Here is a 56,071-nt window from a genome sequence, read left to right as displayed (position 1 = left end):
GTCACGTGTCGGGGCAGCCGGCGACCGGCTCGAACCTTCGGCCGTCGGTCTCGACCGTCGCACCGAGCAGCCGCGCGAGACCCTTCGCGCCCTCGCGCATCACGACGCCGTGGTTCCACACGAACAGTGGGCGCGCCACCGGCTCCAGCCAGTTCATCCAGCGCTCGCACGTGCGGATGTGCCAGTCGTAGCGCACGACGGTGCACGTCCCGTCGCCGGTGAACGACCAGCGGCCGTCGCCCTCGATCGCGCCGCTCGCGCGGCCTTCGAGCACGTGCGGCCGCTCGACGCGCAGCACGCGCATGTCGAAGGTGAGCCGGTACGGCAGCGCGCCCTTCCATGTGTACCGCTGCAGCGCGCCGATGCCGCGCGCATCGCCGGACTCGATCTCGACGGTCCGCACGGCGCTCTTCCACCATTCGGGCCAGCGGTCGACCTGATAGATCGCGTCCCAGACCGCGGCGAGCGGCGCGTCCACGCGCCACGTCGTCGAAAACCGGTACTTCGCCATGCCACCTCCGGCAGGAATCGGAATTCGGGGGATCGGCCGCGCGATCAGGGGGAGAAGAAGCGGGCAGGAAACGCGACGTTGATCTCGACGTCGTCGAGCGTCACCGTCTCGAGCGGCTCGACGTCGCCGTCCGCGAAGCTGACGACTTTCAGCGGAAAACCGTCCTCGGCGTCCAGCCATAGCCGATAGCGATGCACGCCGTCGACGACGTGCGCCGGCGCGCCCGTCACCGACACGCGCAGCGCGGTTCGGCCGCCGATGGATTCCTCCCCTTCCGTCACCGTCGCGCCGCCCTCCTGCAGCGCATGCACGTTGCGCAGCAGCGCGCCGACGTCCGACCGGTCCACACGATGGCCGCTGCGGTCGCGCACGAGCGGGTTCGACGGCGACAGCGTCAGCGCGGGCGGCGCATGCTCGCCAAACGGACGCAGCCGCACTTTGCCATCGTCGGGATCGTACGCGAGCACAGCGCCGCGATGCGGCGACACGAAGTCCATCCGGACCAAACCGGGCTTCTGGTACGCATAGTGAAATTCGGTGTGCTCGCCGCTTCGCGCGGACGAGCGGATCGTCGCGCGGTACGAGTGCAGCTGGTCGAAACGGGCCTGCGCAACGGTCACCGGGTCGGCTGTCATGCTTGCTCCTATCAGGCTCGCGGCCACCAATGCAGCGATCATGGCGCCGCCTCGACGTCGAGCACGCCCTCCATTCCGCGCTCGCGATGGCTGCGCAAGAACAGAAGCCGATGCGTGCAATAGTAGGCGAAGCGGCCGGGCGCGGTCGGCGTGAAGCGGAACGTGCGCGGCGTCGTCGCCAGTTCGGTATGCACTGCGATGCCGGCCTGCGGCGCGTCGATCTCGAAACTGTGCGGCACGACGCCCGGCTCGGCCGATACGGTCAGCTCGACCGGCGCATGCGCGCGGACGATCACGTGGTTCGGTCGAAAGAAGTAGCTGCCGCCGACGATAGTCACCCGCTGGACGCCGTCGGCGTCGAGCGGCACGCGCACCGGCGCATCGCCGTCCGCCCGCGCGAACCCGGCGCCTGCCGCCAGCGCCATCGTTACCATCGCCGCCTTCGCATTCATGACCTGTCCCCTGCTCCCGGCCGATATCGCGGGCATCAGCCCTTCCATGCGTCGGTCGACCCGCCGAGCGCGCCGCAAGCGTCGATCGCGAGCTCCCGCAGACGCCGTTCGTCGCCGCGCCCTGACAGCGCAAATCCCATGCCGCGATCGGACCAGAAATATGTATGACGGCCGTCGGCCGACATCGCCTGTGGCGCGAGGTGCCGCGCGTCGTAGGCCGTCATGTACAGCGTCACGCGGGCGCCGTCCGCGCGCTGGTACATCAGTTGCGCGGCGGGGCCGGCGTCGCCAGGCAGCAACCGGCCGCCGATGAGCGCATAACCGTATTCGTCGAGCGACGGTGCGTGCACTGGCCGGCCCAGACGCGCGGACAGCCATCCGGCCAGACGCACCGGATCGCGCGCGTCGATTTCGACCGGATGATCGCGATCGGCCGCGTACACCGCGTACGCGACATCCGCGCGCGCCGCGAACGCGGGTTCGACGCCGAACACCGCCCAGCCTGCATGCAGCGCGATGCCGAGCACAACGCCGGCAGCCAGCCCCGCAAACGCGTACGCGACCACACGCCGGCGCGGCGCGCGCCGCTGCACGAACAGTGCCGGCGCCGCCGCCGGCAGCGGAAACAGCGCGCGCAGCGCGTCGCGTTGCGCCCGGTAATGCTCGTATCGTTCGGCTTCCCGCGGAGCGGACTGCAGCCGCGCGAGCACCTCGCGCCGCTCGTCCGCGGACAGCTCGCCGTCAAGCAGCGCCGACAGCAGCTGGGCCGACGCATCTGCGCCGTCGTCCCGGTCGTTCGAAGGCTTGTGCGGATCGTCCATCATGTCTTCCCGACCACCCGTAATGCGGCCGTACCGTGCGCCGAAGGCTCGCCCGACAGCAGCGTGCGCATCTGTTCCCGCGCACGCGACAGCCGCGACATTACCGTCCCGATCGGCACACCCAACACCTGTGCGGCATCGCGATAGCTCAGCTCCTCGAGTGCGATCAGCAGCAGCACCTCGCGCTGCTCGACGGGCAGCCGGTACAGCGCGCGCTGCACGTCACGCAACATCAGGCCGCCCATCGCGTCGGCCGGCGCGGCCATCGTCTGCCACGGCGCGGTCGCGTCGTCGACCGCGATCTCGTGCCGTGCGCGCAACTGATCGATGAAACGGTGGCGAAGCAGCGTCAGCAGCCACGCGCGCAGATTGCCGCCATCGCGGGGCGGCCGGTTCAGCGCGCGCTCGAGCGTGTCCTGCACGAGATCGTCCGCCCACGCGCGGTCGCCCGTCAGCGCGCGCGCATACCGCGTGAGATGCGGCAGCCACACCAGCAGATCCGATTCGTAGCTCATCCGGATGCCTCGCGCGTCGCCGCGCCGTCGGTCCGTCAGTCATTCCGTCGATCAGGGACGCGCGACGTGCCACATGCCGCCGACTCCGTCGCCGCTTGCGTCCCCCGCTTTGCGGTCCATCTTCCAGCGATACAGCGGGCGGCCGCGATACGCCCATTGCTTCTTGCCGTCGTCGCGGGCGACGATGCTCAGCGCACCGGACGCCTTGTCGTATCCGTCCGCAAGCGCCGGCGGCCAGTTCGCCGCGCACGTGCCGCTGCACGTGCTTTTGCCCGGCGCGTCGTGATCGAACACGTACAGCGTCATGTGGTCTTCGTCGACCAGCTTCCCGTCCGCGGCCTGCGGCGGTTCCGCGGCAGCGGGCCGCGCGATCGCCGTGGTCAGCGCGACGGCCAATAGCATCGTCTTCATTCCCGTTCTCCTTTGCGTGGCATCGCACGGCACCAGGCGCGGCGACGCCCGACGGGACCGCGGACTTCGTCATGGTCATTATCCCGCCGTGCGGTTGCGCCGCGACTCGGTATGTAAACGGACGGGCCGGCCGGTTATTCCATGCGGGCGATGTTGCGGCTGTTGCGCCTGCGCGGGAGGCCGGCGGCCGGCAAACCGGCCATTCCTCGGCCAAATGAAATTGCGCGTCAGAAACGAAAACGCGGCATGACATTGCTGTCATGCCGCGCCGTGCGACCTGCCGCGCGCGGGAGGCGATGCACCGATCCCGCACGCGCCGGCCGGTTACTTCGGCAGTGCGCCCGTCACCGCTTGCAGCAGCGTCGACACCGGTGCGAGCGGGTTGTTTGCCGATCCGCTGCCCGAATGCGGCGTGACCGACAGACCAGGCGCGGACCCGAGAGCAGTGCCCAGTGTCGTGCCGACGGCGTTGACCACCGTCGCCGACGCGTTGCCGGTCGTCGAAACCAGCGAGCCGACCGCGCCGGCCGTGCTGCCCGCCGCACTCGCGCCGGAGCCGAGCAGGCCGCCGCCCGCCGCCGCCGTCGAACCTGCCGCGCCCGACAGCGCACCGGCCGCCTGCCCGAGCGCCGCAGGACCGCTGCCGAGCGCGCCCGTCACCGAGCCGAGCGCGCCGGTCAATGCGCCGGCCGGATTGCTGCCGCCGGTCAGACCGCCGACGAGGTTCGTGATCGGCGCGATCGGGCTGCTGCCGCCTGCGCCCGACAACGTACCGACGACCTGATTCACGACGCCTTGCACCGGCGCCAGCGGGCTGGTGCCGCCGAGGTTGCCGAGTGCGCCCGTCAGGGAGTTCACCGCACCGCTCAGTGCGCCGGCCGGGTTGCCGAAGCCGAGCGTGCCGACCACCTGGTTCACGACGCCTTGCACCGGCGCCAGCGGGTTCGTGCCGCCGAGATTGCCGAGTGCGCCCGTCACCGAGTTCACCGCGCTACTCAGTGCGCCGGCCGGATTGCTGCCGCCGAGCGTACCGACCACCTGATTCACGACGCCCTGCACCGGCGCCAGCGGGTTCGTGCCGCCAAGGCTGCCGAGTGCGCCCGTCACCGAGTTCACGGCGTTCGACAGTGCACCGGCCGCGTTGCCGCCGGTCGGCAGCGCGTTCTGCAGGCCGCTGACGAGGTTGGTGATCGGCGTGATCGGGCTGCTGCCGCCTGCACCCGACAACGTGCCGACAACCTGGTTCACGACGCCTTGCACCGGCGCCAGCGGGTTCGTGCCGCCGAGGTTGCCGAGTGCGCCCGTCACCGAGTTCACGGCGTTCGACAGCGCACCGGCGGGATTGTCATTGCCGAGTGAGCCAGCAAGTTGCGTGATCGCACCCTGCACCGGGGCCAGCGCGCCCGACGCACCACCGCCGTTGCCGAGCGTCCCCGTGATCGTGTTGACCGCGTTGCTCAGCGCGCCGGCCGGATTGCCGCTGCCCAGCGTGCCGGTGACCTGATCGACGACGCTCTGGATCGGCGCCAGCGGGTTGGTGCCGCCGACATTGCCCAGCGCGCCTGTCACCGTACCCAGCGCACCGGTCAACGCACCTGCCGGATTGCCGCCGCCTAGCGCACCGGTCACTTGATTGGCCACACCTTGAACCGGCGCGAGCGGATTCGCGCCGCCACCGACGTTGCCCAGCGCGCCTGTCACCGTACCCAGCGCACCGGTCAACGCACCCGCCGGATTGCCGCCCCCAAGCGTACCGGTCACCTGATTGATCACACCTTGAACCGGCGCGAGCGGATTCGCGCCGCCACCGACGTTGCCCAGCGCGCCCGTTACCGTACCCAGCGCACCGGTCAGCGCACCCGCCGGATTGCCGCCGCCTAGCGTACCGGCCACTTGATTGACCACACCTTGAACCGGCGCGAGCGGATTCGTCCCGCCACCGACGTTGCCCAGCGCGCCCGTTACCGTACCGAGAGCACCGGTCAATGCACCTGCGGGATTGCCGCCGCCTAGCGCACCGGTCACTTGATTGACCACACCTTGAACCGGTGCGAGCGGATTCGCGCCGCCACCGACGTTGCCCAACGCGCCCGTCACCGTACCCAGCGCACCGGTCAGCGCACCCGCCGGATTGCCGCCGCCAAGCGTACCGGTCACCTGACTGATCACACCTTGAACCGGCGCGAGCGGATTCGTGCCGCCACCGACGTTGCCCAACGCGCCCGTCACCGTACCCAGCGCACCGGTCAGCGCACCCGCCGGATTGCCGCCGCCTAGCGCACCGGTCACCTGATTGATCACACCTTGAACCGGCGCGAGCGGATTCGCGCCGCCACCGACGTTGCCCAACGCGCCCGTCACCGTACCCAGCGCACCGGTCAATGCACCCGCCGGATTGCCGCCGCCTAGCGCACCGGTCACTTGATTGACCACACCTTGAACCGGTGCGAGCGGCGTGACCGCGCCGCCACCGGCGCCGAGCGCACCCGTCAGCGCATTCACCGCGCCGGACACCGCCTCCGCCGGATTACCGAACGACGTCTGAATCGCGCCCGAACCGCCGGCCGCGACGGTGATTGTCCCCAGCGGCGACGTGCCAGTGGCAGCCAGCCCCACCGATACGCCGTTCCCCGACGGATTCACGATCACTTGTGGAATCGGCAACCCATCGAGCGTTCCCGCGGTCGCCGAACCCGAAGCCAGTACCCCGAATACCGTCGCGACCGACAGCGCCACACCCGTCAATTTAAGATTTTTTCGCATCTTCACCCGTCTCCGTTGGCACTACGTTGAAAAGCATGGGGACGGATTGCATGAAGTGTGCCACCGGGATAAACCGCGTTCATTCGTTGGCTTATTGCAAGCCAATAACGGTTTTATATGGCTTCCCGGGTAAATGAATTCCCCCGGCGCGTCAAATCATCTGACGAAAAAGCATCCGCGAGCGCGGATGTAACGTAACGTTTGCGAGCCCCGGAGTAACGTGTTCCGGTACATCGATCGAACGTCGGAACAGCTGGGGCGACAGAATGCCATGGGATCGCCGAGCGACATGCCCGTTTTGCATTTCATTTCCATGAAAATGCATTGATAAATCGTGTTCTTTCCGATTTTCTTATTCCGAGATTTCTTTCCGTCGGCGAATTATGCAGACAATTACGGCCGTGCGGCTCAACTGATCACGCGGACAGCAGAATGAAAAACTGTGACGGCCGCACACGCGGCGGCCGTCGTGCCGCGACGCGCTTAACCGAAACGCGCGGGCCGGTATGGGCGCGGATCGATATAGGTCGGCGCGCCCGTCATCATCTCGGCAAGCAGGCGTCCGGTCGCGGGCCCGAGCGTGAGACCGTGGTGGCAATGGCCGAACGCGAACCACAAGCCGCGATGACGCGGCGCCGGCCCGATCACCGGCCGCATGTCGGGCGTGCACGGCCTCATCCCCAGCCATGGCTGCGCATCGAGCCGCTCGCCGATGCCGAACGCGTCGCGCGCGAGCGGCTCGGCTCGCGCGAGCTGCACGCCTGTCGGCGGCGCGCCGCGCAATGCGATCTCGACGCCGGTCGTGAGCCGCAGGCGGCCGCCGTCCATCGGCGCGACGACGAAACCCGCTTCGGTATCGCACACGGGCACGTTCAGCGGCGCGCGGGTCGGCTGGTAGTGCATGTGATAACCGCGCTTCGCGCGCAGCGGAATCCGGTAGCCGAGAGGCGCGAACACGTGATCGGACCAGGGGCCGAGTGCGACTACCGCCGCGCCTGCCGAGATCGAGCCGTGCTCCGTATCGACCTGCCAGCCGTCGCGCACCTGCGCGAGCGTCGTCGCGTCGCCGCGCACGAACGTGCCGCCGTCGCGCTCGAACAGCCGCGCGTACGCCTTCGTCAGCCCACCGGGGCTCGACACCGTCTTCGGATCCTGCCAATGGAATGCGCCGCAGAATGCGGCGCCGATGCCGGGCTCGCGCTCGCGCAACGCGCGCGCGTCGAGCACGCTCATCCGCAACCCGTGCGCGTCCGCCACCTGCCGCTGCGCGCGCGCTTCCGCGTCGAACAGCTCGGGAGAACGAAACGCCTCGATCCACCCGCCGTCGTGCACGAGCGGCTGCGCGTCGGTGCGCGCGAGCAGCGCGTCATGCTCGACGACGCTCGCCGCGACGAGCGGCAGCATGTCGCGTGCGGCGGCCGCGAGCCGCTGCGGCGACGATTCGCGCCAAAAGCGCGCAAGCCAGCCCGCATATGCAGGCAGCGCCTTGTAGTCCCAGTAGAGATCGACCGAGCGGTTGCGCGCATAGCGCAGCAGCGTGCCGAGCCGGCGCGGAAACGCATACGGCACGACCGACGAGCGCTCAATCAGCCCCGCATTGCCGTGGCTCGTTTCCTCGCCGGGCGCTCGCCGGTCGACGAGCGCGACGCGCAGCCCGCGATCCTGCAGATGCAGCGCCGACGACACGCCGACGATGCCGGCCCCCAGAACGATGACGTCGAAATCCATGCTTTTCCGTACCGCGTCGAGATTCGCTGCACGATGGGCAGCAATACGCGCCGGCGTCGCGGCCGGCGCGGGAACCGCTTACTTCGCGACGATGTCGCGCTTGAAGTACTTCTGCGACAGCGCGCTTAGCGTGCCGTCCTTCTTCAGCGCGTCGAGCGCGCCGACGATCTTCGCCTGCAGCGCCTTGTCGCCCTTGCGCAGCCCGAAGCCGGTGCCTTCGCCGAGCGTCGCCGGATCCTTCAGCGGCTCGCCGACGATCTGATAGTCGCGGCCGGCCGGCTTGTCGAGGAAACCCTCCTGCGCGGTCTGCGCCTCCTGAACGGCTGCGTCGAGACGCCCCGCGACGAGGTCGGCATAGATCTGGTCCTGATCCTGATAGGACACGACGTTCACGCCCGCATTCGCCCAGTGCGCCTTCAGGAAATCCTCCTGCGACGAACCCTGCAGCACGCCGACGTGCTTGCCGCGCAAGCTCGCGGCATCGGGCCGAAGCGGCGAACCGCGATGCGCGACCATCACGATCGGCACCACGTAGATCGGCGGCGTGAAATCGATGCTCTGCTTGCGCTTCGCCGTGATGTTCATCGCCGAGTTGATCGCGTCGAACTTGCGCGCCTGCAGTGCCGGGATCAACCCGTCGAACGCGTTTTCGACCCACACGCATTTCATGTTCAGCTTCGCGCATACGGCGTTGCCGACGTCGACGTCGAAACCCTGCAGCTGGCCGGCCGGCGTCTTGCTCTCGAACGGCGGGTATGCGGCTTCGATCCCGAAGCGCAACGTGGCCTGTTCCGCGTGGGCCGTAACGGCCGCGCACGCAAGCGCCGCAACGGCGCAGAGGGAAAGCTTCCAGTTCATGACGAATTCCTTCGATTCCTGATTGAGGCGATGAAGACCGGTCGCTCGGCGCCGGATCGGGATGCGGTCGTGCCGGACTGCGCGGCTGACGCAGGGCGACGCGCCGGTCCACCGCCAGAATATAGACTGTTAGTCTACTATGGACTATAGGGGATACGATAATCCCGTCTCGGACATTTCGCGGCAAAAGTGGCGGAATGCGCTACAACCCCATGATTCGTTGAGATTTTCTCCGCCAACAATGGTACATGAGCGTCCGCAAGAGAAAAATTTCCCCACTTCTTTCTGTCTATATTAGACTTTTATTCCATCACGAACATCGCTAGACACGCGCTTTCGAGACTGCGCGGTCCAGCCCGAACGGAGACATCCATGACGCAACTCGCCCCGACCCCGCCGTTGACCGTCGACGAAGCCGCGGTGCGCGCGGCACTCCCGTCGCTCGACGTGCTCGGCACGCTGCGCCGCATGTTCGCGTCGCTCGCGTCGGCCCGTGCGGTCCAGCCGCCGCAGACGCTGACGCCGTTCCCCGACCAGGCCGGCGATTTCATCACGTACCTCGGCGCGCTCGCCGACGAGCAGGTATTCGGCGCGAAACTGTCGCCGTACGTCGTGACGGGCGCCAAACCCATCGTTACCGCATGGACGGCGCTGATGTCGATGCGCACCGGCCAGCCTCTGATGTGGTGCGACGCCGGGCTGCTGACGGTCGAGCGCACGGCCGGCACGACGGCGCTCGCGGTCGACTGCCTCGCACCGCGCGACGCCCGCCGGCTCGCCGTGATCGGCACCGGCGCGGTCGGCCTTGCGCATCTGCGCCACGCCGCGCCATTGCGCGACTGGGCATCGATCAGCGTGCATTCGCCTGCGCTCGCCGGCGACCCGGCGCTGGTGGCGACACTGGCACGGCTCGATCCGCGCGCGCGTGCCGCCGCAAGCGTCGAAGCATGCGTGCGCGATGCGGACGTCGTGATGCTGTGCACGTCGTCGGGCACGCCGGTGCTCGCGGACGGCATGCTCACCCGCCCCGCGCTCGTCACGTCGATCAGCACCAACGTCGCGCGGGCACACGAGATTCCGCCCGCGTGGCTCCCCGACATGGACGTGTACTGCGACTACCGGCACACGACGCCCTCGAGCGCGGGCGAAATGCTGATCGCGGCGGCCGAGCACGGCTGGACGCCCGAGCGGATCGTCGGCGATTTGCCAGCGCTCGTCACCGGCACATGTCCGGCGCCGTCGCGCACGCGCCATGCGTTGTTCCGCTCGATCGGTCTCGGACTCGAGGACATCGCGATCGCGCACGCGCTGTACGAACATCTGACGCGCGCATGAGCGGCGCACGCATGCGGGGCCGATACAATGACGCAACCGCCGCGGCAGCGCGCGGGCGCACGAGCGAGCCGATCGCCGGTACGCCCATGCGCCGCGCAGACGCGCCGCCCGGCCCCCGCTCACCCGAGATGGCGATTCCGATGCGCAAGAAGCAATCCCCCGTCAAAGACCTGCTGCTCACCCGCTACGCACCGATCGCCGATGGCATCGCGGCGCTGTTCTTCCCGTATGCGGAAGTCGTGATCCACGACCTGCACGACCAGACGGTGCTGTACCTTGCGAACAACCTGTCGAAGCGCGAGATCGGCGACGACTCGGCGCTCGAGGAAATCGACCATTCGGCGCGCGAGCGCGTGATCGGCCCGTACGAGAAGCTGAACTGGGACGGCCGACGGATGCGCTGCGTGAGCAACGTGTTGTTCGACGACGACGGCCGTCCGGCCGGGATGATGTGCATCAACTTCAATATCGCGGTGTTCGACGACGTGCGCGCGACGCTCGACGTGTTCATCAAGGGCGCGGGAATCGTCGCGCAACCGGACGAATTGTTCCGCGACGACTGGCAGGAGCGCATCAACACGTTCCTGCACGGCTGGCTGCGCGAACGGCAGGTAGGCCTGAACGGCCTCACGCGCGAACATCGGCGCGAGCTCGTCGAGGCGCTGTATGCGGAAGGCGCATTCCGCGGCAAGAGCGCTGCAAACTACGTCGCGAACGTGCTCGGGATGGGGCGCGCGACCGTCTACAAGCACCTGAAGCACCTGAAGGAAACGCAGGGCGACGCGTAACCGGCGCGTGCAGCCGTCGCTGGCTGCCGGTATCGGGTATCGGCGCCCATGTTTCGGTATTACGTTGCCGGTCGCCCCTTTGCGCGTCGTCCAGCCGACCGCCGCGATGTGTCGGAGCACAAAATGCTATAGTCTCGGTTACACTTTTTCGCTGCCGTACCGCCCATGACGACGCACCCCGCCCCCGCTACCCGCCAGACCCTGACCGTCGAGATCTGGTCCGACCTGATCTGCCCGTGGTGCTGGATCGGCAAACGCCGCTTCGACGATGCGCTCGCCGCGTTCGCACACGCGCAGCACGTCGACGTCGCGCTGCGCGCGTACCGGCTGATGCCTGGCCAGCCGGTCGAACCGGTCGAGGCAATGCTCGCGGACAAGTACCGGATGTCGGCCGCGCAAGTCGACCAGATGCTCCGGCAGGTGACGGACGCGGCCGCGAGCGTCGGGCTGCGCTACGACCTGCCCGGCACGCTCGTCGGCGACACACTCGATGCTCACCGCCTCGTGAAACTCGCGGAAGCGACCGGCCGCGCGCATGCGCTGACCGAGCGCCTCTATCGCGCGTATTTCTGCGAGCACGGGTCGCTGTTCGATCATGCCTCGTTGCTCGACTTCGCGGCGGAAGCCGGGCTCGAGCGCTCGGCCGCCGAAGCCGTGCTGCGCAGCGACGCGTACCGCGACGAAGTCGAAGCCGACATCGCGCGCGCCGCGCAGATCGGCGGACGCGGCGTGCCGCTGTTCGTGTTCGGCGGCCGCTATGCGGTGTCCGGCGCGCAGCAGGCCGACGTGTTCACGCAGGCGCTCGAGCAGGCGTGGCGCGACGGCGCGATCGTCGAACTCGCGGGCGACGATGCAGCCGCGTGCGGGCCCGACGGCTGCGAACTGCCGGCGCGCGGATAACGCCGGGCGCGCGAGCCGCGCCGCCGCTACGCGCCGCTGCTGCCACAAACCGGCAGGAAGCGTGCGCGGGCGACGTCTACAATGCAGCCTCTCAAATAACAATCGGAGAGAGGGCTGCCCCATGACCCACGGAATTCACGGCGAGAAGCGCTGGTACGCGCTGATCGTCCTCTGCCTCGGCGTGCTGATGATCGTGCTCGACAGCACGATCGTGAACGTCGCGCTGCCGTCGATCAGCACCGACCTCCATTTCACCGAAACCGCGCTGGTCTGGGTCGTCAACGCGTACCTGCTGACGTTCGGCGGCTGCCTGCTGCTCGGCGGCCGGCTCGGCGACCTGTATGGCCAGCGGCGCATGTTCCTCGCGGGGCTCGTCGTATTCACGCTCGCGTCGCTCGCCTGCGGTCTCGCGCAATCGCAGACGATGCTGATCGCGGCGCGCGCGGTGCAGGGCTTCGGCGGCGCAATCGTGTCGGCCGTGTCGCTGTCGCTCATCATGAACCTGTTCACCGAACCCGGCGAACGGGCGCGCGCGATGGGCGTCTACGGCTTCGTCTGCGCAGGCGGCGGGAGCATCGGCGTGCTGCTTGGCGGGCTGCTGACCAGCTCGCTGTCGTGGCACTGGATCTTTCTCGTCAACCTGCCGATCGGCATCGCGGTCTATGCAATGTGCGTTGCGCTGCTGCCGCGCATGCGCGCGCCTGTCGGCGCCGCACGGCTCGACGTCGTCGGCGCGGCGACCGTAACCGCGTCGCTGATGCTCGCCGTCTACGCGATCGTCGGCGGCAACGAGGCCGGCTGGCTGTCGACGCAGACCGTAGCATTGATCGGCGCGGCCGCCGCGCTGCTCGCGCTGTTCATCGCGATCGAGGCGCGCGTCGCCCATCCGCTGATGCCGCTCACGCTGTTCGGTGCGCGCAACGTCGCGCTCGCGAACGTGATCGGCGTGCTGTGGGCCGCCGCGATGTTCGCGTGGTTCTTCCTGTCTGCGCTGTACATGCAGCGCGTGCTCGGCTATGGGCCGCTGCAGGTCGGGCTCGCGTTCCTGCCGGCGAACCTGATCATGGCCGCGTTCTCGCTCGGGCTGTCCGCGCGGATCGTGATGCGCTTCGGGATTCGCGGCCCGATCGCGGCGGGCCTGCTGATCGCCGCGTGCGGCCTCGCGCTGTTCTCGCGCGCGCCCGCGGACGGCAGCTTCGTTTGGCACGTGCTGCCGGGCATGACGCTGCTCGGGATCGGCGCGGGCGTCGCGTTCAATCCGGTGCTGCTCGCGGCGATGAGCGACGTCGATCCGGCCGATTCGGGGCTTGCGTCGGGCATCGTCAACACCGCGTTCATGATGGGCGGCGCGCTCGGCCTCGCGGTGCTCGCGAGCCTCGCTGCGGCGCGCACCGACGCGCTCGCGGCAGCCCAGGCGGCGCCGCTCGACGCGCTGAACGGCGGCTATCACGCGGCGTTTGCGGTCGGCGCGGCATTCGCGGCCGCGGCGGGGCTGCTCGGACTCGCTCTGCGCATCCGCCGCCAGGACGCGGTGTCGGACGTCGGTCGCGCGATGCACTGACAGCCATCCGGCCTGCGCCGCGGGCGCGCACCGCCCTGTTTCGTTGCACCGGTTCTCGAACCGGTGGCGGCAACGCACGGACCGAACGCAGCCCGGCGTCGGCGCCCCACGCCGCGGCGCACGTTCAAACGCCCGTTTCACCGGCCGTCACGGTCGGCGACGCGGTCAGGCGGGCCGTCCGCGCCGATTTTTAACGTAGTCGTACGCCGAAGCGCCACTTTTGCGACAATGGCGGACTTTGATGCGCGCGCCGCGGGCGCGCGCCGCCGAACGCCGCATAACTGCCTGCTTCCGATGTCGCTTCCCCATATCGATCTGCTGTACTCGCTGTCCGGCCTGTTCGTCGGCGTTCTCGTCGGCCTGACGGGCGTCGGCGGCGGTTCGTTGATGACGCCGATCCTCGTGCTGCTGTTCGGCGTGCACCCCGCGACGGCGGTCGGCACCGACCTGCTGTACGCGGCCGCGACCAAAGCCACCGGCACGCTCGTGCACGGGCTGAAGGGGTCGATCGACTGGCGCATCACCGGCCGGCTCGCGGCCGGCAGCGTGCCGGCCGCGGCCGTGACGCTGTGGCTGCTGCACACGCACGGGATGAATTCGCCGGGCACCGCGCGGATGATCCAGCTGGTGCTCGGCGTCGCGCTGCTCCTCACGTCGCTCGCGCTGATCTTCCGTCCGCAACTGACCGCATTCGCCGCGCGCAACCCGCTCGTGCCGAGCCCCGCGCGCACGCTGTGGTCGACCGTGCTGACGGGCGCCGCCCTCGGCGTGCTCGTGTCGATGACGTCGGTCGGCGCCGGTGCGATCGGCGTCACGGTGCTGCTTCTGCTTTATCCGGCGCTCGCGACCACCCGCATCGTCGGCTCCGACATCGCGCACGCGGTGCCGCTTACCCTCGTCGCCGGCATGGGCCACTGGCTGCTCGGCTCGGTGGACTGGTCGATGCTGCTGTCGCTGCTGCTCGGCTCGCTGCCCGGCATCGTGATCGGCAGCCTGCTGTCGGCGCGTGCGCCGGAGCGGCTGCTGCGCAACCTGCTCGCGGCGACGCTGGTCGCGGTCGGCGTGCGGCTCGTGCTCGCTTAGGCGCGGCGACGCGGCGCGCGGAACCCGCCGCTGCGCGCATAGCGATCCTCCACGGCAACGGCTCGCGCGCCCGGCGCGCGACCATTCGCCCGAAAAAACAGCCCGCCCGGCTCACGCCGGGCGGGCTGTCGTCCATCCGTCGCACCGCGAACCCGCGCGCCCGGTGCGAAGCCGGGCCGCACGAGCCGCGGCGCGACGCTTACTGCCCCTGCTGCTTCAGCTGCTGCTGCTTCATCTGCAGCGTGCGCGCCTGCAGCTTCAGCACGCGCTGCAGCGCGGTACGGTTCGCGAGGATGCCGTCATAGAAGCTGGCGAGATCGCCCTTCAACGCGGTCCGCGACGCGTCGTTCAGGTAGATCATGTGGCCCGACGGATAGTTCTTGATCGTCAGGTTCTGCGCCTTGAGCGTCGGATCGAGCGGCATCTGCGCGAGCGTCAGCTCGGTCTGGTGGAACGGCGTGACCGCATCGAAATACCCGTTCGCCGACAGCACCTTCAGGTCCGGGTTCACGCTCATCGTCGCCGCGAGGTCGCCCGCCGTGTACAGCGTATTGCCGCCGCCCTTGTTCGCGCCGGTCGGGTCCGTGTGGCTGAAGTCCCAGTTGTTGAAGACCTGGTCGTTCAGGTCCACGAACGACGACGTCGACGTGTACTTGAGGTCGGTGTTGATGTAGCTGTTCCACAGCACCGTGTACGCGCCGCCGACATTCGTGATCGACGGATCGTTGCTGCCGGAGTTCGGCAGGATGTACGGCGCGATCCCCTTGCCCGTGAAGTTCGCTCGCCCGTCGTACTGGCCGATCTGCGTGCCGGGCACGAGCGTCAGGAAGAACGTGTACGGCGGGTTGTCGTCCGACGACGGCACGTTGCCGAGTGCGGCCGGGTTGCCGAAGGTCTGGATCAGCGACGTCGGGTCCGTGCCGATGTACGAACCCATCTGCTGCGCGGTCTGCAGGTTCAGGTTCAGCCGGACGTTCACGAAGCCGCCGTCCTGCGGATTCGGCTTCTGCGCGAGCGGCGCGAGCGTGTTGTCCGCGTAGTTGCGCGCCTGGACCATGTACGCGTCGAGATCGGTCGGCGCCGGGTTCAGCGTCGTCTTCTTCCAGTAGAACGCGTCGGCGGCGAGCGTCGGGAACGTGCCCGGCGCGGACAGCGCGTTCGCATAATCGAGGATCGACGACTGCAGCGTGATCCCGTTCAGGTCGATGCCGTCCTCGTGCAGCACCCACGACACGACCGCGCTGCGCGCCGTGCCGTACGACTCGCCATACAGGAACTTCGGCGAATTCCAGCGCGAGTACTTGGTCAGGTAGCGCTGAATGAAGCGGTCGATCGAGCGCGCATCCTGGTCGGTGCCCCAGAAATCCTTGTTCTTCGCCGGGGCGATCGCCGCCGAATAACCGGTGCCGACCGGATTGATGAACACGAGGTCGGTACGGTCGAGCAGGCTGTCGGGGTTGTCGAGCAGCTTGTACGGGGCCGGCGGCGTGAAGTTCGGGAACGACGACTGCAAGCGCTTCGGCCCGTACGAGCCGAGCAGAAGATAGACGGACGACGAGCCGGGGCCGCCGTTGTAGAAGAACGTGACCGGGCGCGGCTTCGACGGATCCGGATTGTCCTGCGTGTACGCGACGTAGAACATTTTCGCGTTCGGCGCCGACGTGATCGGGTCGATGGTGGTCAGGTGGCCGGTCGTGGCCGTGTACTTGACGGTCTTGCCGCCGATCGTGACCTGGCGGTGCACGACCGCAGCGCCTTCGGTCGAATCGGTGACCGCATCGTCCGGGCCGGTGCCGTAGACGTCGGTGTCGACGTACGGCTGGTCCGCAGGGGCTGCGGCAGTGGCGTCGGCGCTGGCCGACGTGCTGCCGTTCGACGCCGTCGCGGCCGCCGCGGTGGCGGCGGTCGGGCCCGAGCCGTCGTCGCCGCCGCAACCGGTGACGAGCAGCGCCGCGGCCGCGGCTGCGGCGAGCGGCACGCTCAGTGTCGTTCCAAATAGCGCGAAACCGTCTTTCAAGGACTTCAGTGTCGTCATTATTGCCTCTCGAACAGAACGATAAATACCGCCGGCCGCAAAGGATCGTTTGCGCCGACGCTCCGCACCGGAATGCATTCGTTTTGCGATGCACACCGAGTTTTTTACCGGCCCGGCAAATACCGACCGGCATGATTTACCCCACCCGTATTTCGCGACTGCGCGCTGGAATCAATGCCACCGCGAACGACAATTCGATAATGCCCGGTTGAGCGAACAACGGCGCCTGACCTGAATCGACGGAATTGCGGGCAACAGCTCGCCCAGCAAAGCCCGCCGGTCAAGGCGTCTTCACTTTCGGAAGACGAACGATTCCCCTCGACGAGACGCCGATTAATCGCGAAATGGCGATAAACCGTGGCTCGCGCCGATTTAATAAAATCGAAAGGATCGATTAACTATATGGAAAGAAAATATGGCCTGTCCGGTAATTTATTAAATTAAGTGAAAATATCGGCGCATAATAAATTCCGGATTTTTCGCCGTAAAGTAACAATTTGTTACGGCACGTGCCATTCCGATAAAAAGCGCCGGGGAACCGATTCCGGACGCGAAAAAGAAAAAAGCCGGACGACAGTCCGGCTTCGGGCCTGCGACGCAACGCGCGCCGTCAGAGCGGCACGTCGATCGCACCGGCGCCCGCCGTGATCGCGTTCGCGCCCGGCGCGGTTACGATCGGCGGCAGGTTCGCGCTCGTCAGCGCGGGTGCGGCGCCCGGCGTGCCGCCGCGCGGCACCGTGCGGATCACCTGCGACGGCGGCAGCGGCGCACCGCTCTTCAGGTGCCGCCACATCAGGTTCAGCGCCTGCAGGTCGTAGTAGTGGACCGGCACGAAGCGCGTGTCGAACCCGGCGACCGGGAGGAATGCATCGAAGTGCTGCCCGTTCGTTACCTCGTAGAACACGAGCTGGCTGCGGGCGCCTTCGCTGATGCTGTTCTGCGCGACGTATGCGCGCGATGCATGGTTCACCGGCACGAGCGCGTCGCTGCGGCCTTGCACGATGATCGCTGGCTTGCCCTGCAGGTTCGCGCTCACGCGTACCGCGTCGACGTTCGCCGGCATGTCGAGCATCCCGTTGGTCCACAGCTGCCGCAGGCACAGCGCGCCAGCGAAGCTCGCATCGGGTGTGGCGAGCCGATGATCGACGCCCGCGCCGGTGTTGAACACCAGATTGATGCCGGCAGTCGGCGGTACGCCGTTGCCGAGCCCGAACACGGCCGGCATCGGCGACGCGGCCGGCGCCGCGACCGCGCCGGTCGCCGCCGTGGTCGTCGCGAAACTGAAATTGCACAGGTTGTCGGTCACGCGCGAGCGCGTGTACGCGTTCGCATAGGTGACCGCGATCGCCGGAATCGCCTGCGAATCCCACATCGACGCGTGCAGCAGATCGGAATCGGCAAGATAGCCGGCCGCATGCAGCTGAGCGAGCGCGTCGGCGGCCTGGCTCGGCGTATCGGCGCCGGACACGAGGCCCGCCGCCGCGAGCGTCGCGCAGCGCTGCGCGCGGATCGACTGGGTGGTCGCCAGCGGCAGGCCGCTCAGGTATGGCTCCCCGGCGAGCGACGCCGACGCGGCCGCGCACGGCTGCAGCAGGTTCGCGAGCGTCGCGTAGTCGGCAAGCGGCCGCCCGAACGACGGCACCGGCTGGCCACCCTCGCGCACGACCGCGTTCGGCGCCATCCGCACGTTGATCTGCGGCTCGCCGACGACGACCGCGGTGATCCAGCGGCGCGTGTCCTGCTCGGCCGCCGCGAGCGCCGCACCGCCGCCGTTGCTGACGGAAGCGGCGATCGTCGTGATGTCGCCCGGGCGATAGCGCACGCCGTGATGCGACCCGTCGAGCGGCGGGCCGAACTGTTCGTTGAGCGCCCAGTACGCGAACTCGACGGCCTGCAGCGTCGCACGGCCCCAGTCCTGCTCGGGATTTTGCTGCGAATGCGCATGCTTGAACGCATAGCGGTTCGGAAAGCGATTGTTGTACGCGGCCAGGTCGCCGCTCGTCACGTTGGCGGTGAAGAGGCTGGCGCTGCCGGCCAGCACCGCGTCGGCGAGCGTGCCGTCGATCAGCGTGATCGTGTCGGAACCGAGCTCGTGCGCACCGTTTCCGCCGCCCTTGTCGTTATACGCGACCGCGCAGCCGCGCTTGAGGCCCCACTCGCCGGCCGCCGAAATCGCGCCGTAGACGCCGCGCGAACCCGACGACGTCGCGGTGACGATGCACGGCTGCGCGGGATCGAAGCTCGCGGGCACCTGTACGAGCAGCGTCACGTTCTTGCGGCCGCTGCCGTCGTCGGAATACGCGAGATATTCAGTGCCGCGGATCTTGCCTTCGCCGAGCGTGTCGTTGCCGTCGACATCGACGTTCGGCCCCCAGAAACGGCCATAACCGCCGTTCGCGCTCATGTCGACGAGCGCGCGGTAATTCGACCAGATCGCGACACGCCGCAGCTCGGCGCTCGTCGGCCGGGCCGGATTCGCGAATGCCGGCGCGGTGGCGGCGGCGAGACCGGTCTTGCCGAGGCCGGCCGTCAGCAGGTCGTCGCTGGTGCCGTCATAGGCGGTCGTACGCACACTGCCCGCCACGAAGCCGGGCAGCCTGTTGCGTTCGGCCGACTCGTCGCCGTTGCAGGCGCCGAGCAACGCGAGCGCGGCCAGCGTCGCGCCGACAAGAATCCGACTGCCCCACCCGTGCGTCGTCATTGTCGCCTCTCGATATGGATGTCGTTATCAGCCCGCCGCCGTGTCGTGCGCGGCGCGTGTTGTCTGAAGAAAACGCCGGGGCGACCCGGCTTTTGCGCCCCGGACAACGTGCTCCCGGGCCGCGCTCTCGCGAAGCATGGCGGGCAACGGCAGGCCCTGCCCTTCGTCTGAAGCGCAAACGGGCCCCGGCATGCCGGGGCCCGCGTGGAAGCGGACGCACGCGGCGCTCGCGCGCCGCCGCCCGGCATTACTGCTGCTGCACCGTCAGCTTGTTCGTGACGGACGTGACGCCGTTCACGCTCTTCGCTGCTTCTTCTGCCTTGTCGATCTGTGCCTGATCGGGCACCGTACCCTCCAGCGAGATCGCGCCGCCCTTCGAACGCACGACGATATTCGACACGTCGATGCCGCCTGCCTTCGTAATGGCCTTGCGCACCGCGTAGCCAAGCTTGCGGTTGGCCTTCTTCGCGGTCTTGGCCGCGGCCTTCGGCGAACTCGCCGCCGCGGCCGGCGCTTCGGTGCCCGCCGCGTCGCTCGACTGCGCATACACGCTACCCGTCAGACAGGCCGCCACGGCTGCAACACCCAACGCTCTCAACACGATCGACTTCATGCTATCTCCTTGTGACTTCGGAACGGCCGTGCACAGTACGGCCGGATACCCCCAAAGGCAGCCGGCCCGCGCGCGAACGGGCGGGACGGCCGATGATTTCCACGGCGATGCGAGAGAGGCGATACGGGCCGGCAGCCGGCGCACGCGAATGCGGGCCGGCCGGGCCGGGCAGCCGCCGGCCGGACGCGCCCGGTCTCATTGCGTGCCGGGTCGCGCGCGAATCGGGCGCGGCTGCGTCGCACAATGTAATCCAGTGCCCGCCGAAGCGCAAAGCTTTTGACGCGCAGCCCGCCGGCGCGGGTCGGCGGGGCGCGAGGGCGCGCGGCCCGCCACGCCCGCCGACTCGCGCACCCGATGCGAAACCGGGTACCATCGCCGCCAGAACACGCAGTGCGTGCATCGCCCGAAACGGCCGTCATCGGCGCGTCACGCCCGCAACATCGATCGATTCCATGAAGCCAGCCAGCCGCCGCCCGCCCCGCCGCATCCTCGCCCGCTTCGTCGCGGTGTCGTGGCGCGACCTCGCACTGTCGATCGGCCCGACCGTGCTGGTCGCGGCCGCGGCGGTCTGGCTCGCGGTCAGGCTGATCCAGCCGGCGCCGCCGTCCACGCTCGTGATCTCGTCCGGGCCGCCCGGCAGCACGTACTGGAACGCCGCGCAGAAATACAAGGCGATCCTCGCGAAGAACGGCGTCACGCTCGACGTCGAGTCGTCGGAAGGTTCAGCGCAAAACCTCGCGCGGTTGTCGAACCCGAATGCGCCGGTCGACGTCGGCTTCGTGCAGAGCGGCATCGGCCCGAAGGAGCGCGACGAACATCTGGTGTCGCTCGGCAGCATCGGCTACGTGCCGCTCGCGATCATGTACCGCGGGCCGGTCGTCGCACGCCTGTCCGACTTCAAGGGCAAGCGGCTCGCGCTCGGCGCGCAGGGCAGCGGCGCCCGCGAACTGAGCCTCGCGCTGCTGAAGATGAACGGCATCGAGCCGGGCGGCTCCACCGAATTGCTGCCGACCACCGGCGAGGATGCCGCGGCCGCGCTGCTCGACGGCAAGATCGATGCCGCATTCCTGTCCGGCGATTCGACGCAGATTCCGGTGATGGCGAAGCTGTTCCGTGCACCCGGCGTGCACGTGTACTCGTTCACGCAGGCCGAAGCGTATGCGCGGCGCTTTCCGTACCTGACCGCGATCACGCTGCCGATGGGCGTCTACGATCTCGGCCGCAACCTGCCGCCCGCCGACATCCATACGGTCGCGCCGACGATCGAGCTCGTCGCGCGCGATTCGCTGCATCCCGCGCTGTCCGACCTGCTGATCGAGGCCGCACGCGAAGTGCACGGCCATGCGACGATCCTGCAGCACGCGGGCGAATTCCCGTCGGCCGTCACGCGCGGCTTCCCGCTGTCCGACGACGCCGCACGCTATTACAAGTCCGGCAAGACGTTCCTGTACCGGCGACTGCCGTTCTGGGTCGCGAGCCTCGTCGACCGGCTGCTCGTCGTGGTCGTGCCGTTGATCGTCGTGCTGATCCCCGGGCTGCGGCTCGTGCCGTCGCTGTACGGCTGGCGCGTGCGCTCGCGCATCTACCGCTGGTACGGCGCACTGATCGCACTCGAGCGCCGCGCGCTCGGCGAGCATACGGCCGACGAGCGCGTCCGGCTGCTCAACGAGCTCGACGACATCGAGGAAGCCGTGAACCGGATGAAGATGCCGCTCGCGTATGCGGGTCAGTTCTACGTGCTGCGCGAGCACATCGGCTTCGTGCGCGAGCGGCTCACCGCACACGAGTACGATGCGCAGCCCGGCACGCCGGATGCCGGCGCGAGCGCGGCGCCGCGCGACGAAGGCGGCGGCGCACCGGCCGGCGAGCCCCCTCGGGCGACTCCCGGTTCCGCGTGAGCGTCCGATCCGCGATCATTGCTGCATCTACGCGCCGCCGCGTAACATGAAGGCCGCCGCGAGGCGCGCACGCCCCACCCTCTGGAGATCGCCATGACAACCGGCCTCGACACTACCCAGCCCGCCTGGTTCTTCGACTTCGTGTCGCCGTTCTCCTATCTGCTGCTCGAACAGCACGACAAATGGCCGGATGTGCCGTTCGAACCCGTGCCTGTGTCGCTGCCCGATCTGCAGCGCCACTGGGGCCAGCGGCCGAGCGCCGACGTGCCGTCCAAGCGCGTGTTCACGTATCGCCACGCGCTGTTTCGCGCGGAGCAGCTCGGCATTCGCTTCAAGATGCCGCCCGCGCATCCGTTCGATTCGGACAAGGTGCTGCGTCTTGCGATCGCCCTGCGCGCCGACATCGCGACCGTGCTCGAAATGTTCCGCTTCATCTGGCACGACGGCAACGATCCGTCGACGCCGGACGGCTTCGCGGCATTGTGCGAGCGCGTCGGCGTCGGGCACGGCGACGAGCTGATCGAATTCGAGGAAACGAGCGCGCAGTTGCGCCGCAACACCGACGATGCGATCGCGCTCGGCGTGTTCGGCGTGCCGACGTTCTGGATGAACAAGCAGCTGTTCTGGGGCGAGGACGCGCTGCCGATGGTCCTGTATTGCGCACGCACGCCGAACTGGCTCGAATCGGGCGAAGTCAAGCGGATCAGCGCGCTGCCGAAGGCGCGCGCGTGATGGCCGGTATCACGCACGGGAACGCGCGGCTGCGGTAAGGTTACGCTTCACCGAATCCGCCCGCCCCGATGGAAGACGACGACCGCACCGCCTCGCTCGATATCTGGCTCGTGCGCGTATTGCGCACGCTGCTGCTCGAGCGCAGCGTCACGCAAACCGCGCTGCGGCTGAACCAGACGCAGCCGGCGATCAGCACCGCGCTGCGCAAGCTGCGCGAAACGCTGAACGACCCGATTCTCGTGCGCGGCAAATCCGGGATGGTGCCGACCGAGTACGGCGCGTCACTGCTCGGCGCGGCGTCGCGCGCGCTGCGCGAGGTCGACTTCATCGCGACGCCGCACGGCGACTTCGATCCGTCGTCCGCGCGTCGCACGTTCCGCGTCGCGGCGCCCGATTACCTGAACGATTTCTTCATGCCGACGCTGATCGAGCGCTTTCGCGACGCGGCGCCGCATGCGCATCTCGAAATCGACTCGCTGAACCCTGCGCTCGATCACGCGGACGCGCTCGAATCCGGCGCGCTCGATCTCGTGATCGGCAACTGGCCGAAGCCCGATCCGCGCTTCGCGCGCCAGGATCTGTTCTCCGACACGATCGTGTGCCTGATGCGCGACGCGCATCCGCTCGCACGCGAACCGCTCACCCGCGAAGCGTACGCGGCGGCCGCGCACGTCGCGCCCACGCCTTACACCGGCGACAAGCGCAATGCGATCGAGATCGGTCTCTCTCGTGCGCGGCTCACGCGGCGGATCGTGACGACGCTGCCGTACTTCGGCATCGTGCCGCAGGTGCTGTTGCAGTCCGACCTGATCTTCACGACGACGCGCCGCTTCGCGACACACTATGCGCAGCTGCTGCCGCTCGTCGTCGTCACGCCGCCGGTGCCGTTTCCGCGAATCAAGAGTTATCTGCTCACGCACCCGCAGCCCGATCGCCCGACCGACATCGCGTGGCTGTGTGCGCTGATGCAGAGCGTGTCCGATGAACTGACGGCCGCGCGCGGGCGCAAGCGCTGAAGCGGCGCGGGACGCGTCGCGCGCGATTGCGCAGCGCGGCCGGTCAGGCCGTGCAGAACGTTTCCTGAAGATGGGTCCAGCGCACGATGCCTGCCGCGTCGCGCTCAAACACGGCCGTCGCGCGCCGCGCGGGCAATTCGCCGGATGCCGCCTGCTGCGCTTCGACGTAGGTGAGCGTCGCATGCGACGCGTCGGCCGCGAGCACGCGGACGTCCGACAATGCGATCCGCAACCCCGGCTTCGCGCCGCCGAGCTGCACGAACAGCGCGCGCAGACCATCACGGTCAAGCAGGCGGCCGTCGGTCAGGATCATCGTGAAGCCGGTGGAGAAAGACGCGAGCAGCGCGTCGAGCGCCGCAGTTGCGGTATCGGCGCCGGACAGCCAGCGCTCGATGGCGGCGACGCTCGCATCGAGTGCGTCGAGATAGAGCTTGTGATCGGACATGGAACGCGCACGAAAAACGCACGGCCCGATGCCGCGCGATCCGTGCAGTGTAGGCAAAAACGCTCGGACGTGCGCCGTGCGTGGCGGCCGCGCGTCGTTATCGCGCGCAGCCGGCGGCGTCGCGCACGTGCCCGGCCGCCGCCTTCGCATCGGCCACCGGCATTCCCGAGCGGGCCTGCAGCAGTTCCGCGCAGACGGCCACCGCGATCGCACCCGGCGCCTTGTCGACGATGCCCGCGATGCCGATCGGACACACCATCTGCGCAAGCCGCGCCGGCTCGACGCCGCGCGCCGCGAGGCGGCGTTCGAATTTCACGCGCTTGGTGCGCGAGCCAATCATCCCGAAGTACGCGAAATCGCGCCGCCGCATGATCTGCGCGGCGAGCGAGAAATCGAGCGCGTGGTTGTGCGTCATCACGAGGAAGTACGCGCCCGGAGGCGCCGCGTCGACGACCGACTCCGGCGTGTCGGTCGGCTCCGGCTGCACGTTCGGCGGACATTCGTCCGGAAACAGCTCGTCGCGCGTGTCGACCCACTGCACGACGCACGGCAATGCGCCGAGCAACGCGACGAGCGCATGACCGACGTGCCCCGCGCCGAACAGCACGATGTGCATCTGCGGCGGCGCTGCGGTTGCGCGGTTGCGCCGGCCGGTGCCCGGCGCGAACGGCTGCAGCGGCGACGCCGGACTGCCGCACGCGCCGTCGCATCCTGCCGCGGACACCTGCGCCATGCTGCGCGCGGAACGAGCGGGGCCGTTCATGGCAGCCTCCGCCGCACCGGCGCGGCGACGCTGACCGGCCGCTTGCGGCCGGCGCACGAAGCGAATGCGAAGAGACGAGTCATCATCTCAGCCTGCCCGCACGGCGCTCGCCGCACGTACCGCGTGCACCGCGCGCAAGATCGACTCGCCGGTGGCCGGCGCGTCGAGCGGCGGATTCACGCGGTAGTCGCCGACCGCGGCAATCGCATCGCGCACCGCGAAGAACACCGAGAACGGCAACAGCAGCGGCGGCTCGCCGACGGCTTTCGAACGGTGAATGCTGTCCTCCACGTTGCGGTTCTGGAACAGCCGCACGTTGAACTCCGGCGGCGTGTCGTTGACGGTCGGGATCTTGTACGTGGACGGCGCGTGCGTCATCAGCTTACCGCCCGCGTTCCACCACAGCTCCTCGGTCGTGAGCCAGCCCATCCCCTGGATGAACGCGCCCTCGACCTGGCCGATGTCGAGCGCCGGGTTCAGCGACGCGCCGACGTCGTGCAACGCATCGACGCGCAGCGTGCGCATCTCGCCCGTCAGCGTGTCGATCACGACTTCCGATACCGCAGCCCCGTACGAGTAGTAGTAAAACGGCCGGCCTTGCAGCTTCGACTGGTCCCAATGCAGCTTCGGCGTCGCGTAGAACCCGTCGGACCACAGCTGCACGCGCGCCAGATACGCCTTCGCGATCACCTCGCCGAACGGCACGCTCGCGCCGCCGACCCACACGAAGTCGTTGCCGAACGTCACGTCAGCCGGGTCGACCTTGCCGTCGCCGAACTGCTTCGCCGCGAACGCCGCGAGCCGCTCGCGCAACTGGCGCGCCGCATCCTGCGCGGCCTTGCCGTTCAGGTCCGAACCCGTCGATGCGGCAGTCGCGGACGTGTTCGCGACCTTGCTCGTGTCGGTCGCCGTCACGCGGATGCGGCCGAAGCGGATGCCGAGCTCGTGCGCGACGACCTGCGCGACCTTCGTGTTGAGCCCCTGCCCCATCTCCGTGCCGCCGTGATTCACGAGCACCGAGCCGTCCGTGTAGATGTGCACGAGCGCGCCCGCCTGGTTGAAGTGCGTGACGTTGAACGCGATCCCGAACTTCACCGGCGTGAGCGCAATGCCCTTCTTCAGCACCGTGTTGCGCGCGTTGAATGCCCGCACGCCGGCGCGCCGAGCGCGGTAGTCGCTCGTCGTCTCGAGTTCGCCGAGCAGTTCGTGCAGCACGTTGTCCTCGACCGTCTGGCCGTACGGCGTCACGTTGCGTTCGGTCTTGCCGTACAGGTTCGCGTAGCGCACGTCCAGCGGATCGCGGCCGAGCGAGCGAGCGATGTCGTCGAGGATGTACTCGATCGCGAACGCGCCCTGCGGGCCGCCGAAGCCGCGGAACGCGGTGTTCGACTGCGTGTTCGTCTTTCCGCAGTAGCCCGCGATGGCGACGTCGCCGAGCCAGTACGCGTTGTCGAAGTGGCACACCGCGCGCGTCATCACCGGGCCCGACAGATCGGCCGAGAAACCGCAGCGCGACGTCATGTCGAGCGCGACGCCGTCGATGCGGCCGTCGTCGTCGTAACCGACGTCGAAGCGGTAATGGAAGTCGTGCCGCTTGCCGGTGATCATCATGTCGTCGTCGCGGTCGGGACGCAGCTTCACCGGGCACAGCAGCTTCCACGCGGCGAGCGCCGCGCAGCACGCGAACAGCCCCGACTGCGATTCCTTGCCGCCGAATCCGCCGCCCATCCGCCGGCACTCGACCAGCACGTTGTGCGACGCGACGCCGAGCACGTGCGCGACGAGGTGCTGCATCTCGCTCGGGTGCTGCGTCGAGCAGTACACGTGCATCCCGTCGTCGTCCTTCGGCACCGCATACGCGATCTGCCCTTCCAGGTAGAACTGCTCCTGGCCGCCGAGCAGCATCTCGCCGGACTCGCGATGCGGCGCGGCGGCAAGCCGTGCAGCGGCATCGCCGCGCGCAAGCTTCAGCGGCGGAATCACATAGGTCTCGGCCTTGCGTGCTTCCTGGGCGGTGAGGATCGCAGGCAGCTCTTCGTACTCGACCTGCGCGCGGCGCGCGGCAAGCCGCGCGATGTCGTGCGACGTCGCGACCACGATGAACATCGGCTGGCCGACGAACTGCACGACGCCCTTCGCGAGCACCGGATCGTCGTGGATGATCGGCCCGCAATCGTTGACGCCGGGAATATCGTCGGCAGTGAACACGGCGACCACGCCCGGCGTCGCGCGCACCGCGTCGAAGTTCATCGACACGATCTTCGCGTGCGGCTTCGCGGACAGCCCGAGCGCCGCATGCAGCGTGCCGGCGACGAGCGGAATGTCGTCGGTGTAAGTCGCGCGGCCGCTCACGTGCAGATGCGCGGATTCGTGCGCGCGCGACACGTGCACCTGGGCGGCGTCGGCTTGCGGGTCGACGGCGGTGAGGAACGGTTCTGCTTGCTGGTTCATGTTCGAGGTTCTCCGTCGTCAGACGCGCGCGGCGTCGTTCGCGACTTCAGCGGCGACTTCAGTGGCCACTTCGGCGGCCACTTCGCGCACGCTCAGCGCCTGCACCGGCAGCGGGTCGTGGGGGCGCGTCTCCAGCCAGAAGCGATACATCAGGTTCTTTGCGGTATCGAGGCGATACGCGCTCGTCGCGCGCATGTCCGACAGCGGCTGGTAGTCGCGCTCGAGCGCCTGCATCGCGGCCTGCACGGTCGCTTCGTGCCACTGCGCGCCGTCGAGCACGGCCTCCGTATTCGCCGCGCGCTTCGGCGTCGCGGCCATCCCGCCGAACGCGATGCGCGGCTCGCGAATCAGCTCGCCGTCCGCGATGAACGCGAACGCCGCGCACACCGCGGAGATGTCGGAGTCGAACCGCTTCGACAGCTTGTACGTGCGAAACCGCAGATTCGCGCGCGCGCCGGCGCGGGTCGGCACCTTCAGGCCGACGACGAATTCGTGCGGCGCCATGTCCTTTTGCTGATAACCGGTGTACAGCGCCTCGAGCGGCAGCTCGCGCACCGTGTCGCCGCCGCGCAGCACCACGCGTGCGCCGAGCGCGATCAGGCCGGGCATCGAATCGCCGATCGGCGAACCGTTCGCGACGTTGCCGCCGAGCGTCCCCGCGTTGCGGATCGGCAGCGACGCGAACCGCTTCCACATTTCGGTCAGTTCCGGATACGTGCCGGCGAGTGCCGCATACGCATTTTCGACCGTCACGCCCGCGCCGATCTCGATCCAGTCGTCGCCGTGCACGACCTGCCGCAGTTCGGCGATCTGGCCGACGTAGATCAGGTCGTCGAGGCGGCGCATCTGTTTCGTGACCCACAGGCCGATGTCGGTGCTGCCCGCGAGGATGCGCGCGCCCGGGCGGGCAGCCTTCAGCGCGGCCAGTGCATCGAGCGTGCGCGGCGCCGCGAACTGCGCGCCGTCGGCCGTCGTGTATGCGAACGTGTCGTCCCGCGCGAGCGACGCGAGCGTGCGGGCGAGCGCCGCCGTGTCGACCGGAGCCGATGCGGCGGATGCGCGTTCGCCGGTGGCACCTTCGCCGGCCCCGTCGAACATCCTCACCGCGGCGTCGACGATCGGCCGGTAGCCGGTGCAGCGGCACAGGTTGCCGGTCAGCGCATCGGCGATCTCGGTGCGCGTCGGTACGCTCTTCCCGTTCGCGCACGCGCTGCCGCAGCTTTCGTGACCGTGTTTCTCGTACAGCGCCCACATCGACATCACGAAGCCCGGCGTGCAGAAGCCGCATTGCGAGCCGTGGCAATCGACCATCGCCTGCTGCACCGGATGCAGCGAACCGTCCGGCCGGCGCAGGTCCTCGACCGTCAGCAGCGCCTTGCCGTCGAGCGTCGGCAGGAACTGGATGCAAGCGTTGACGGCCTTGAACGCGACCGCGCCCGCGTCGGTCAGCTCGCCGACGACGACCGTGCATGCGCCGCAATCGCCTTCCGCGCAGCCTTCCTTGGTGCCGGTGCAATGCGCGTCTTCGCGCAAATACTGCAACACGGTGCGGGTGACGTCCGCGCCGCTGACTTCGCGGATCGCGTGACGATGGTAGAAGCGGATCGGCTCACTCATGTCTCTATCGTTCTTCAAGTGGGGGCAAGGCGGCCTGCGCGGGGCGCTCGGCCGACGTGTTTCTGACAGTTTGCACGCTATCACCGCCAAATTCCGCAACCCATAGCCCATCGCGCATGCGGCGCATATAACTGCCGCGATATGCGCGGCGCGGCCGCGCGGCGGCCGTCCCGACCGTTGCCTGGCTTGCGTTGCGCGCGGGCGCACGCCGATTCGCCGGCTCGTCGGCTCGTCGGCTCGCCGGCTCGTCGGCTCGTCGGCTCGCCGTCGACGATAAAACGGGTCGGGATTAACTAAACGGTCCCTGCGGGAAAACCGGTTCCATGGGAAAATCCCGATTCCGTTTTTCGCGGTCTTCCGTTCCGTTTCGCTCATCCGTTCCGACCCCATGTCAACCGATTCCGCCACACCGCCGCGCAGCGGCGTTGCCGTCACGCTGCAAATCGTGTCCGTCGTCTGCTTCACGTTCATCTGCTATCTGACCATCGGTCTGCCGCTGGCGGTGCTGCCGGGCTTCGTCCATGACGATCTCGGCTTTTCGGCGATCGTCGCGGGCGGTGCGATCAGCGTCCAGTATTTCGCGACGCTCGCGTCGCGCCCGCTCGCCGGGCGCTTCGCCGACACGCTCGGACCGAAGCAAACGGTGCTGCGCGGGCTGATCGGCTGCGGCGTGTCGGGGGTGCTGCTGCTCGTCGCGCTGCTGCTCGCGCACTGGCCGGCCGCGAGCCTGGTGCTGCTGGTTGCGAGCCGGCTCGTGCTGGGCGTCGGCGAAAGCCTGTGCGGCACCGGCGCGATTCTGTGGGGCATCGGCCGCGTCGGCGTCGCGCACAACGCGAAAGTGATCTCGTGGAACGGCATCGCGACCTACGGCGCGCTCGCGCTCGGCGCGCCGGTCGGCGTCGCGATCGCGCATACGCTGAATCCGGCGCTGATCGGCGTGATCGTGATCGCGCTCGCCGCGCTCGGCTTCTATCTCGCGCGGCTGATCGATCCGGTGCCGGTCGTGCACGGCGAGCGGATGTCGTATGCGAGCGTGTTCACGCGCGTGCTCCCGCACGGCCTCGGCCTCGCGCTCGGCTCGGCCGGCTTCGGCTCGATCGCGACCTTCGTCACGCTGTACTACGCGGCGCGCCACTGGCCGAACGCCGCGCTGTCGCTGACCGTGTTCGGCACGCTGTTCATCGGCGCGCGCCTGCTGTTCGCGAACACGATCAAGACCTACGGCGGCTTCCGCGTCGCGATCGTGTCGTTCGCGTTCGAGTGCTCGGGCCTCGTGCTGCTGTGGCTCGCACCCGTGCCGCACGTCGCGCTCGTCGGCGCGGCGTTGACGGGCTTCGGCTTCGCGCTGATCTTCCCGGCGCTCGGCGTGGAAGCCGTCGCGCTGGTGCCGCCGGCAAGCCGCGGCGCGGCGCTGTCCGCGTATTCGGTGTTCCTCGACCTGTCGCTCGGCATCACCGGCCCGCTCGCCGGTTATGTGGCCGGTGCGTTCGGCTATCCGCAGGTGTTCCTGTTCGCGGCCGTGGCGGCTGCGGCAGGCGTCGTGCTGTCGATGATGCTGTATCAGCGGCAGGCGCGGCTCGCGGGGAGCGGTGCGGCGGCGTAACGCCGGGTGCCGCACGCGCCGCGCGACGCGGCCTGACTCGGCAGCACGTTGGCGTGCTGCAGTACGCGAGCCGCATCGGGGTAGCGCCCGAACGGAACCGCGTTCGTTAGCGAAAGCTTGGGTTCTGCACGATCGCAGCGCCGCGCCGAAGCGAAAATCAGGTCAGCCACAACCGACCCGTGCGCCGGCTCCCCGATCGTGCGCACGCACCGCCGCGAACGGGATCAAGCCGTCCGCAAGAACAACCGCCGCGCCAGATCGAAAGCAACGAGATTGCCGGCGAGCACGAGCAGCAGGCCGATCACCGCGAGCGGCGACCATTGGTAGCCTTCGAAGATAGTCGACACGGCCAGCGCGACGATCGGGAACAGCACCGTGCAATATGCGGCGCGCTCCGGCCCGATCCGCCCGACGAGCGTCAGGTACGCGGTAAAGCCGATCACCGATCCCGGCACGGCCAGATAGACGAGCGCGCCGAGATAGCGCGGGCTCGGATCGATCATGAACGGCAATCCGGCCGCCGCGCTGCCGATCGTCAGGATCCCCGCGCCGATCAGCATCGCCCAGCCGTTGGTCGCGAGCGGGTGCAGGCCCATCGACTGCATCCGGCTCGACAGCAGGTTGCCGGCCGAGAAGCACATCGTGCCGGCGAACGCGATCGCGAGGCCGATCCACGTTGCATGATCGTCCAGATGTCCGGCCATTTGCTGCCAAAACAGACACGCGATGCCGGTCAGCCCGAGCAGCGCGCCGGCGATCGCGGACGGCCGCAACGGACGGCCCATGAACAACCGGCCGTTGATCGAATTCAGCAGCGGCGCGGTCGAGAAGATCACCGCGACGAGGCCGCTCGGCACGACCTGCTCCGCATAGTAGAAGCACAGGAAATTCAGGCAGAACAGCGCGAAGCCCTGCGCGACGAGGTAGCGCCACGCCTCGCGCGGCGGGCGCACCGGCCGGCGCATCACGCGCAGCAGCGCAAACAGCACGGCGGACGCGAGCCAGAAGCGCCACGCGATCGACACGGGCGGCGGCACGGCGCCGAGCTGCCACTTGATTGCGATCCAGGTGGTGCCCCAAATCAGCACGGTGACGAAATAGAGCGACAGGTTCATGGCGGCGGCGAAGCGAAACGAGTGAAACGGACTGCGACTATGCGGCCGCCCCGCCGCTGCGGATTGTCCGAAATTGCGGTCTTTTTCGCGGCGCCGCACGGCGCTCGGCGCGCGAGCTTATACTCGTCCCATCATGAGTTCGCCCCTGTACGCCCCGCCCGTCGACCACGCCGCCGCCCTGGCCGGCGGCGCGATGCCATTCGGCCTGCACTCGGTGTGCCGCACGCTCGCCGAGGCGAACGCAACGCTCGAGCGCTTCGCATGGCTCGGCGACCATCTCGCGATCGCCGAATGGACGCGCATCACCGACGAAAGCGAAACGATCTACGAACAGCCCGGCCACCATACGCTGTCGTGCTATCTCGACGGCGGCTACCGGACGGAGCGCGAACGCGTGCCGCGCTACGGCGCGCCGAGCCTGTTGTGCGCGCTGCCCGGCGACCACGAATCGCGCTGGTGGGTGCGCGGCGAGATGCACTTCATCCACCTGTACTTCCTTCCCGAACACTTCACGCAGCGCGCGATCCGCGAGCTCGACCGCGAACCGCGAGAGCTCAAGCTCGCCGACCGCACCTATTTCGAGGATGCGCGCATGGCCGCGCAGTTGCGTACGCTCGCGCTCGAGCGCTGGGACGACGCGGACGGGAAATTGCGCGTGAACGAGGCCGCGCACGACGTGCTGAGCCTGCTGCTGCGCGGCCAGAGCACGGCTCGCACCGACACGCCGTTCCGTGGCGGTCTCGCGCCGGCTGTACGGCGTCGCGTGCGCGACTATATCGACACCTACCTGTCGCAGCCGCTCACGCTTGGCGAACTGGCGAACGTCGCCGCGCTGTCCGAATACCACTTCGCGCGGATGTTCCGGCTGTCGTTCGGCCGCGCGCCGCACGCGTGGGTGGCCGAGCAGCGGCTCGCACGGGCGCGCCTGCTGCTGCGCACGACGGCGCTGCCGCTCGCGCAGGTCGCGGCCGAGTGCGGCTATGCGAACGCCGGGCACTTCAGCCATCGCTTTCGCGACGCGCACGGCACGACGCCGAACGCGTACCGGCGCGCGATGCAAGGCGGCTGAGCAGCCGCGCCATTCAATGGACGGCCGCGCTGCGCGCCCGCCGGCACCGCCCCGCTTACGCGCCCCGCCTCGACAGTTCCTGCTCGAGCGCGGCCACGCCGGCCGGCAGGTCGACCGGCACCTTCAGGTCGACCATCGTGCGGCCGAACGCATGGAGCGTGCGGAACAGGTTGTGTTCCCGGCACTGCTCGCCCATCTGGCCGATTCGCACGATCGGCAAGCCGAACGAGCCCGAGATCTCGACCTGGTACTGCTTCGAGATGTGACCGCACACCATCCCGGGCGTGAGCCCTTCGGGCGTCTCTATTCCGACCACCGAATTGAGCCGGCAGTCCTTCGGCGCATAGAGCGCGAGACCCATCGCCTCGACGCCGGCCTGCAGCGCGAGCGAACAGCGCAGATGGCGCGCGAAGCGGCTTTCGAGCGTTTCCGCGCACACGAGCCGCAGCGCCTCGTGCAGCGCGAGCACGCCGGACACCGGCGCCGTATAGTGATACCCCGCGTTGTGCCAGAAGTTCTCGGCGAGCGCCATGTCGAGGCACCAGTGCGCGTTCGGCTCGGGACGCTGCTTCATCCGCTCCCACGCGGCGTCGGAGAACGCGATCAGCGACACGCCGGGGATCGACGACAACCCCTTCTGGCCGCCGGTGATCACAGCGTCGATGCCCCACGCGTCCATTTCGAGCGGCATCGTCGACAGCGTGCACACCGCATCGACCACGACCAGCGCGCCGGCCGCCTTCGCGAGTGCCGCGATGTCGCGCAGGTCGCGGTTCCACACGGTATTCGACGTCTCGCCCTGCACGATCGTGACGATCTCCGGGCGCTCGCGCGCGATCGCATCGGCAATCTCGTCGAGGCTCGCGACCGCACGGTCCGCCACTTCGAGCGTCGCGACGTCGGCGCCGACGCGGGTCGCCATTTCGGCCATCCGTGCGCTGAAGAAGCCGTTGCGGATCGACAGTACGCGCGTGCCGCGCCATGCGAGATTCGAGATCGCCATCTCCATCGCGGCAGAGCCCGGGCCGGCGACGCCGAGCACCCACTTCGTGCGCGTCTGGAACACGTAGCGCGCCATTTCCTTCACCTGCTCGATGATCTTCGCCATCGTCGCGCCGAGGTGGTTGATCACGATCGTGTTCGCCTTCGCAACGGCGGCCGGAATCGGAACCGGGCCGGCCCCCATCATCAGCAGCGGTTCTTCGGGCAGGATCGCGTCGAGCGGCACGACGACGGGACAGGGAATCGGCGAGTAATCGATGGACATGGCTGGTAGAGGAGGAAGGAAAAAACGCACGGACGTCGTTCGCCGCACGGCATGGCGAAAGTAATCGATCATTCCGCGTTCCGCGCCCGCGCGCAAGAGGCACACGCGGCCGGACAGCGTGACGGTGGCCCGGTCGACGGACCGGGCCAGCCGTCCGTGCGGGCATTGCACGATTGTGGCGCCGATTCGCGCCGCATTGCGACGCGCCGCCGAAACGGTTCCATGCAAACGCCGATAGCCGCGATTTTCTCCGGCAATATCGCGGCGAATCCGGGATGCTCGCGTTCAGCACCACGCGCGTATCGCCCGGATTACCCGTCGTCACGATAAAAATCACGCGGATGGAATCGGTCCACGAAAGCCAGACCCGCGCAAAAACATCCATTATCGCAGCATGAATTGGCGATCGATTTCACCCCATTATCGTCTCAGCGACCGAACACCAAAGACAAAGCATTGATTTATATATACAAATTCAACCATCGTGCAGTTGCTTCAAGCCGCCGCGGCAAATCCGCGGCGCTCTGCAGGCGCGTCATTGCGTTAAACCGATACTCGCGATTTCGATTTTACGCAACCCGCCCATTTTCTCAGGTTGACGAGTAACGCCTTCGTAATGAACAATCGTCTGCAGAATCGAAAACCGGTTTTTCGATACGAACGAAAGCCGGACGTCGCGCGACGGTTTTCCAGGTCGTGCAACGAAAAATCACAACCATAATCATTCACCGGGCCAGAAATCCGCGAGCCATGAACCAGATTCAGACCATGCGTGTGTTCGTCTGCGTCGCCGAGCAGCAGAGCTTCCGGCGCGCGGCGCACCATCTCGGCGTATCCAACGCGCTCGTCACGCGCTCGATCGCGATGCTCGAGTCTCACCTGAACACGCGGCTGATCCACCGCACCACGCGCAACCTGTCGCTGACGGAGGCGGGCCTGCGCTACCTCGACGGCTGCCGCGCGCTGCTCGAGGAATTCGATCATCTCGAGGCGTCCGTCGCACACGCGGTGCGCGAGCCGGCCGGCACGCTGCGCGTCGTCGCGTCGGGGCTGCTGTCACCGCTCGCGCTGACGCCGCTCATCAGCGAGTTCCGTCACCGCTACCCCGAATTGCGCGTGCAGCTCACCGTCGCCGACGGGCCGCTCGACGTGCTCGATTCGGGCTACGACGTCGGCATCGTCACCGGCAACCGGCTCGACGGCAACCCGACGCTGATCGGCCATGCACTGCCGCCTAATCCGTTCGTCGCCTGCGCAGCGCCCGCGTATCTCGAACGGCGCGGCGAGCCGCGCGCGCCCGACGATCTGCCGGGCCACGACTGGGTCACGCTCGCGCCGCATCAGCATGCGCCGTCGTGGCGGCTCATCGGCCACGACGGCGTCACGCATCCGGTCACGGTGCGCCCCACCTGCACGGTCAACCAGCTCGCGCTCGTGCAGTCGGCGGCCGTCGCCGGGTCCGGCATCGCGGTGCTGCCCGAACCGTGCGCCGCCGAAGCCATCGCCAACGGCACGCTCGTGCGCCTGCTGCCCGGCTACCGGATCGACGATCCGGACGCGCAGCTGTCGCTCGTCTACCCGAACCGCCAATACGTGCCGGCCCGCACGCGCAGCTTCGTCGAGCACGCGCTCGAGCATTTCGGCGTCGAGGCGGCCCGCGAACGCACCGCGTACGACTTCCTGCACACGCCGCGCGGGCCCGATCGCACCGATATCGTCACGGGGCTGCAGTAGACTGCACGCGATAGCCATCGGAGGTGCAGCGTGCGCGTGATCCTGTTCAGCAGCCGGCAGTACGACGACGAATCGTTTACCGCCGCGAATCGGCAGTTCGGCTATCGGCTGCACTTTCAACCCTCCCATCTCGACGCGGAAACCGCGATCCTCGCGCACGGCTATGAAGTCGTGTGCCCGTTCGTCAACGACACCGTCGACGCGGCCGTGCTCGAGCGGCTCGCCGACGGCGGCACCCGGCTGATCGCGCTGCGCTCGGCAGGCTTCAACCATGTCGATCTGGCAGCGGCCGAGCGGCTCGGCATCGCGGTCGTGCGCGTGCCAGCCTATTCGCCGCACGCGGTTGCCGAACATGCGGTCGCGCTGATCCTCGCGCTCAATCGCCGGCTGCCGCGCGCCGTTGCGCGCACGCGCGAAGGCGACTTCTCGCTGAACGGGCTGCTCGGTTTCGACCTGCACGGCAAGACCGTCGGCGTGATCGGCACCGGGCTGATCGGCCGCGTGTTCGCGAAGATCATGATGGGCTTCGGAATGCACGTGCTCGCGCATTCGATGCCGCCCTACGACGAAGAGCTGATCGCGTTCGGCGCGCGCTACGTCGAGCTCGACGATCTGCTGCACGGCGCCGACATCGTCAGCCTGCACTGTCCGCTGCTGCCGTCCACCCACCATCTGATCAACGCGAGGACACTCGCGCGGATGAAGCACGGCGCAATGCTGATCAACACCGGCCGCGGCGGTCTCGTCGACGCGCAGGCGCTGATCGACGCGCTCAAGAGCGGCCAGCTCGGCCATCTCGGGCTCGACGTGTACGAGGAAGAAAGCGGCCTGTTCTTCGAGGATCATTCCGACCTGCCGCTGCAAGATGACGTGCTCGCGCGCCTGCTGACGTTCCCGAACGTGATCGTCACGTCGCACCAGGCGTTCTTCACGCGCGAGGCGCTTGCAGAGATCGCGCACACGACGCTGCTGAACATCGACGCGTGGCACGCCGGCACACCGGCCAACGTCGTCACGGCGGGACGCTGACCGACGGCATCCGGTGCGTGTCGGGCACGGCGTTGTTCCGGCGCATCCGTCAACGGTTGGGCGTTTTGTTTCGAATGATGTAACGCCGCTCGCGCATCGTCTGCTATCGTTGCGACCACCTCCCCCTGCTTCTGCCGCTCATGCGTTTCGACGAATCCGCCATTGCCGCGGTTTACCGCGCGATCTTCGAACGGCGCGACATGCGCCACTTCACGCCGGCGCCCGTCGATCCGGCCACGCTCGCGCGCCTGCTGCGCGCCGCGCACCACGCGCCGAGCGTCGGCTTCATGCAGCCGTGGCGCTTCATCCGCATCACCGATCCCGCGCTGCGCATCGCGATCCATGCACTCGTCGAGGCCGAGCGCCGCGCGACCGCCGATGCGCTCGGCGAGCGGCAGGACGAATTCATGCGGCTGAAGGTCGAAGGCGTGCGCGAATGCGGCGAACTGCTGGTCGTCGCGCTGGCCGACGATCGCGAGCGCCACGTATTCGGCCGCCGCACGCTGCCGGAGATGGACCTCGCGTCCGCGGCGTGCGCGATCCAGAACATGTGGCTCGCCGCGCGCGCGGAAGGGCTCGGGATGGGCTGGGTGTCGCTGTTCGACGTCGACGCACTGCGCACGCTGCTCGGCATGCCGGCCGGCGCGAAACCGATCGCGGTGCTGTGCGTCGGCCATGTCGACGCGTTCTATGCAAAGCCGATGCTCGAGGAGGAGCGCTGGGCGGCGCGGATGCCGATCGAAGCGTGCCTGTTCGAGAACGGCTGGGATGCGCCGGCGACGGCTGAAGCCGGCTGCGCCGCGGCCTGCGTGAGTCCGGCTGGCGACACGTCGCCGTCGCGCGCGAACGTTGCGCCGGACGAAGCCGCAGCCCGGACGCCGGGCGACACATTACCGCGGCGCTGACCTAGGGAGCGGTCGAGTAACGCACGGATTTCGCGGCTGTGTTCCGGCCCGATATTTCGCGGCGCGCCGCGCTGCCGGACACCGCACGGTCCCACCGTGTCGCGTGCGCCGCCACGCTTGGGCGCACGGCGGCACTATCTATTTTGGCGCCGGGCGTCAGGGTTTTCACTGAAGTAGAATCGCGGCTGACAGCTCTTTGCCGTGCCCGTCCCGCGCATCCCGCGCCGACCTCGGGCCGCGCCTTTTTCCGTAGCCCACCGCGATGCCCTTGCCTCTTTTCGCCCTTGCCGTCGCCGCATTTGGAATCGGTACCACCGAGTTCGTGATCATGGGGCTGCTGCCCAACGTCGCCCGCGACCTCGGCGTGTCGATCCCGGCCGCCGGGATGCTCGTGTCGGGCTATGCGCTCGGTGTGACGATCGGCGCGCCGATCCTCGCGGTCGTCACCGCGAAGATGCCGCGCAAGCGTGCGCTGATGGGTCTGATCGGGCTGTTCATCGCGGGCAACCTGTTCTGCGCGATCGCGCCCGGCTATGCGGTGCTGATGGCTGCGCGGGTCGTCACCGCGTTCTGCCACGGCGCATTTTTCGGCATCGGCTCGGTCGTCGCGAGCAGCCTCGTCGCGCCGAACCGCCGTGCGCAGGCGATCGCGCTGATGTTCACCGGCCTCACGCTCGCGAACGTGCTCGGTGTGCCGCTCGGCACCGCGCTCGGCCAGGCATACGGCTGGCGCGCAACGTTCTGGGCCGTCACCGGCATCGGCATCGCCGCGGCTGCCGCGCTTGCAGTATGCGTGCCGAAGAACCTGGCGATGCCCGACACCAGCATCACGCGCGAATTCGGCGTGCTGAAGCACCCGCAGGTGCTGATGGTGCTCGGCATCAGCGTGCTCGCGTCTGCGAGCCTGTTCAGCGTGTTCACGTACATCACGCCGATCCTCGAGGACGTCACGGGCTTCTCGCCGCGCCAGGTCACCTACGTGCTGCTGCTGTTCGGCGCCGGCCTGACCGTGGGCGGCACGCTCGGCGGCAAGCTCGCGGACTGGCGCCGGATGCCGTCGCTGATCGCGGCGCTCGCGCTGATCGGCGTCGTCCTCGCGCTGTTCGCCGGCACGATGCACGTGCCGTTCGCGGCGCTCGCGACGATCTTCGTGTGGGGCATGCTCGCGTTTGCGATCGTGCCACCGCTGCAGATCCTGATCGTCGACCGCGCAAGCGATGCGCCGAACCTGGCGTCGACGCTGAATCAGGGTGCGTTCAACCTCGGCAACGCGACGGGAGCGTGGCTCGGCGGGATGGCGATCGGCTCCGGCGTGTCGCTCGTCAACCTGCCGTGGGTCGGCGTCGCGATGGCCGTCGCGGCGCTCGCGCTCACGCTGTGGTCGGCGTCGCTCGAACGCCGCCCGGTGGCCGTGCCGACCGAGTATGTCTGACGCGACGTTGCCGGCATGCTGCCCCGATCGTTGCGAGCACAACGCCATTCGACCCTGACAGCCTTCATGGACCTTTCAATGTCCGCGGTGTAGCATCCCGGCCGATGAAAGCCATTCTGAATCGTGATTTCCTCGCGCTGATCCTTAGCGTCGCGGTGGTCGGCCTCGGCACCGGCGCGACGATGCCGCTCACCGCACTCGCATTGACCGAAGCCGGGCACGGCACCAACGTCGTCGGCATGCTGACCGCGGCGCAGGCCGGCGGCGGTCTCGCGATCGTCCCGTTCGTTACCGCGCTCGCGCGGCGGATCGGCGCGCGCCGGGCAATCGTCGTGTCCGTCGTACTGCTCGCCGCGGCCACCGCGCTGATGCAGTGCACGTCGAGTCTCGTCGTCTGGGCCGTGCTGCGCGTGCTGTGCGGCGCGGCGTTGATGCTGCTGTTCACGATCGGCGAGGCGTGGGTCAACCAGCTCGCCGACGATTCGACGCGCGGCCGCGTGGTCGCGATCTATGCGACCAATTTCACGCTGTTCCAGATGGCCGGCCCGGTGCTCGTCAGCCAGATCGCCGGTGCGACGGGCATCCGCTTCGCGCTGTGCGGCGCGCTGTTCCTGCTCGCGCTGCCGACGCTCGCGACGATCCGGCGCGCGCCGCTCGCCGGCGACGACGCGCATCACGCAGCGCACGACAGCTGGTTCGCCGTGCTGCCGCGCATGCCCGCTTTGATCATCGGCACCGGCTTCTTCGCGCTGTTCGACACGCTCGCGCTGTCGCTGCTGCCGCTCTATGCGATGGATCACGGCGTCGCGAGTGCGACCGCGGTGCTGCTCGCGTCGATCATGCTGTTCGGCGATACCGCGATGCAGTTTCCGATCGGCTGGCTCGCGGACAAGCTCGGCCGCGAACGCGTGCACCTCGGCGCCGGCTGGATCGTCCTCGCGGGCCTGCCGCTGCTGCCCTTCGTGATCGCAAATCCGTGGCTGTGCTGGCCGCTGCTGTTCGTGCTCGGCGCGGCGGCCGGCAGCATCTATACGCTGTCGCTCGTCGCATGCGGCGAACGCTTTCGCGGCACGGCGCTCGTCACCGCGAGCTCGCTCGTGTCGGCGTCGTGGAGCGCCGCAAGCTTCGGCGGGCCGCTGGTTGCCGGCGCGTTGATGGAGCAACTGGGCAGCAACGCGCTGGTCGGCGTGCTGATCGTCTGCGTCGGCGCGTTCGTCGCGGCCGCGCTGTGGGAACGACGGGGGACCGTGCAGCGCGCGGTTTGATGCCGAGCGGCGTCAATGCTCAGGTTGGCGTTCTGCGTTCTGCGTTCTGCGTTCTGCGTTCTGCGTTCTGCGTTCTGCGTTCGGCGTTCGGCGTTCGGCGTTCGGCGTTCGGCGTTCGGCGTTCGGCGTTCGGCATCGTGCACCCAAACGCATCGGTTCGCGCGCCCGGATTCCCGGTAAACGCACACGGCCCGCGCAATGCGGGCCGCCCTTGTCCTTCGGGACCGCGCGCGACGTCTCGCGCCGAGAACCCTTACGCGTCGCGCGCCGGCAGGATCTTGCCGGCGCACGCGCCGAAGCCGACGCGATAGCCGTCTCCCTGACACCAGCCGGCGAGCGTGAGTTCGTCACCGTCCTCGATGAACGTGCGGCTGCCGCCGCCGTTCAGCGCGAGCGGCTCCTTGCCGTTCCACGTCAGTTCGAGCAGGCTGCCGAACGAATCCTTCGTCGGCCCGCTGATCGTTCCGGAGCCCATCAGATCGCCGACGCGCGTGTTGCACCCCGCGACCGTGTGGTGCGCGAGCTGCTGCGCCATCGTCCAGTACATGTGCTTGAAATTCGTGCGGCAGATCGACGTCGGCTCCGCGGCGCCTTCGGCGCGCAGCGTCACTTCGAGCTCGATGTCGAACGCGTGCTTGCCCGAATGCCGCAGATACGGGAGCGGCTGCGGCGACTGCTCGGGCTGCGCGACACGAAACGGTTCGAGCGCGTCGAGCGTGACGATCCACGGCGAGATCGTCGTCGCGAAGCCCTTCGAATTGAACGGCCCGAGCGGCACGTATTCCCACTGCTGGATGTCGCGCGCGCTCCAGTCGTTCAGCAGCACCATTCCGAAGATGTGCGCTTCCGCGTCCTCGCACGCGATCGGCTCGCCAAGCGCGTTGCCCTTGCCGACGATGAAGCCCGTCTCAAGCTCGATATCGAGCTTGCGGCACGCGCCGAACACCGGGCGCTCCAGATCGGGCAATTTAAGCTGCCCGTTCGGGCGCCGCACCGGCGTGCCGCTCACGACTACCGACGACGCACGGCCGTTGTAGCCGATCGGCATCTCCGACCAGTTCGGCAGAAGCGCATTCTTGGGATCACGGAACATCGAGCCGACGTTGGTCGCATGCTCCTTCGACGAATAAAAATCGGTGTACCCCGGGATGTCGACCGGCAGATGCAGCGTCGCGTCGCGCTGCGCGACGAGCACCTGCGCGCGCAATGCCGCATCGTCACGCAGCCGCGCGTTGTCGCGCGAAAACAGGTCGGACAGTTGCACGCGCATACTGCGCCACGCATCGCGGCCGAGCGCGATGAACGCGTTGAGCGTCGGCGCGGCAAACACGTCGGCGCCGGCCGGGAGCGTGACGAGGCCGGCACGGGCGAGCGCGGCGACGTCGACGATCTGGTCGCCGAGGGCGACGCCGGCACGGCGCGCCGTCTGCGTCGCGTCGCTGAAGATGCCGAACGGCAGATTCTGGATCGGGAAATCGCAGGCGGGATCATTCGCCGTGTCGACCCAGCTCTTGCGAGCCGGGTCCAGCGTCGCGCGCCAGTCGTGGGTGTCGCTCATCGTTGCTCCGGATTGAAGTGTTTCTGGATGCGTTGCCAGCATTCGAAGTAGTCGGCCTGCAGTTGCGCGGTGTCGAGCGCATAGCGCGTCGGCCGGATCAGCGTGCGGGTTTCGAACATGAACGCCATCGTCGCGTCCACCTTGTGCGGCTTCGTCGTGTCGCTGACCGACGCCTTCTCGAACGTATCCGCGTCCGGCCCGTGGCCCGACATGCAGTTGTGCAGGCTCGCGCCGCCGGGCACGAAACCCTCGGCCTTCGCGTCGTACGCGCCGTGCACGAGACCCATGAATTCGCTCGCGACGTTGCGGTGGAACCACGGCGGGCGGAACGTATCCTCGGCGGCGAGCCACCGCGGCGGGAAGATCACGAAGTCGATCGTGTCGACGCCCGGCGTGTCGCTCGGCGACTGCAGCACGAGGAAGATCGACGGATCGGGATGGTCGAAGCTGATCGAGCCGATCGTGTTGAACAGACGCAGGTCGTATTTGTACGGCGCATAGTTGCCGTGCCACGCGACGACGTCGAGCGGCGAATGGCCGATGTCCGCGCGCCACAGGCGCCCGTTCAACTTCGCGACGAGCTCGAACGCGCCTTCCCGGTCCTCGTACGCGGCCTGCGGCGTGAGGAAATCGCGCGGGTTCGCGAGCCCGTTCGAGCCGATCGGGCCGAGGTCCGGCAAGCGCAGCAACGCGCCGAAGTTCTCGCAGATGTAGCCGCGCGCGTCGCCGTCCGGCAGCGCGACCGTAAAACGCACGCCGCGCGGGATCACCGCGATCTCGAACGGCTCGACGTCCACGCGGCCGAACTCGGTCGCGATGAAAAGCCGCCCCTGCTGCGGCACGATCAGCAGTTCGCCGTCCGCGCTGTAGAAGAAACGGTCCTGCATCGAGCGGTTCGCCGCGTACAGATGAATCGCGCAGCCGCTCATCGCGGCCGCCGAGCCGTTACCCGCCATCGTGACCAGCCCTTCGACGAAATCGGTCGGCTCGACCGGCATCGGCAGCGGATCCCAGCGCAACTGATTCGGCGGCGTCGGCGGCACGTCCGCGGAATCGCCGAATTCGGCCACGAGCCGCTGGGGCCCCGTGAGCGGCTCGAACGGCCGATGCACGGCCGCCGGCCGGATCCGGTACAGCCACGAGCGGCGGTTGTGCGCGCGCGGCGCGGTAAAGGCGGTGCCCGACAACTGCTCCGCATACAGCCCGTACGGCGCGCGCTGCGGCGAATTGCGCCCGTGCGGCAGCGCGCCCGGCAGCGCCTCGGTCGCGAATTCGTTCGCGAATCCGCTCAAGTAGCCGGCGGTTGCCGGTTTCGACAGGTCAAGCGTCATCGTTTCCTTTCTCCATCAGTTCACAGCGGCGTTCGGCGCCCGAGCATCGCTGCGCCGCGTGACGCCCGCGAGGCCGAGCACGAACAGCGCCGAGCACAGCACGGGCACCGCGGCCGCGTGGAACAGCGCGCCGTTCGTCCAGTTCAATGCAATCAGTTGTCCGCCGACGAGCGGCCCGAGCACCGAGCCGATCCGGCCGATCCCGAGGCTCCAGCCGATGCCGGTCGAGCGCAGCGACGTCGGGTAATACTGGCCCGCGAGCGCGTTGACGGCCGGCTGGCCGCCCACCACGCAGAATCCGCCTGCGAACACGACGAGCAGCAGCCACGGCAGCGCATGCGCGACCGATCCGATCAGTCCCACCGACACGGCCGCGCACGCGAAGCACGCGAACAGCACGCGCACGAAGCCGTAGCGTTCGATGAACCAGCCGAGCGACAGCGTGCCGATCACGCCGCCTGTCTGCAGCACCGTGCCGACGATCACCGCCGTGCCCGGCGAATAGCCCGCGTCGCGCATCACGGTCGGCAGCCAGTTCGACAGGAAGTACAGGTCGATCAGGTTCATGAAGCTGATCGCCCATAGCAGCAGCGTGACCGGCAGGCGGCCGTCGCGGAACAGTTCGGCGACCGGCGCGCCGTTCGTCGCGCGCTCGCGCACGGCAAGCCGCGTGTTCGCATCGATGCCGGCGTGCGGCGCGAAGCGCGCGAGCCAGTCGCGCGCCTGCGCGTCCCGGCCTTTCAGCACCAGGAACTGCAGCGACTCGGGCAGCCGCGCGATCATCGCGATCGTCAGCACGAGCGGCACCGCGCCGCCGACGAAGAACACCGCGCGCCAGCCGAGTGCCGGAATCAGCGCGGCGCTGATGAAGCCGCCGATCGCCGCGCCGAGCGTGAAGCCGCACGACACGATCATCATCCGCTTCACGCGATGCGCACCCGGACTGAACTCGCCGACCAGCGCCATCGCGTTCGGCATGATGCAGCCAAGGCCGAGCCCCGTGACAAAGCGCAGCACCATCAGCACCGGGATCGAGCCCGCGAACGGCGTCGCGAGCATCGTCACCGCGAAGAACAGCGTCGAGCCGATCAGCACCGGGCGCCGCCCGATCCGGTCGGCCAGCACCGACAGCGCGAGCGCGCCGAGCAGCATCCCGAACAGGCTCGCGCTGAAGACGGGCCCGAGCGCCTGCTTAGGCACGCCCCATTCGGCGATCACGCTCGGTGCGACGTAGCCCATCGCCTGCGCGTCGAAGCCGTCGATCACAAGGCACAGTCCGCACAGGATCAGCAACATCCAGTGAAAGCCCGGGCGATGCGTGTCGTCGATCACGCGCTCGACTTCCACCATGCGCGTAGCGGCCGGCGCCGCGCTCATTGCGTCACCTCGGCGGCCGGATGCACAGGCGGCGTCACGCCCTGGCGCGCGAACGCCATCGCTTCGCGCAGCACGTCGGCGTCGCCGATCTGGTTCGCGAGCAACAGGATCAGCTTCGCGTTGACGAGCTGGCTGTCGGCGTCCGACAAGTCGCGATGCATGTCGATCAGCGCTTCGTAGAACGCGTCCGGATCGGCAAGACGCGGGCGGGTGTCGAGTCGGGGCATGACGGTGTCTCCGGTGTCGTTATGGATTCAGCTTCGCGCAGATCGCGCGCGCCAGTGCATCGGCGATCGCCGGGCGCTCGAGCGTGCGCATCCGCGCGCATACGTGCTGGTCGGGGCGCAGCAGGTAGAACGTGCCGGGCTTCGCGTCGTAGCGTTGCGCGGCGAAACCGTCGACGTCCTCCACGACGTCGACGCCGGCCACCGGCTGCGCGTGCCCGGCCGGCACGACCAGCACGGGCCGCACCGGCAGCGCGAGGCCGTCGAGCGCCTGCGCGAGCGCGGCCGCATCGCCCGGCAGCCCGAAGAGCACGCCCGCGAAGCCGTCGCCCAGGTGCTTGAGCAGCCAGCCCGACGCACCTTGCGCGCGCACCGGCGCATCGGCCGCTGCCGCACCCGGGCGCATCGCGCCTGCAAACGTGTCGCCGTGGCGATCCGGCGTGTTCAGCGGCGACTCGGTCAGCACGGCCGGCACCGACAGGCGGCCGCTGTTCACGAGCTTGCGCGCGAATTCGCAATCGCGCGCGAGCTTCAGCGTCGCGTCGCGAAACACGCGAGATACCGCGCTCTTCGGCGTGATGAAGTCAGTCGAGCGCGTCGAATTGCGGATGTTCTCGTCCGCCGCGAATTCGCGCTCGCTCGCGTAGGTGTCGAGCAGCGCGTCGGGCGCGCGGCCGTCGAGCACGAGCTTCAGCTTCCATGCGAGGTTGTCCGCGTCCTGCACGCCGCTGTTCGCGCCGCGGGCGCCGAAAGGCGACACGCCGTGCGCGGAGTCGCCCGCGAACAGCACGCGGCCGTGCCGGAACGTATCCATGCGCTGGCAGCGGAACGTATAGACGCTTACCCATTCGAGCTCGAACTCGACATCCGCGCCGAGCAGCGCACGCACGCGCGGAATCACACGTTCAGGCTGCTTCTCGGCGACCGGGTCGGCGTCCCAGCCGAGCTGGAAATCGATGCGCCACACGTTGTCGGGTTGACGATGCAGCAACACCGACTGGTTGCGGTGGAACGGCGGATCGAACCAGAACCAGCGCTCGGTCGGGAATTCCGCCTTCATCTTCACGTCGGCGATCAGGAAGCGATCCTTGAACGTGCGGCCGCGGCTTTCGAGCCCCATCGCCGTGCGCATCGGGCTGCGCGAGCCGTCTGCCGCGATCACGTACAGTGCGCGCAGCGTCTCGACACCTTCCGGCGTCTCGACGGTCAGCGTCGCGTGCTCCGCCGACTGCGCGACGCCCGTCACCTTGTGCTTCCAGCGGATGTCGATATTCGGCAGCTCGAACGCGCGCTCGGCCAGGTAGCCTTCGACGTAGTACTGCTGCAGATTGACGAACGCGGGGCGCGCATGGCCTTCCTCCGGCAGCAGGTCGAACGCGTACAGCAGTTCGTCCTGCAGGAACACCTTGCCCACGTGCCAGCTCACGCCCTTCTCGACGAAGCGCTCGCCGCAGCCGAGCCGGTCGAAAATCTCGAGCGTGCGCTTCGCGAAGCAGATCGCGCGCGAGCCCGTCGACAGCGTGTCGTCGTCGTCGAGCAGCACGACCGGCACGCCCCGCTGCGCGAGGTCGATCGCGGCCGACAGACCCACCGGGCCCGCACCGACGACGATCACCGGGTGAATGGCCGCGTCATCGCCGACGGCCCGTGCCGCGCGCGGCCGGTAGTCGAACTTCAGCGTCTGGTAATCGATGCTCATGATCGCCATCCGCTCCTCAGCGCTGCGGCGTGCGCGCCGCCGCACGCGGCGCCATCCCGCACCGGTTCATTGGCGGCCGTTGCCGCCGCCCGTGCTGCTCCGTCCACTTCAACCGCCACGTCTCGCTCCTTTGCTTCCTGTTGATCCGATTCGGAAAACGGCGCCGCTCCGGGCGCCTGAACGCCGCTTTTCTTGATCGGCGACAAATCGCTGGATTTACGAATAGTAAAACCAATTACGAATAGTGAAATCAACGTAAACCCTACCCAACGCTTCCGGGACGGGATAACCATATGAGCGAAACGCCGAGCCGAGTCTGGCGCGCACTGCTAATATCGATACGTGAGGCGGCCCTTTCGGCCGCCATTTTTCCTTTCGACGCCGATGATTCCGCCCAACATTCCCGAGCTGGTCGCCCGTGCCGGGCAACTACCGTATCTGCGGGAACACCTCGCGCTCGCCGAGGGCGGCACCGCGTGCGCGAATCTGCCCGAGCGGACGCTCGCGAGCGCGTACGAGCCGATCTACGACGTGACGATGCCCGGCGCACCGCAATCGACGTCGTTCGCCGATGCGATCGAGCGCTACGGCGACGAACTCGGCTTCCAGGCCGTCACGCTGGTCACGGGCGCGCTGCACGACCCGGTCGATTCGGCCGTCGACGACCAGACGCTCGTCGCGATCGACCGGCTGTCGCGCGCGCTGCACGCGATCAACTTCTTCGGCGCGCAACGTCACGGGCTGCTGTTTCTGCGCGTGCACGAGCGGCTGCTCAAGAGCGTGAAGTACGACCACGGCAAGCATTTCTCGTCGGTGCTGCAACGCTTCGGCTTGCCCACCGAGCGGATCGTGATCGAACTGCCGGCCGTCGCGGTCGCGCACAAGACTTTCCTTGGCTACCTCACGCGCAGCTACCAGCATCACGGCTTCAAGGTCGCCGACAAGCTGCCCGACCCGGGCCGGATCCTCGCGGTCGAATCGGAGATGGCGCGGCCCGACTACATCAAGATGGATGCGGGCATCGCGCTGCGCGACGGAATGGTGAAGGCGCTGGTCGCGTATGCGCAGCGCGTACGGATTCCGCTGATCTTCGACGGCGTCGTCGACGAAACGCAGTGCGAGCTGCTGCGCCAGCACGACGTGCGGTTCATGCAGGGGCCGGTGTTCGCGAAGGTCGTCACGGCGTGATTTCCCGCATGGCGGCCGGTGCGCAGTAGCGGTCGGACCCATGCGGCGAGCGCCGCGCCCGATCGGCGATCCGGTCTGGCAAAGGGGTTACGGCGCGGGTTACGGCGTGGATCCGGCGCCGGTATGCAGGGCCGCTGCGGATGCGTTCGCGGCTCCATGCCGGGCCGGCGCGATGCGTTGCTCGTCAGGCGCGACGTCGGGTCCGCAGTGCGAACGCTGCGCGTTCAACCCCGTCGCGTTGGCGCCGATGGCCGCGGGTTTTGTCTGTCGACGTCGTACTTCGGCGTCGGGAAACTGACGAGAGATGGTGCGCGCGGCTCACACGATGAACGGCGGCGCGCTTCGGAGAGCGCGGCGACGCACCCGTGTCAGATCGTCTGCCCAAGCCGCTGCGCGAGTGCCTTCAGCTTCGGTCCGACCTGCGTGCGGAACACCTGTTCGTCCATCGACGATGCGGGACCGCTGCAACTCAGGATCAGCCAGCGCCCCTCGCGCGGCTCGCGAAACGGCACGGCCGCCGCGTTGACGTCCATGTGCCACGCACGAAACGAATAGCAGCATCCGCCGTCCGCAAACTCCGCGACCGCCTGCTGCGCAGCCGCGACGAGCGCATCCGCGTCGGCCGCGCCGCCGGCTGCCCGATGCAGGTCCGCATACAGCGCACGGCGCACATCCTCCGGCTGCACGGCCAGGTACGCGCGCCCCATCGAACTCGTCAGCATCGACAGCCGGGAGCCGGGCGCAAGCCCGAGCGTCAGCGCGGTTTCGCTTCGAATCGTCTCGAGATAGATCATGTCGAGGCCGTCCCGGCAGCCAAGCGACACGGCCGCGCCGATCTCCCGCGCAAGCGCCTGCATGTGCGGCCTCGCGAGATCGAGCGTGCCCGAGCCCGCGAGCAGCGCATAGCCGAGCGACAGCACGCCGGCGTCGAGCGCATACTTTCCGAGCGTCTCGTCGTAACGCAGATAGCCGAGCACGGTCAGCGTGTACGCCAGCCGGTTCACCGTCGCCTTCGGCAGCCCGGTGCGCTCCGCGAAGTCGCGATTGCCGAGCATCGTCTCGCCGGGCCGGAATGCGCGCAGCAGATCGAGCCCGCGCGCGAGCGCCACCACGAACTTGCGTTCGTCGATCGCGGTTTCGTCGATGGTTGAAAGTGTCATCTGGTGTTACACTGAGTTCGATTTGCAAAACATTGTTCCGCACAGCGGAACTCCAGTCAAGCGAACTTTCAGCACGACGCCCGACTCGATGCGTCGAGGGGACAGGAGATGACACGATGAGCGCTGCAACTTTTCAGTGGGACGATCCGCTGCTGCTCGATCAGCAACTGACCGAAGAAGAGCGGATGGTGCGCGATGCCGCGCAGGCGTACGCACGGGACAAGCTCGCGCCGCGCGTGACCGATGCGTTCCGCCATGAACGCACCGACGCCGCGATCTTCCGCGAGATGGGAGAAGTCGGCCTGCTCGGGCCGACGATCCCCGAGGAATACGGCGGCCCGGGCCTCAACTACGTGAGCTACGGGCTGATCGCGCGCGAAGTCGAGCGCGTCGATTCCGGCTACCGCTCGATGATGTCCGTGCAGTCGTCGCTGGTGATGGTGCCCATCTTCGAATTCGGCTCGGACGCGCAGAAGCAGAAATATCTGCCGAAGCTCGCGAGCGGCGAATGGATCGGCTGCTTCGGGCTGACCGAGCCGAACCACGGCTCCGATCCCGGCAGCATGGTCACGCGCGCGAAGAAGGTCGCCGGCGGCTATTCGCTGTCCGGCGCGAAGATGTGGATCACCAATTCGCCGATCGCCGACGTATTCGTCGTGTGGGCAAAGCTCGACGAAAACGGCAAGGACGCGATTCGCGGCTTCATCCTCGAAAAAGGCTGGAAGGGGCTGTCCGCGCCGGCGATCCACGGCAAGGTCGGGCTGCGTGCGTCGATCACCGGCGAGATCGTGCTCGACGAGGTGTTCGTACCGGAAGAGAACCTGATGCCCAACGTGAGCGGCCTGCGCGGCCCGTTCACGTGCCTGAACTCGGCGCGCTACGGTATCGCGTGGGGCGCGCTCGGCGCAGCGGAATCGTGCTGGCACACCGCGCGCCAGTACGTGCTCGATCGCAAGCAGTTCGGCCGGCCGCTCGCCGCGAACCAGCTGATCCAGAAGAAGCTCGCCGACATGCAGACCGAAATCACGCTCGGCCTGCAAGGCGTACTGCGGCTCGGGCGGATGAAGGACGAAGGCACGGCGGCCGTCGAGATCACGTCGATCATGAAGCGCAACTCCTGCGGCAAGGCGCTCGACATTGCGCGGCTCGCGCGCGACATGCTGGGCGGCAACGGCATCTCCGACGAATTCGGTGTCGCGCGCCACCTCGTCAACCTCGAGGTGGTCAATACGTATGAAGGCACGCACGACATCCACGCGCTGATCCTCGGTCGCGCGCAGACGGGCATCCAGGCATTCTTCTGAGCATTCGCGCACGGCAGCGCGCGGCGGCCCGGCCGCGTCGCCTTGCTACCGTCATACTGAAAAAAAGACACGGCCCGCCCGGCATCGCTGCCGGGCGGGCCGCTTTCCTCGGCATCCGCGTTCGTCACGCGGCGCCGTTTCCGGAGCCGCTGCTTACTTGTTCGGCTGCGGCGTGAGACGCAGGTACGGACGCACCGCGTTGAAGCCCTTCGGGAACCGCTTCTTCAGCTCTTCCGGATCCTGCAGCGACGGCACGATCACGACGTCGTCGCCATCCTTCCAGTTGCCGGGGGTGGCGACCTTGTAGTTGTCGGTCAGCTGCAGCGAGTCGATCACGCGCAACACTTCGTCGAAGTTGCGCCCGGTACTGGCCGGATACGTGATGATCAGGCGAACTTTCTTGTTCGGGTCGATCACGAACAGCGAGCGCACCGTCAGCGTTTCGTTCGCGTTCGGGTGAATCATGTCGTACAGCTGCGAGACCTTGCGGTCGCCGTCGGCAATGATCGGGAAGCCGACGACGGTCGATTGCGTTTCGTTGATGTCGTTGATCCAGCCTTTGTGCGATTCGACGTCGTCGACCGACAGCGCGATCACTTTCACATTGCGTGTCTCGAATTCGCCCTTCAGCTTCGCGGTCAACCCGAGCTCAGTCGTGCACACGGGCGTGTAGTCGGCCGGATGCGAGAACAGGACGCCCCAGCTGTCGCCCAGCCACTCGTGAAACTTGATCTTGCCCAGGCTCGATTCCTGCTCGAAATCCGGTGCGATGTCGCCAAGACGCAGGCTCATGATGTTCCCTCCTCGAACGATGCTGGTTGAAACCGCGCGCTGTCGGCGCGGGACAGTCCGTCAGCTTACGGGAAGCAATGCGCCATGCGAACGATTATTACGTTTGATATTCATACTTTTTTGTCATTTTTGCCCGATGGCGGAACGGCATGGACGGCCGCGGAGGAAACTTTTCGTGCCGTTTGCGGCTCTGTTGACGATTGCGAGTCGTTTACCATGCAGTCTTGCACTGCCGCCGTGTGTCTTCCCGGCTCGCCAGCAGGCAGGCGTTTCGCTACGATGTGAACCTGCAGCATGACAGCATGAAGGGAGTTGCAATGTCGGAAATCAACAAGGAGAAACTGATGTCGGATATCAAAACCGTTCTGGCGGACGCCGAAGATCTGCTCAAGCAGGCAGCGAGCAGCACGGGCGACCGTGCAGCCGAGCTGCGCGAGAAAGCCATGTCGCGCCTGAAGCAGGCCAAGGAAAAGGCAACCGACGTCCAGGTCGTGGTGGTCGAGAAAGGCAAGAAGGCCGCGCGCGCTACCGACGATTACGTGCATGAGCATCCGTGGACGTCCATCGGCATCGCCGCCGGCGTCGGCGTGCTGATCGGTCTGCTGATCAACCGCAAGTAACGCGCTCAGCGCCGTTCCGCCCCACGTGCCGCCGCGCGGCGGCACGTGGGTGCCGAAGCCTGCCGGCGGTTCGCCGGCGGCCGCTTTGACCTAGCCGCTTACTGCGCGCGCAAGCGCCTCATCCATGACGACAGACACCCACTCGCAGCCGTCCGGCCACGGGCCGCTGCGCCGCCTCGTCGGCTCCGCGATCGGCCTCCTGCAAACGCGCCTGGAACTGGTCGGCATCGAGCTCGCCGAGGAAAAGGAACGCCTGATGGGCGTGCTGTTCCTCGGCCTCGCCGCGATGATGCTCGCGACGATGGCGCTCATCAGCCTGACCGTGCTCATCGCGATCGCGTTCTGGGACACCTATCGCTGGCAATCGCTGGCTGTCATCACGGCGGTATATGCACTCGCAGGTATCGCCTGTGCGCTCAAGGCGCGCTCGGGCCTGCGCGAAGCGCCGACCGTGTTCGAGGCGACGCTCGCGGAGCTCGAGAAAGACCGCGAAGTCTTCCGCAGCAAGTCGTGAACGCGGCCGCGTTCGCCCCTGTCACCTACTTAGCCGACGCGCCATGAGCCAGAACGTCACAAGCCATCCGCTCCGCCCCCATTCGTCGCGATCGAAGTGGAACGCGTCGCAGCATCGCGCGCTCCGCAAGGAGTTGCTGATCCTGCGATCCGAGGTCGAGCGGCTCGAGCTTGCCGAAGCCGCCGCCGAAGTGCGTCATGCCGTCACGCGGTTCAGCTGGCTCAAGATGTTCATCCCCGGCCTGTCGAGCCACAAGTTCAGCCAGTCCGCGAAGAACCTGAACGCCAATCTCGGCCAGCTCGTCAACCAGTATCCGATGCTCAGTTCGCTCGCATCGCTCGTGCTGGCGAAACCCATTCGCTCGCTGCTTCGCGCGAGTGCGGGCCCCGCGCTGAAGTGGGGCACCGTCGGCTTCGCCGCGTGGGAGGTGTACCAGATCTGGAAGCAGTCGCGCGTCGAGCGCGGCCCTGTCGCGAACGACGACTGACACGCCACGGCAAACGCGCACGGCCGTTCCGCGATATGCGCTTCCATGCATATTGCTCGATCAGCGCGCCCCCCAACACATCCGCTGCCGCGCCGCCGGTTCCGCGTCGGCGGATTCCGCAGTACTGCCTCGCGTGCCGTCCGAGCGCAGCGTAAATGCGCCGCATCTGTCGTCGCGCATCGGGCCCGTATCGAGCGGGCTTGCAACGAGTTCGTAGAACACCGCCGCATCATCGCCGGCCGGACGCGCCAACCGCACGCGATAGACAGGGCGCCCGTCCGGCGGCGCCTGCGCGTATGCGTGCGGCAATGTCCGCGGCGGCGGGCCGTCGAGTGTTTCGAGATATTGCGCCGCGCGGTACAGCGCGGCAATCGCGGACGCACGATGGCTGCGCGCGACATGCTCGCGATACGACGGGATACCCCAGCCTGCCAGCACGGCGACGATCGCGAGCACGACCATCAATTCGATCAACGTGAACGCCGACGCGCGGCGCATCGGGGCGAGCGCTTTCATCGATGCACTGCCGCGACGTGACGCCAGCGCCGCGCAACGACGCGTCCATCGCGCAGCGCGATCTGGCTTTGCAGCCACACCGCGCCCGACGCATGGCCGCCAACGCCTCGCGCGGTGACGAGGTAAGCGCGGCTACCTCGCGGGCCGACGCCCGGCCACGCTTCGATCAGGCAACGCGGTGGCTGCGCAGCCATCGGCCACGCGGGAAACGGGGCGAACGCCTCGCCGACGACCAGCGCCGGCGTTCGCCGCCACGCATCCGGTTCGTCGACCGAAGCCGGTTCGTCAAGGTACGGCGTGCGGCCACGAAGCAACTGCGCGGTACAGGCTTCGAGTGCCGCATCGGCCGCGTGGAATGCGATCAACCTACCCGACAATGCACGCGTGCGGCGCGATTCCGTCAGCGCCGATTCGAACCATGTGCCGGTCAGCGCAGCGACTGCCGCGCCGACAGCGATCACGGCAGGCAGTGCGAGGCCGGCATCGCGGCGCCAGCTGCGGAGGGCGGATACCGTGCGTGTGCGCGCCGGTTTGCGGCTCCGGAGGATCGATTCCAGCGCCGCGTGCGGAACGTCGCCGTACGCCGCGGCGCGGCTTTCGATGCGGGCCGCCGCAATGTGCGTTGCACGCGCACGGGCAATGCCGTTCGGGCGGCTCATGGCAGCACCTCCCGTTCGCGCGTCGCTTCGGGGCCGGCACCGACGAACGCCTCCGCCGAGTTGCGCAACGCGACAATGCGATGCAAAACGAGACGCGCGCGACCATCTTGCGAGACGGCGGTGCGGCCGTCGCAATCGACATGACGCGCGGGCTCGCGCATCGATTCGCCACGCGCCCGCACGCACAGATGCACGGCCGCGACGTCGCGCCAGTCGCCCGCGCCCATCGCGTTCGCGTTGACGAACTGCCGGCTTTCGCGGCGCAAATAGCGCACGCGCAGCTGGTCGATCCCGGACACGACGGGTTGCGGCGTACCGGGGCGCCCGTTGCCTTCGCAGTACAGCTCGGGCTCTCCCGTCGACGGACTGACATGCGCGTCGAAACGGTTTTCCACGAGCGGCCGCTCGCCGGGTGCGCCGACGCCCTGCCCGAGACAATCGGACACTTGCCCGCTCGTCGTCGGCCACGTCGACACGCGGTCGCCTACATACCGCGCCAGCACCGCATCCGACGCCGCCCGCACGGCCTCGCAGCGCACTTGCGCGCCGCCGCCGCGCACGCGCCCGGATGAACAGCCAAACACCGGCGGCAACGGCGACGCCTCATCGACATCCAGCGGCCGAAACCCTGCCATCTGGATTTGCTGGCCGATCAGCATCAACGCTGTCGCAGCCGCATCGCGCATCCTGAACCCGTCTTCCGCGCGCTGCTGCGCAACGCGCTGCGCGTGATACAGCGCGCCCGCCGCGGCGAGCACGAGCAGACCGACGGTCATCGCGATCAGCACCTCGAGCAGCGTATGTGCGCGGCCGTGACGGCAGCCGCGGCTTCCGCGATCAGCGTTCACCGGCATTGGCATTAGCCTCGCGAAACGGAATCCGCACACACGATGGCGGCTTGACGACAGCGTCCGCACGCTCGCATCGCGAGGAAGGCGACGCCGCCGCGTCGGTGCCGCGCCAGCCGACGACCACGGAACTGACACCGGCCGCCCCGCCGTCGAGCGTCATCGTGCCGCCGGGCAGTGATGCAGCCACGAGCGCGGCGATGTCGTCGCCGGCGTCGGCCGCAGCGCGCCGACGCTCGATGCGTGCATCGGCCAGCCACAGTGCGCGTTCCCGCCACATCGTCGATCGCTGCGCGCGCGTCATCGCAAGCTGACTGCCGGCCACGGCGAGCATTACCATGGCGAGCAGCGCGATGGCCAGCACGGCCTCAAGCAGCGAAGTACCCTGCATCCGACTGCGCATGCGCGTCATGCCGCATCGCAACGGCCGCCCGCGACGCGTGCGCGGCCACCTGCCGAGATCCGGATGCAACGCGCCATACGCGCATCGTCACTCTCGTGCGCATGCGGCGGCCGCAACTCGAAACGCCGGATCCCGCCGATGATTTGCCCTGTCGGCGGCGCAAACGCCAGATCGCGCGCGGCGCCGGCCACGGCAATGTCGGCATCGTGCGGATAACGCCGCAGTACGCGAGATTGTCCGTCGAACTGCCCGCTGACGATCCAGCCGCATGACCACTCGGCCGGGCTGCACCGCTCGCCAGCGCGCACACAGTCGCCGTCGCGACCGGCCCTGCACAGCGTGACGCGCACGCCGAGACGCGTCGCTTCGGTGCGGGCGAAAGACAGCGCACCGAGTAGTGCGCGAGAGCGGGCATCCACGCGTTCGCGCATGTGCCAACGGTCGAATGCAGGCGCCGCGTAAAGCCCGATCGCGGCCGCCAGCGCAATCGCGACCATCAGCTCGACGAGCGTGAACCCGCGACACCATCGCATGTTTTTTTCAACGGGCCGCCGGTACGGTTCCATCGCCATTGCCCTCCGTCAACGTGATGCAACCACTGTAGCGACGCATGCGGACGCGCGCCATTAGCCGAACGGCCGACTGGCGACCTCCAGCCACGGCCGACACAATCGGCACGAATTGAACCTGCGGGAGAAGACGATGAACGGACGCAGCGCGTCAGCGCTTGCGCGGAGGCTTGGAGGGGGACGCGCGACGGAATTCTTCGATCACGTCGGCAAATTCGGAAACGTCCTCGAACCGGCGGTAAACCGATGCAAAGCGGACATAGGCAATCGTATCGAGGCCGCGCAGCTCGTTCATCACGAGTTCGCCGAGCTTCTCGCTACGCACTTCACGCTCGCCGGTCGCGAGCAACTGATATTCGATACGGGCGACCGCCGCGTCGATCGCGTCGGCCGCAACCGGCCGCTTGCGCAGCGCGAGTTGCATGCTGGCGACGATCTTGCGACGGTCGAATTCGGTACGGCTGCCGTCCTTCTTCACGACGGCCGGCAGGTTCAGCTCAACCCGCTCGTACGTCGTGAAGCGCTTGTCGCAAGCCGAGCAGCGACGGCGCCGACGAATCGCGGCGCCATCTTCGGACACGCGCGAGTCGACGACCTGCGTGTCCTCATGCCGGCAGAACGGGCAGCGCATGCCGGATCAGCGATAGACCGGGAAACGCTTGGTCAGCTCGGCCACCTGCGCGCGCACGCGCTCGATCGTCGCCGCGTCTTCCGGGTTCTCGAGCACGTCGGCAATCAGGTTGCCGACCTGCTCCGCTTCCGCCGGCCCGA

At 68.1% G+C, this 56,071-nt stretch carries 52 protein-coding genes and 1 pseudogene; 20 read left to right on the top strand and 33 right to left on the bottom strand.

The features are described from left to right. Position 1: 1 nt before the first annotated feature. From KDW55_RS00265 to KDW55_RS00225, 9 genes are all read right to left on the bottom strand, one after another. On the bottom strand, positions 2–511 hold the full coding sequence (locus KDW55_RS00265; RefSeq protein WP_040143542.1) for an SRPBCC family protein: 510 nt from the start codon (positions 509–511) through the stop codon (positions 2–4). 44 nt (positions 512–555) lie between these two features. After that, the gene (locus KDW55_RS00260) at positions 556–1,188 is read right to left on the bottom strand and encodes a DUF1571 domain-containing protein (protein ID WP_212159791.1); all 633 of its coding nucleotides are present in this window, start codon (positions 1,186–1,188) and stop codon (positions 556–558) included. After that, positions 1,185–1,598 (bottom strand): quinol oxidase, encoded by a 414-nt coding sequence (locus KDW55_RS00255; RefSeq protein WP_069241022.1) that lies wholly within the window; start codon positions 1,596–1,598, stop codon positions 1,185–1,187. The genes KDW55_RS00260 and KDW55_RS00255 overlap by 4 nt, the downstream gene beginning before the upstream one ends. A gap of 35 nt (positions 1,599–1,633) precedes the next feature. Beyond that, positions 1,634–2,422, bottom strand: coding sequence for an anti-sigma factor (locus KDW55_RS00250; protein WP_040143539.1), 789 nt, complete (start codon positions 2,420–2,422; stop codon positions 1,634–1,636). Further along, positions 2,419–2,934 carry a sigma-70 family RNA polymerase sigma factor gene (locus KDW55_RS00245; protein ID WP_069241020.1) on the bottom strand — a complete coding sequence of 172 codons (516 nt, stop codon included), beginning with the start codon at positions 2,932–2,934 and terminating at the stop codon, positions 2,419–2,421. Before KDW55_RS00245 ends, KDW55_RS00250 begins: the two co-directional genes overlap by 4 nt. A 51-nt stretch (positions 2,935–2,985) precedes the next feature. Further along, on the bottom strand, positions 2,986–3,345 hold the full coding sequence (locus tag KDW55_RS00240; RefSeq protein WP_040143537.1) for a hypothetical protein: 360 nt from the start codon (positions 3,343–3,345) through the stop codon (positions 2,986–2,988). A gap of 324 nt (positions 3,346–3,669) precedes the next feature. Further along, positions 3,670–6,108: a hypothetical protein gene (locus KDW55_RS00235; RefSeq protein ID WP_212197789.1), complete on the bottom strand. Its 2,439-nt coding sequence runs from the start codon at positions 6,106–6,108 to the stop codon at positions 3,670–3,672. Between the two features lie 483 nt (positions 6,109–6,591). Continuing rightward, the gene (locus KDW55_RS00230) at positions 6,592–7,836 is read right to left on the bottom strand and encodes an FAD-binding oxidoreductase (protein ID WP_040143536.1); all 1,245 of its coding nucleotides are present in this window, start codon (positions 7,834–7,836) and stop codon (positions 6,592–6,594) included. Between the two features lie 78 nt (positions 7,837–7,914). Further along, positions 7,915–8,694, bottom strand: coding sequence for an ABC transporter substrate-binding protein (locus KDW55_RS00225; protein ID WP_040143535.1), 780 nt, complete (start codon positions 8,692–8,694; stop codon positions 7,915–7,917). A 372-nt stretch (positions 8,695–9,066) separates the two neighbouring features. Here KDW55_RS00225 and KDW55_RS00220 point away from each other — a divergent pair, with 372 nt between their 5' ends. The 5 genes from KDW55_RS00220 (at position 9,067) to KDW55_RS00200 (ending at position 14,361) form a co-directional block, all read left to right on the top strand. Beyond that, positions 9,067–10,029, top strand: a complete 963-nt coding sequence (locus tag KDW55_RS00220; protein WP_069241018.1) for an ornithine cyclodeaminase family protein — start codon at positions 9,067–9,069, stop codon at positions 10,027–10,029. Then, positions 10,026–10,817, top strand: coding sequence for a PAS domain-containing protein (locus KDW55_RS00215; RefSeq protein ID WP_059543974.1), 792 nt, complete (start codon positions 10,026–10,028; stop codon positions 10,815–10,817). The genes KDW55_RS00220 and KDW55_RS00215 overlap by 4 nt, the downstream gene beginning before the upstream one ends. 165 nt (positions 10,818–10,982) lie before the next feature. Continuing rightward, positions 10,983–11,717 (top strand): DsbA family oxidoreductase, encoded by a 735-nt coding sequence (locus KDW55_RS00210; RefSeq protein WP_069241017.1) that lies wholly within the window; start codon positions 10,983–10,985, stop codon positions 11,715–11,717. A 121-nt stretch (positions 11,718–11,838) separates the two neighbouring features. Continuing rightward, positions 11,839–13,278, top strand: a complete 1,440-nt coding sequence (locus tag KDW55_RS00205) for a DHA2 family efflux MFS transporter permease subunit (RefSeq protein WP_059543977.1) — start codon at positions 11,839–11,841, stop codon at positions 13,276–13,278. Positions 13,279–13,572: 294 nt separating this feature from the next. Then, on the top strand, positions 13,573–14,361 hold the full coding sequence (locus tag KDW55_RS00200) for a sulfite exporter TauE/SafE family protein (RefSeq protein WP_212149393.1): 789 nt from the start codon (positions 13,573–13,575) through the stop codon (positions 14,359–14,361). A gap of 199 nt (positions 14,362–14,560) precedes the next feature. Here KDW55_RS00200 and KDW55_RS00195 read toward each other — a convergent pair whose 3' ends face one another. The 3 genes from KDW55_RS00195 to KDW55_RS00185 form a co-directional block, all read right to left on the bottom strand. After that, positions 14,561–16,396, bottom strand: coding sequence for a peptidase S1 (locus KDW55_RS00195; RefSeq protein ID WP_059543979.1), 1,836 nt, complete (start codon positions 16,394–16,396; stop codon positions 14,561–14,563). 610 nt (positions 16,397–17,006) lie between these two features. After that, positions 17,007–19,097 (bottom strand): D-(-)-3-hydroxybutyrate oligomer hydrolase, encoded by a 2,091-nt coding sequence (locus tag KDW55_RS00190; RefSeq protein WP_212149392.1) that lies wholly within the window; start codon positions 19,095–19,097, stop codon positions 17,007–17,009. A 247-nt stretch (positions 19,098–19,344) separates the two neighbouring features. Then, the gene (locus tag KDW55_RS00185) at positions 19,345–19,710 is read right to left on the bottom strand and encodes a BON domain-containing protein (protein WP_059543982.1); all 366 of its coding nucleotides are present in this window, start codon (positions 19,708–19,710) and stop codon (positions 19,345–19,347) included. 452 nt (positions 19,711–20,162) lie between these two features. Between KDW55_RS00185 and KDW55_RS00180 the strand changes: the two genes are divergently transcribed. The 3 genes from KDW55_RS00180 to KDW55_RS00170 all read left to right on the top strand — a co-directional run bounded on the left by KDW55_RS00180 (position 20,163) and on the right by KDW55_RS00170 (position 23,356). Next, complete coding sequence (locus tag KDW55_RS00180; RefSeq protein ID WP_040143527.1) at positions 20,163–21,608, top strand: TAXI family TRAP transporter solute-binding subunit; 1,446 nt, start codon at positions 20,163–20,165, stop codon at positions 21,606–21,608. Positions 21,609–21,701: 93 nt separating this feature from the next. Continuing rightward, the gene (locus KDW55_RS00175; protein ID WP_212159788.1) at positions 21,702–22,340 is read left to right on the top strand and encodes a 2-hydroxychromene-2-carboxylate isomerase; all 639 of its coding nucleotides are present in this window, start codon (positions 21,702–21,704) and stop codon (positions 22,338–22,340) included. 68 nt (positions 22,341–22,408) lie between these two features. Beyond that, positions 22,409–23,356, top strand: a complete 948-nt coding sequence (locus KDW55_RS00170; RefSeq protein WP_040143525.1) for a LysR family transcriptional regulator — start codon at positions 22,409–22,411, stop codon at positions 23,354–23,356. Positions 23,357–23,399: 43 nt separating this feature from the next. On the opposite strand, the gene KDW55_RS00165 is transcribed toward KDW55_RS00170, so the two are convergent. The 4 genes from KDW55_RS00165 to xdhA form a co-directional block, all read right to left on the bottom strand. Further along, positions 23,400–23,801: a hypothetical protein gene (locus KDW55_RS00165; RefSeq protein ID WP_059543988.1), complete on the bottom strand. Its 402-nt coding sequence runs from the start codon at positions 23,799–23,801 to the stop codon at positions 23,400–23,402. A gap of 97 nt (positions 23,802–23,898) precedes the next feature. Next, complete coding sequence (gene xdhC / locus KDW55_RS00160; protein ID WP_212159787.1) at positions 23,899–24,564, bottom strand: xanthine dehydrogenase accessory protein XdhC; 666 nt, start codon at positions 24,562–24,564, stop codon at positions 23,899–23,901. Positions 24,565–24,651: 87 nt separating this feature from the next. After that, positions 24,652–27,015 (bottom strand): xanthine dehydrogenase molybdopterin binding subunit, encoded by a 2,364-nt coding sequence (gene xdhB, locus KDW55_RS00155; protein WP_212159786.1) that lies wholly within the window; start codon positions 27,013–27,015, stop codon positions 24,652–24,654. 18 nt (positions 27,016–27,033) lie between these two features. Continuing rightward, positions 27,034–28,632: a xanthine dehydrogenase small subunit gene (gene xdhA, locus KDW55_RS00150; RefSeq protein WP_040143522.1), complete on the bottom strand. Its 1,599-nt coding sequence runs from the start codon at positions 28,630–28,632 to the stop codon at positions 27,034–27,036. A 388-nt stretch (positions 28,633–29,020) separates the two neighbouring features. On the opposite strand from xdhA, the gene KDW55_RS00145 reads away from it, so the two are divergent. After that, a complete protein-coding gene (locus KDW55_RS00145) occupies positions 29,021–30,235 on the top strand; it encodes an MFS transporter (RefSeq protein ID WP_069241009.1) in 1,215 nt (404 codons plus the stop codon). Positions 30,236–30,459: 224 nt separating this feature from the next. Here KDW55_RS00145 and KDW55_RS00140 read toward each other — a convergent pair whose 3' ends face one another. Further along, positions 30,460–31,350, bottom strand: a complete 891-nt coding sequence (locus KDW55_RS00140) for an EamA family transporter (protein WP_040143519.1) — start codon at positions 31,348–31,350, stop codon at positions 30,460–30,462. A 133-nt stretch (positions 31,351–31,483) separates the two neighbouring features. On the opposite strand from KDW55_RS00140, the gene KDW55_RS00135 reads away from it, so the two are divergent. After that, positions 31,484–32,419, top strand: coding sequence for an AraC family transcriptional regulator (locus tag KDW55_RS00135; RefSeq protein WP_040143518.1), 936 nt, complete (start codon positions 31,484–31,486; stop codon positions 32,417–32,419). A 55-nt stretch (positions 32,420–32,474) separates the two neighbouring features. On the opposite strand, the gene KDW55_RS00130 is transcribed toward KDW55_RS00135, so the two are convergent. Then, positions 32,475–33,686, bottom strand: a complete 1,212-nt coding sequence (locus KDW55_RS00130) for an alanine--glyoxylate aminotransferase family protein (RefSeq protein ID WP_040143517.1) — start codon at positions 33,684–33,686, stop codon at positions 32,475–32,477. 750 nt (positions 33,687–34,436) lie between these two features. Between KDW55_RS00130 and KDW55_RS00125 the strand changes: the two genes are divergently transcribed. The 5 genes from KDW55_RS00125 to KDW55_RS00105 all read left to right on the top strand — a co-directional run bounded on the left by KDW55_RS00125 (position 34,437) and on the right by KDW55_RS00105 (position 40,051). Beyond that, on the top strand, positions 34,437–35,420 hold the full coding sequence (locus tag KDW55_RS00125; RefSeq protein ID WP_069241007.1) for a LysR family transcriptional regulator: 984 nt from the start codon (positions 34,437–34,439) through the stop codon (positions 35,418–35,420). A 30-nt stretch (positions 35,421–35,450) separates the two neighbouring features. After that, positions 35,451–36,449: a 2-hydroxyacid dehydrogenase gene (locus KDW55_RS00120; protein WP_040143515.1), complete on the top strand. Its 999-nt coding sequence runs from the start codon at positions 35,451–35,453 to the stop codon at positions 36,447–36,449. Positions 36,450–36,589: 140 nt separating this feature from the next. Beyond that, positions 36,590–37,354, top strand: a complete 765-nt coding sequence (gene bluB, locus KDW55_RS00115) for a 5,6-dimethylbenzimidazole synthase (protein ID WP_040143514.1) — start codon at positions 36,590–36,592, stop codon at positions 37,352–37,354. A 262-nt stretch (positions 37,355–37,616) separates the two neighbouring features. Further along, entirely contained in the window at positions 37,617–38,786 is a 1,170-nt protein-coding gene (locus KDW55_RS00110; RefSeq protein WP_040143513.1) for an MFS transporter, read from the top strand. A 104-nt stretch (positions 38,787–38,890) separates the two neighbouring features. Then, positions 38,891–40,051 carry an MFS transporter gene (locus tag KDW55_RS00105; protein WP_040143512.1) on the top strand — a complete coding sequence of 387 codons (1,161 nt, stop codon included), beginning with the start codon at positions 38,891–38,893 and terminating at the stop codon, positions 40,049–40,051. Between the two features lie 253 nt (positions 40,052–40,304). Here KDW55_RS00105 and fahA read toward each other — a convergent pair whose 3' ends face one another. From fahA to KDW55_RS00075, 6 genes are read right to left on the bottom strand one after another with little or no spacing between them, the layout of a single operon-like run. Next, positions 40,305–41,609, bottom strand: coding sequence for a fumarylacetoacetase (gene fahA / locus KDW55_RS00100; RefSeq protein ID WP_212159785.1), 1,305 nt, complete (start codon positions 41,607–41,609; stop codon positions 40,305–40,307). Further along, a complete protein-coding gene (gene hmgA / locus KDW55_RS00095) occupies positions 41,606–42,940 on the bottom strand; it encodes a homogentisate 1,2-dioxygenase (RefSeq protein ID WP_059544004.1) in 1,335 nt (444 codons plus the stop codon). Before hmgA ends, fahA begins: the two co-directional genes overlap by 4 nt. A 15-nt stretch (positions 42,941–42,955) precedes the next feature. Then, positions 42,956–44,317 (bottom strand): MFS transporter, encoded by a 1,362-nt coding sequence (locus KDW55_RS00090; RefSeq protein ID WP_209821446.1) that lies wholly within the window; start codon positions 44,315–44,317, stop codon positions 42,956–42,958. Beyond that, entirely contained in the window at positions 44,314–44,544 is a 231-nt protein-coding gene (locus KDW55_RS00085; protein WP_212159784.1) for a DUF2783 domain-containing protein, read from the bottom strand. Before KDW55_RS00085 ends, KDW55_RS00090 begins: the two co-directional genes overlap by 4 nt. Before the next feature lie 19 nt (positions 44,545–44,563). Then, positions 44,564–46,249, bottom strand: coding sequence for an FAD-dependent oxidoreductase (locus KDW55_RS00080; protein WP_209824969.1), 1,686 nt, complete (start codon positions 46,247–46,249; stop codon positions 44,564–44,566). Beyond that, positions 46,237–46,533, bottom strand: a complete 297-nt coding sequence (locus tag KDW55_RS00075; RefSeq protein WP_212159783.1) for a hypothetical protein — start codon at positions 46,531–46,533, stop codon at positions 46,237–46,239. Before KDW55_RS00075 ends, KDW55_RS00080 begins: the two co-directional genes overlap by 13 nt. A gap of 91 nt (positions 46,534–46,624) precedes the next feature. On the opposite strand from KDW55_RS00075, the gene KDW55_RS00070 reads away from it, so the two are divergent. Next, positions 46,625–47,428, top strand: a complete 804-nt coding sequence (locus tag KDW55_RS00070) for an EAL domain-containing protein (protein WP_040143506.1) — start codon at positions 46,625–46,627, stop codon at positions 47,426–47,428. Positions 47,429–47,796: 368 nt separating this feature from the next. Here KDW55_RS00070 and KDW55_RS00065 read toward each other — a convergent pair whose 3' ends face one another. Beyond that, positions 47,797–48,588, bottom strand: a complete 792-nt coding sequence (locus KDW55_RS00065) for an IclR family transcriptional regulator (RefSeq protein ID WP_059544008.1) — start codon at positions 48,586–48,588, stop codon at positions 47,797–47,799. A gap of 116 nt (positions 48,589–48,704) precedes the next feature. On the opposite strand from KDW55_RS00065, the gene KDW55_RS00060 reads away from it, so the two are divergent. Further along, the gene (locus KDW55_RS00060) at positions 48,705–49,892 is read left to right on the top strand and encodes an acyl-CoA dehydrogenase (RefSeq protein ID WP_212159782.1); all 1,188 of its coding nucleotides are present in this window, start codon (positions 48,705–48,707) and stop codon (positions 49,890–49,892) included. Positions 49,893–50,045: 153 nt separating this feature from the next. Here KDW55_RS00060 and KDW55_RS00055 read toward each other — a convergent pair whose 3' ends face one another. Then, complete coding sequence (locus KDW55_RS00055) at positions 50,046–50,684, bottom strand: peroxiredoxin (protein ID WP_212159781.1); 639 nt, start codon at positions 50,682–50,684, stop codon at positions 50,046–50,048. A 317-nt stretch (positions 50,685–51,001) separates the two neighbouring features. Between KDW55_RS00055 and KDW55_RS00050 the strand changes: the two genes are divergently transcribed. From KDW55_RS00050 to KDW55_RS00040, 3 genes are all read left to right on the top strand, one after another. Beyond that, complete coding sequence (locus KDW55_RS00050; protein ID WP_040144886.1) at positions 51,002–51,304, top strand: YqjD family protein; 303 nt, start codon at positions 51,002–51,004, stop codon at positions 51,302–51,304. 124 nt (positions 51,305–51,428) lie between these two features. Continuing rightward, the gene (locus KDW55_RS00045; protein WP_212159780.1) at positions 51,429–51,818 is read left to right on the top strand and encodes a phage holin family protein; all 390 of its coding nucleotides are present in this window, start codon (positions 51,429–51,431) and stop codon (positions 51,816–51,818) included. A gap of 43 nt (positions 51,819–51,861) precedes the next feature. Further along, complete coding sequence (locus tag KDW55_RS00040; protein WP_212197787.1) at positions 51,862–52,305, top strand: DUF3318 domain-containing protein; 444 nt, start codon at positions 51,862–51,864, stop codon at positions 52,303–52,305. A 60-nt stretch (positions 52,306–52,365) separates the two neighbouring features. On the opposite strand, the gene KDW55_RS00035 is transcribed toward KDW55_RS00040, so the two are convergent. From KDW55_RS00035 to glyA, 7 genes and pseudogenes are all read right to left on the bottom strand, one after another. Further along, positions 52,366–52,821: a type IV pilin protein gene (locus KDW55_RS00035; RefSeq protein WP_040143500.1), complete on the bottom strand. Its 456-nt coding sequence runs from the start codon at positions 52,819–52,821 to the stop codon at positions 52,366–52,368. Continuing rightward, positions 52,818–53,279 (bottom strand): hypothetical protein, encoded by a 462-nt coding sequence (locus KDW55_RS00030; protein ID WP_212159963.1) that lies wholly within the window; start codon positions 53,277–53,279, stop codon positions 52,818–52,820. Before KDW55_RS00030 ends, KDW55_RS00035 begins: the two co-directional genes overlap by 4 nt. A 197-nt stretch (positions 53,280–53,476) precedes the next feature. Next, entirely contained in the window at positions 53,477–54,334 is an 858-nt protein-coding gene (locus KDW55_RS00025) for a PilW family protein (protein ID WP_212159779.1), read from the bottom strand. Then, the gene (locus KDW55_RS00020) at positions 54,318–54,740 is read right to left on the bottom strand and encodes a hypothetical protein (RefSeq protein ID WP_212159778.1); all 423 of its coding nucleotides are present in this window, start codon (positions 54,738–54,740) and stop codon (positions 54,318–54,320) included. Before KDW55_RS00020 ends, KDW55_RS00025 begins: the two co-directional genes overlap by 17 nt. Continuing rightward, on the bottom strand, positions 54,737–55,297 hold the full coding sequence (locus KDW55_RS00015; RefSeq protein WP_212159962.1) for a GspH/FimT family pseudopilin: 561 nt from the start codon (positions 55,295–55,297) through the stop codon (positions 54,737–54,739). Before KDW55_RS00015 ends, KDW55_RS00020 begins: the two co-directional genes overlap by 4 nt. Before the next feature lie 154 nt (positions 55,298–55,451). After that, positions 55,452–55,931, bottom strand: a complete 480-nt coding sequence (nrdR, locus tag KDW55_RS00010; RefSeq protein WP_006760615.1) for a transcriptional regulator NrdR — start codon at positions 55,929–55,931, stop codon at positions 55,452–55,454. Positions 55,932–55,937: 6 nt separating this feature from the next. Further along, positions 55,938–56,071: pseudogene (gene glyA / locus KDW55_RS00005) on the bottom strand (serine hydroxymethyltransferase); the annotation flags it as partial.

The sequence above is a fragment of the Burkholderia sp. AU19243 genome, assembly GCF_018148075.1.
In the GTDB taxonomy this organism is placed as follows: domain Bacteria; phylum Pseudomonadota; class Gammaproteobacteria; order Burkholderiales; family Burkholderiaceae; genus Burkholderia; species Burkholderia latens_A.
The sequence above is the reverse complement of the archived record's forward strand: the minus strand, read 5'-3'. Positions and strand labels throughout refer to the sequence as shown.

Excerpts from the sequence above, each read along its gene's own strand:
- KDW55_RS00205 (WP_059543977.1), top strand. The coding sequence starts at position 11,839 with ATGACCCACGGAATTCACGGCGAGAAGCGCTGGTACGCGCTGATCGTC.
- KDW55_RS00080 (WP_209824969.1), bottom strand. The coding sequence starts at position 46,249 with ATGGCGATCATGAGCATCGATTACCAGACGCTGAAGTTCGACTACCGG.
- KDW55_RS00185 (WP_059543982.1), bottom strand. The coding sequence starts at position 19,710 with ATGAAGTCGATCGTGTTGAGAGCGTTGGGTGTTGCAGCCGTGGCGGCC.
- KDW55_RS00225 (WP_040143535.1), bottom strand. The coding sequence starts at position 8,694 with ATGAACTGGAAGCTTTCCCTCTGCGCCGTTGCGGCGCTTGCGTGCGCG.
- KDW55_RS00250 (WP_040143539.1), bottom strand. The coding sequence starts at position 2,422 with ATGATGGACGATCCGCACAAGCCTTCGAACGACCGGGACGACGGCGCA.
- KDW55_RS00190 (WP_212149392.1), bottom strand. The coding sequence starts at position 19,097 with ATGACGACGCACGGGTGGGGCAGTCGGATTCTTGTCGGCGCGACGCTG.
- KDW55_RS00025 (WP_212159779.1), bottom strand. The coding sequence starts at position 54,334 with ATGCCGGTGAACGCTGATCGCGGAAGCCGCGGCTGCCGTCACGGCCGC.
- KDW55_RS00215 (WP_059543974.1), top strand. The coding sequence starts at position 10,026 with ATGAGCGGCGCACGCATGCGGGGCCGATACAATGACGCAACCGCCGCG.
- nrdR (WP_006760615.1), bottom strand. The coding sequence starts at position 55,931 with ATGCGCTGCCCGTTCTGCCGGCATGAGGACACGCAGGTCGTCGACTCG.
- KDW55_RS00255 (WP_069241022.1), bottom strand. The coding sequence starts at position 1,598 with ATGAATGCGAAGGCGGCGATGGTAACGATGGCGCTGGCGGCAGGCGCC.
- KDW55_RS00070 (WP_040143506.1), top strand. The coding sequence starts at position 46,625 with ATGATTCCGCCCAACATTCCCGAGCTGGTCGCCCGTGCCGGGCAACTA.
- KDW55_RS00200 (WP_212149393.1), top strand. The coding sequence starts at position 13,573 with ATGTCGCTTCCCCATATCGATCTGCTGTACTCGCTGTCCGGCCTGTTC.
- KDW55_RS00210 (WP_069241017.1), top strand. The coding sequence starts at position 10,983 with ATGACGACGCACCCCGCCCCCGCTACCCGCCAGACCCTGACCGTCGAG.
- KDW55_RS00140 (WP_040143519.1), bottom strand. The coding sequence starts at position 31,350 with ATGAACCTGTCGCTCTATTTCGTCACCGTGCTGATTTGGGGCACCACC.
- KDW55_RS00240 (WP_040143537.1), bottom strand. The coding sequence starts at position 3,345 with ATGAAGACGATGCTATTGGCCGTCGCGCTGACCACGGCGATCGCGCGG.
- bluB (WP_040143514.1), top strand. The coding sequence starts at position 36,590 with ATGCGTTTCGACGAATCCGCCATTGCCGCGGTTTACCGCGCGATCTTC.
- xdhC (WP_212159787.1), bottom strand. The coding sequence starts at position 24,564 with ATGAACGGCCCCGCTCGTTCCGCGCGCAGCATGGCGCAGGTGTCCGCG.
- KDW55_RS00260 (WP_212159791.1), bottom strand. The coding sequence starts at position 1,188 with ATGATCGCTGCATTGGTGGCCGCGAGCCTGATAGGAGCAAGCATGACA.
- KDW55_RS00125 (WP_069241007.1), top strand. The coding sequence starts at position 34,437 with ATGAACCAGATTCAGACCATGCGTGTGTTCGTCTGCGTCGCCGAGCAG.
- KDW55_RS00020 (WP_212159778.1), bottom strand. The coding sequence starts at position 54,740 with ATGACGCGCATGCGCAGTCGGATGCAGGGTACTTCGCTGCTTGAGGCC.
- KDW55_RS00180 (WP_040143527.1), top strand. The coding sequence starts at position 20,163 with ATGAAGCCAGCCAGCCGCCGCCCGCCCCGCCGCATCCTCGCCCGCTTC.
- KDW55_RS00165 (WP_059543988.1), bottom strand. The coding sequence starts at position 23,801 with ATGTCCGATCACAAGCTCTATCTCGACGCACTCGATGCGAGCGTCGCC.
- KDW55_RS00045 (WP_212159780.1), top strand. The coding sequence starts at position 51,429 with ATGACGACAGACACCCACTCGCAGCCGTCCGGCCACGGGCCGCTGCGC.
- KDW55_RS00145 (WP_069241009.1), top strand. The coding sequence starts at position 29,021 with ATGTCAACCGATTCCGCCACACCGCCGCGCAGCGGCGTTGCCGTCACG.
- KDW55_RS00075 (WP_212159783.1), bottom strand. The coding sequence starts at position 46,533 with ATGGTTATCCCGTCCCGGAAGCGTTGGGTAGGGTTTACGTTGATTTCA.
- KDW55_RS00135 (WP_040143518.1), top strand. The coding sequence starts at position 31,484 with ATGAGTTCGCCCCTGTACGCCCCGCCCGTCGACCACGCCGCCGCCCTG.
- KDW55_RS00090 (WP_209821446.1), bottom strand. The coding sequence starts at position 44,317 with ATGAGCGCGGCGCCGGCCGCTACGCGCATGGTGGAAGTCGAGCGCGTG.
- KDW55_RS00050 (WP_040144886.1), top strand. The coding sequence starts at position 51,002 with ATGTCGGAAATCAACAAGGAGAAACTGATGTCGGATATCAAAACCGTT.
- KDW55_RS00195 (WP_059543979.1), bottom strand. The coding sequence starts at position 16,396 with ATGACGACACTGAAGTCCTTGAAAGACGGTTTCGCGCTATTTGGAACG.
- KDW55_RS00040 (WP_212197787.1), top strand. The coding sequence starts at position 51,862 with ATGAGCCAGAACGTCACAAGCCATCCGCTCCGCCCCCATTCGTCGCGA.
- KDW55_RS00170 (WP_040143525.1), top strand. The coding sequence starts at position 22,409 with ATGGAAGACGACGACCGCACCGCCTCGCTCGATATCTGGCTCGTGCGC.
- KDW55_RS00175 (WP_212159788.1), top strand. The coding sequence starts at position 21,702 with ATGACAACCGGCCTCGACACTACCCAGCCCGCCTGGTTCTTCGACTTC.
- KDW55_RS00085 (WP_212159784.1), bottom strand. The coding sequence starts at position 44,544 with ATGCCCCGACTCGACACCCGCCCGCGTCTTGCCGATCCGGACGCGTTC.
- KDW55_RS00220 (WP_069241018.1), top strand. The coding sequence starts at position 9,067 with ATGACGCAACTCGCCCCGACCCCGCCGTTGACCGTCGACGAAGCCGCG.
- KDW55_RS00265 (WP_040143542.1), bottom strand. The coding sequence starts at position 511 with ATGGCGAAGTACCGGTTTTCGACGACGTGGCGCGTGGACGCGCCGCTC.
- hmgA (WP_059544004.1), bottom strand. The coding sequence starts at position 42,940 with ATGACGCTTGACCTGTCGAAACCGGCAACCGCCGGCTACTTGAGCGGA.
- KDW55_RS00235 (WP_212197789.1), bottom strand. The coding sequence starts at position 6,108 with ATGCGAAAAAATCTTAAATTGACGGGTGTGGCGCTGTCGGTCGCGACG.
- KDW55_RS00230 (WP_040143536.1), bottom strand. The coding sequence starts at position 7,836 with ATGGATTTCGACGTCATCGTTCTGGGGGCCGGCATCGTCGGCGTGTCG.
- KDW55_RS00245 (WP_069241020.1), bottom strand. The coding sequence starts at position 2,934 with ATGAGCTACGAATCGGATCTGCTGGTGTGGCTGCCGCATCTCACGCGG.
- KDW55_RS00015 (WP_212159962.1), bottom strand. The coding sequence starts at position 55,297 with ATGGAACCGTACCGGCGGCCCGTTGAAAAAAACATGCGATGGTGTCGC.
- KDW55_RS00060 (WP_212159782.1), top strand. The coding sequence starts at position 48,705 with ATGAGCGCTGCAACTTTTCAGTGGGACGATCCGCTGCTGCTCGATCAG.
- KDW55_RS00110 (WP_040143513.1), top strand. The coding sequence starts at position 37,617 with ATGCCCTTGCCTCTTTTCGCCCTTGCCGTCGCCGCATTTGGAATCGGT.
- KDW55_RS00055 (WP_212159781.1), bottom strand. The coding sequence starts at position 50,684 with ATGAGCCTGCGTCTTGGCGACATCGCACCGGATTTCGAGCAGGAATCG.
- KDW55_RS00065 (WP_059544008.1), bottom strand. The coding sequence starts at position 48,588 with ATGACACTTTCAACCATCGACGAAACCGCGATCGACGAACGCAAGTTC.
- KDW55_RS00105 (WP_040143512.1), top strand. The coding sequence starts at position 38,891 with ATGAAAGCCATTCTGAATCGTGATTTCCTCGCGCTGATCCTTAGCGTC.
- KDW55_RS00035 (WP_040143500.1), bottom strand. The coding sequence starts at position 52,821 with ATGAAAGCGCTCGCCCCGATGCGCCGCGCGTCGGCGTTCACGTTGATC.
- xdhB (WP_212159786.1), bottom strand. The coding sequence starts at position 27,015 with ATGAACCAGCAAGCAGAACCGTTCCTCACCGCCGTCGACCCGCAAGCC.
- KDW55_RS00130 (WP_040143517.1), bottom strand. The coding sequence starts at position 33,686 with ATGTCCATCGATTACTCGCCGATTCCCTGTCCCGTCGTCGTGCCGCTC.
- fahA (WP_212159785.1), bottom strand. The coding sequence starts at position 41,609 with ATGAGCGACACCCACGACTGGCGCGCGACGCTGGACCCGGCTCGCAAG.
- xdhA (WP_040143522.1), bottom strand. The coding sequence starts at position 28,632 with ATGAGTGAGCCGATCCGCTTCTACCATCGTCACGCGATCCGCGAAGTC.